A 56805-nucleotide genomic window follows, 5' to 3' on the forward strand; every position below is an offset into this window, starting at 1 on the left:
GGGCAAGGGTCTGATCTGCACGAACTTCGTTGCGGGTCTGGCTCCGTCGCTCGGCGCTGCTGGCTGTAACCCCGACTTCAACCTCGCGGTTATCGGCGGCAACTTGGTCTGGACCCCGGTCAAGGGCCTCGCCTTCACGACGGACGTGAGCTACGTCTGGCTCGACCAGAAGTACTCGGGCACGATCGTTGCTCCGGCGTCTGCCACGATTGCGAAGCCTGCAGCTACCTATGAGCTGAAGGATCAGGGCAACCTCCAAGTGTTGTTCCGCGCTCAGCGCAGCTTCTAAGATCAATCTTCCGGTTGATCGAAGAACCCCGGCAGGAAACTGCCGGGGTTTTTATTTGCGGGCCGTGCACCGAGTACCTAGATGATAGCTCGTTCGAGAGCACGGTAAGGAGCTTCAGGCCATGAACATTTCGACGATCTGGAGACGGGGGCTGAGCGTGCTCGCCACGACATCGATGGTTGCCGTGGTTACTCCGGTAGTCGCGCCGGTAGCTGCCGCACCCGTGGATTCCGCCTATCCGGTGTGCCTCCAGCAATGGGAGTGGGGCGGCAGCAGCAGGATTTCCTGTAGCTACCCGTCGTGGGAGGCATGCAAGGCGTCCGCGATGGGACTGCCGGCGATGTGCCTCACGAATCCATATTGGTCGCAGCCGACCTCAGCTCGTCCGGCTCACCGCCGATCCGCCCCCGACAGAATGTGGTGAGGATCGAATCCTGAACTCGAGCATGATCCGGAAAAGTGCTCAGCGGTTTTCCGAAAAGATCATGCTCAAACGACATCCTAAAGCGCGAAGACGATTCATCCTGATCGCGTCGCGCTTCGGGAAGCGGGGTCTCGCGCCCGCGTAGAACCCCGCGCACGCTCGACGAGAGCGGTCAGATCACCATCTTGGACCCTTCCACTCCTGGAAGGCATAGGTCGGGTTCAGGCCGCAGCCATCAATGGTCCCCGACGCGGTCGCCATGCACTGGCTGTAAGTGGAAAACTGGCAGTTGCCAGGATATCCCCACCGCTGCCCTTGCAGGCAATAGCGATCCTGAATGCCGGTCGGCTGTGCCCCTGGCCGGGGATGGCGGTCCTTGCCGTAGGCGGTCGAGCCGCCCGGAAGACCGGACAGGATCACGGCTGCCATCGCGAATGCACCGACTACGCGCAACATGACACGTCTCCAGATTTGTAGTGTCTGCCAACCGGCGAGCGGCACGGCTTGTTCCAATTCTATCGCCATGCGGTCGCCAGAGTAATGCAATTCTGCCGAAGCCCGCGGCCACGGGCTCGGGGCAGGACCGGCTTCGTCGACCTATCTTATTCCACGCTGGCGGTGCCGCGGCGCAAGTCGGCCTCGATCTGCAGGCGCGAGCCGCCGCCAAAGCGGGCGCGGTAGACCTGAAGATTCTCCATGATCCGCTGCACGTAATTGCGCGTCTCCGAGAACGGAATCAGCTCGACCCAATCGACTGCATCCACCTTCGGGTCCCGCGGGTCGCCGTAGCGATCGATCCACTTCTTCACGCTGCCGCGGCCGGCATTGTAAGCGGCAAAGGTCATGATGTAGGAGCCTCGGTAATCCTCGAGCAGTCCGCCGAGCTCGGCCGAGCCGAGCGTGGCGTTGTAGACCGAATCGTTCTTCAGCCGGCCCAGATCGTAAGTCGCGCCGTGCCGCTTGCAGACATAGCGCGCGGCGTCCGGCGTCACCTGCATCAGCCCATAGGCCTGCGCCGGCGAGACCACCGACGGGTTGAACGCGCTCTCCTGGCGCGCGATCGCGTAGATGATGCTGCGCTCGACCTCGGGCCCGATCGGCGTGAACTGCGGAATGCCGTTGACGGGATAGGCGTAGAAGTCGAAGGGCAGGCCGCGGTTGAGCGCGGCCTTGCCGAGCAGCAGCATGCCGCGCGCGTCGCTGTAGCGCTGGGTCAGTTCGCCAAGACCGGCAAGCGCTTCGGGATCGCCGTTTTCACCCATGTCCGCGAGCAGCGGTATCGCCATCTCGCGCTCGTCGAGCTCGTAGAGCAAATGCGCGGCGCGCACGATCTCCAGCCGCTCGGCACCGCGCCCGCGCGGCTGGCTGTTGAGCTCGATCTGCGGCAGGCCGAGCTTTGCGCGTGCGAGCTGGCCGTAATAGCTGGTCGATTGTTCGGCAGCCCGCGCATAGGCGTTGCGCGCCTCCTGCTGGCGGCCCATCGCCTCCGCGGCGCGGCCCTGCCAATAGCCGGCGCGCGCCAGTGCGGTCGGATTGACACTGCCGACGCCGATGCGGGCGAAATGCTGCGCGGCGGCGGCGGGGTCGTTGAGGAAGCGCAGCGCGATCCACCCGGCGGTGAACTCCTGCTCGGTCTTGTAGATGTCGCGCGAGGGCAGCGCGGCATCGCGCGCGATCAGATAGGCGCTGCGGAATTCCTCGGTGTCGATCATCTTGCGCGCCAGAAGGCGCCGCTCGATCCACCATTCGTCGAGATTGTGGAGCCGGCCCGGATCCTTGGGCGCGGACAGCATCAGCTGCGCCGCTTCCGCGAACTTCTCCTCGCGGCGCAGGAGCTGGATCTTGCTGAAGGTGAAGCCGGGATCGTTGTGCAGCTCGCGCGGCACGGCGTCGAGCAGTGCGCGCGCGTTCGGCGCTTTCTTGACGGCGGCGATGCGAGCTTTGGCGAGTGCGACATAGCCGGCGCCGAGGCGCTTTGCGGCGCGCAGCGCGGCCTCGTTCTCGCTGCCGTAGAGCAGCGTGTCCATCCGCGCCTTCTGATCGCCCGGCGTCAACAGGGCGCCGAACTGGTCGAGCGCGTTGTTCTCCGTGTCCTCCGACATCGGATCGCTGCGCCAGGCCTCGCGCACCAGCCGCTCGGCATTGGCGCGGTCGCCGCGGGCCAGCATCGCCTTGGCGAGCGTGAAGCGGCCCTTGGCGGAAATGGGGGACTCGTTCTCGAACCACGACCACGCGACGGAATCGTCGCGCCTGTCGTCCCACATCGCAGCTTCGAGGCGCCGGCGCAGAAAGGTCTGCGACGGCCAGCTCGGATTGGCGGAGATGAAGGCGCGGTAGCGCTCCACGGTCGCGCCATTGTCCTCGCTGCGCAGGATGATCCATTCCGCGAGTTTTCGCGCGACCGGATCCGAGATGCTTGCGCTCGCGTTGGTGGCTTCACCCGCCTTGCGCTTGCGCACGAGCTCGATGACGCTCTCCAGGGTCTCCTTGTCGCCCTGCGACGTCGACGACGTCGCAGCGACCGCAGCCGGTATCACCGGCTTGCGCGGCGCTGCATGCTGGCGGGTGGCGGGCGCCAGCACCGGAGCTGCGATGGGCCTTGCGGCCGGGGCGGTCGGTCCGACGGTGGCCGTCGAAGCCGGGGCGGGCGCTGGTTTGGGGGCCGAACCGCTGGCGGCGGGGTGCGGCTTCGGCGCCGTCGCCGCAGGCTTGGCTGCCGCCGCCGGATTCGCTGTTGCCGCAGGCTTGGCTGCTGCCGCGGGCTTCGCTGCCGCCGCGGGAGTCACTGCTGCCGCGGGCTTGGGCTTGTCCTTGGCGGGTTCCTTTCCGGTGTCCTTGGCAGCCTTCTTCCCGGCATCCTTGGCCGGGGCGCTGGCCGTGCCCTTGTTGGCGCCCTTGGCGGCATCCTTCGGCGTTTCCTTGGGTGCTTCCTTGCCGGCTCCCTTGGACTGGTTCTTGGCGACCGGCTTTGCGGAATTCTTCGCGTCCTCCGCCGTCGGCTCGTTGGGCTTGGCCAAAGCCGCACAGCCGACCGACAGCCCTGCCATCAGGCACACGACCAGACCGGTGGATCGCCAAGCGGCGCGAGGGAATGAGGTCACGGGTTTCGTCGCCCCGAATCAGTCAAGTGGCTCAAGATCTATCTGTATTTGATTGAATATGCGGACAAAATACCAACAGCCGCTTACCGCGGGCCGATTTGCACCACCACCGCGGCAAAATCGCGGCCTAAACGGTGCGTCACACGGAAGCGGGCCTTTTACCGGCGGGATAGACCCGATATGAATGGCGCTTGCTCGAGAGATAGCCGCGTACGGGAGGAAGTCCATGGCAGCCAAGACGAAATTCCGGGGGTCGTTCACCGCCTTGGTCACGCCGTTCAAAAACGGTTCGCTGGACGAGGCCGCGTTCCGCTCGCTGGTCAACTGGCAGATTTCAGAGGGCACCAACGGCCTGGTCCCGGTCGGCACCACCGGCGAGAGCCCGACGCTCAGCCATGACGAGCACAAGAAGGTGGTCGAATGGTGCATCGCGGAGGCCAAGGGGCGCGTGCCTGTCATCGCGGGGGCCGGCTCCAACTCGACGAAGGAGGCGATCGAACTCTCCCAGCACGCCGAGAAGGCGGGCGCGGACGCCGTGCTGGTGGTGACGCCCTATTACAACAAGCCGACGCAAGAAGGCATGTACCAGCACTTCAAGGCGATCAACGACGCGATCGGGATTCCGATCATCATCTACAACATCCCGCCGCGCTCGGTGATCGACATGTCGGTCGACACCATGAAGCGGCTGTGGGAGCTGAAGAACATCGCCGGCGTCAAGGACGCCACCGCCAGCATGGTGCGCGTATCGCAGCAGCGCGCGGCGATGGGCGAGGAGTTCAACCAGCTCTCCGGCGAGGATGCCACCATCCTCGGCTACATGGCCCATGGCGGCCACGGCTGCATCTCGGTCACCTCGAACGTCGCGCCGCGCCTGTGCTCGGAGTTCCAGGCGGCCTGGGCCAAGGGCGACGCCAAGGCGGCGCTCGCGATCCACGACAAGCTGATGCCGCTGCACAACAACCTCTTCATCGAGAGCAATCCGGCCCCGATCAAGTATGCGATGTCGCTGCTCGGCAAGCTGGACGAGACGCTGCGGCTGCCGATGGTACCGGTTTCCGAGCCGACCCGCGTTGCGGTCCGTAGTGCGATGGTGCACGCTGGCCTGATCAACTGACGCGCTCGCATCGGGAGCCGTTCATGAGCGTCGAGGAAAGGGGCACGCGCATGCTCAAGGAGTTCCGCGAATTCGCCATGAAGGGCAACGTCGTCGATCTCGCGGTCGGCGTCATCATCGGCGCGGCCTTCGGTGCCATCGTCACGTCGCTGGTCGGTGACATCATCATGCCGATCATCGGCGCGGTCACCGGAGGCCTCGACTTCTCGAACTACTTTGCCCCCTTGTCGAAGGCGGTCACCGCCACCAACTTAGCTGATGCGAAAAAACAAGGCGCCGTACTTGCTTACGGCAGCTTCCTGACGCTGACGATCAACTTCATCATCGTCGCCTTCGTGTTGTTCCTGGTGATCCGCGCCATGAACACCTTGAAGCGCAAGGAGGAGGCCGCCCCCGCCGCTCCGGCGAAGCCGTCGGCCGAGGTCGAGCTGCTGACCGAAATCCGCGATCTCCTCAAGAAGTGACGCGCGCGCTTCATCCGAACTGTTAGCTTCGCTGCGCATCTCGATCAGGTTTACCTGTCATGGCCGATAAAAACGAACGTCCAATCAAGGTCATGGCGGAAAATCGCAAGGCCCGCTTCAACTATGCGATCGAGGACACGATCGAGGCGGGCATTGCGCTGACCGGTACCGAGGTCAAGTCGATCCGCAACGGCAAGAGCACGATTGCGGAATCCTACGCCGATTCCAAGGACGGCGAGATCTGGCTGATCAACGCCACCATCCCCGAATATCTGCAAGGCAACCGTTTCAATCACGAGCCCAAGCGGCCGCGGAAATTGTTGCTCCACCGCCGGCAGATCAACAAGCTGATGGGCGCGGTCGATCGCGAGGGCATGACGCTGATCCCGCTGAAGCTCTATTTCAACGAGCGTGGGCGCGCCAAGCTGCAGCTCGCGGTTGCAAAGGGCAAGAAGCTGCACGACAAGCGCGAGACCGAGAAGAAGCGCGACTGGAGCCGGGAGAAGGGGCGCCTGATGCGGGCGAGGGGCTGACGAAAATGGCGCAGCGGAACCTGCTCGAGGTCGATTGGACCCAGATTCCGGCGCCCGAAGACGACGGCGGTGCCGCCCATCTCGTGGGTATGATTTTGCCTCCGATCGGCTTGCTCGCGACCGACGACACGTCGGTCACGCTGTCGGCACTGCGCGGTCGCACCGTGGTGTTCGCCTATCCGCGCACGGGCGAGCCCGGCAAGATCGCACTGGTCGACGATTGGGACATGATCCCGGGTGCGCGCGGTTGCACGCCGCAGACGTGTGCGTTTCGCGATCTGTTTGCCGAGTTGAAGGCCGCGGGTGCCGCCCACGTGTTCGGCCTCTCGACCCAGAGCAATGAGTACCAGACCGAGATGGCCTCACGGCTGCATCTGCCGTTTCCGGTGCTGTCGGACGAGAAGCTGGCGCTGACGCGCGCGCTGAAGCTGCCGACGATGGACGTCGCGGGCCTGACGCTGATCAAGCGCCTCGCGCTCGTGATCGACGACGCACGCATCACGCATGTGTTCTATCCGGTGTTTCCGCCCGACCGGAACGCCGGCGACGTGCTGGACTGGCTGAAGGCCCATCCGGCAAAGCCCGCCTAAAGCGCGATGCGATTAGGATGAATCGCCATCGCGCTTTAGGTTGTTGTTTAAGCATGATCTTTTCGGAAAACCGCTGAGCACTTTTCCGGATCATGCTTTAGTCGAGATCCGCCTTCACCTTCGCGAACACCGATCGGAACATGTCGGCCGTCAATACGCCCGTATTCGTGTTGTAGCGCGAGCAGTGATAGCTGTCGTAGAGCTTGAACGGGCCGGCCTGATGCACGGCGCCATGCCCGAAGGGGGCCTGAGAGGCCTTCAGCTTCAGCGGCTTGAGCACGCTGTCGTGCGCAATTCGTCCGAGCGCGATGATCGCGCGCAGCTTCGGCATCGTCTCCAGATTTGCGACCAGAAACTGCCGGCAGGTATTGATCTCCACCGGCAGCGGCTTGTTCTGCGGCGGCACGCAATGCACGGCGTTGGCGATCCGGCAGTCGATCAGCTTCAGGCCGTCATCGGGACGCGCCTGATACGTGCCCTTGGCAAATCCGTATTCGAGCAGCGTGGCATAGAGCAGGTCGCCGGCATAGTCGCCGGTGAAGGGCCGCCCCGTGCGGTTGGCGCCCTGCATTCCCGGCGCGAGGCCGACGATCAAAAGGCGCGCCTTGATGTCGCCGAAGGGCGCGACCGGTGCATTGTGCCACAACGGCTCGCGCGCCCGGTTCGCCTCGCGAAAGGCGACCAGGCGCGGACAGAGCGGACAATCGCGGTCGGGAACGACGGTGGAAGGCTGGCGGCTTGACGGGGCCGCCTCACTCCTCGAAGTCGTCATCGCCCCTCGGCGCCATCGTGGTTGCGCGCTGGAGGAATTGCGGGGCGTGGTGGCGTTCGCCACGCTCACCGCGGTCACGCGGGGCGGGGCGTTCGGACGGATCGCGGCCGAGCTTGGATTGCAGCTCGACGAGGTCGGTGAAGACGTCGGCCTGGCGGCGCAGCTCGTCGGCGATCATGGGCGGCTGGCTGGCGATGGTGGAGATCACGGTGACCCGCACGCCGCGGCGCTGCACGGCCTCGACCAGGGAGCGGAAGTCGCCGTCACCGGAGAACAGCACCATCTGGTCGATGTGCTCGGCGAGCTCCATGGCATCCACGGCGAGCTCGATATCCATGTTGCCCTTGACCTTGCGGCGGCCGGAGGCGTCGATGAACTCCTTGGTCGCCTTGGTGACGACCGTGTAGCCGTTGTAGTCCAGCCAGTCGATCAACGGGCGGATCGAGGAGTACTCCTGATCCTCGATGATCGCGGTGTAGTAGAAAGCCCGCAACAACGTACCGCGGCTCTGAAATTCCTTCAGCAGGCGCTTGTAATCGATGTCGAAGCCCAGAGTTTTCGCCGTCGCATAGAGATTGGCTCCGTCGATGAAGAGCGCGATCTTGTCGGTAGAGGAAGGTGACATTCAGTTTGCTCGCGTAGAGTTCGTGATTGATCGTTTATTGTTGGCGCGGCGACAGCAGGCCGCGCATTTCTAAAGTGCCGCTAGGACCCGTCGAAACCGTAAATCCGGAGAAGTCGGGGCAATCAAGGTATAGTTATGGCGGACTTTCATATCTCCGGCGCCGCCCTCAATGGCAGCCCGGGAAACCACCCATCCCAGCCCCAATGTGGGGGTACCAGAGCCGTTTGGCGAGGCCAAATCACAAATTGGCCTTGCGAAACCGTCCCGGCCCCTATAACTAGCCCCAATCATCCACATATTTCGTCCCACCCACAACGGAGCGACAGTCCATGGCTCGCGTCACCGTAGAAGATTGTATCGACAAGGTCGACAACCGGTTTGACTTGGTCCTGCTGGCCGCCCACCGTGCCCGCATGATCTCGTCCGGTTCACAACTAACGGTTGACCGCGATAACGACAAGAACCCTGTTGTGTCTTTGCGCGAAATTGCCGAGACGACCATTTCGCCTGAGGACCTCCGCGAGGAGTTGGTGCACTCGCTCCAGAAGTTCGTCGAGGTCGACGAGCCCGAGCCGGATACGGTGCCGCTGATCGGTTCCGCGGGTGCAAGCGTCGATGCGGACGATACCGAAGTCGCCGTCGAGCGCATGACCGAAGAGGAGCTCCTGAAGGGTCTCGAAGGCCTCGCGCCGCCCGAGGAGCAGCCCGAGGAAGACGAGTAAATCGTCGGTCGCGATCGTCGACTTCCTGTGATTTCATCAAAGGCCCGAACGGTTGTTCGGGCCTTTGCTTTTGTTGACGTTTTCGTGGTTACCATGGCGTCGTCGCTGGCGATGCGTCCTGTCACCGAATTGATCGGACACGAGCGCGATCGGAGCTAAGATGGAATGGAGCGGGCTGCTTAGGGCCCGTTTGAAGGCAGGACGGCATGGTATATCGGCGCCGCAGATCCACGCAGATGCAGGCCGCAACCGAATCGGTTGCAGTGGCCCCGACTGCGCCGGTCGCCCGCCCGGCCAAGCCCCGCGCGCGGATGATGCGTCAATATGACCTCGTCGAGCGCGTCCGGTCCTACAATCCCAACACCAACGAAGACCTGCTGAACCGCGCCTATGTCTATGCCATGAAGGCGCATGGCTCGCAGACCCGCGCCTCGGGCGATCCGTATTTCTCGCACCCGCTCGAAGTGGCAGCGATTCTCACCGACCTGAAGCTCGATGACGCCACCATCGTGGCCGCGCTGCTCCACGACACGATCGAGGATACCGAAGCGACACGGGCCGAGATCGACCAGATCTTCGGGCCGGAGATCGGCGCCCTGGTCGAGGGCCTGACCAAGCTGAAGCGGCTCGAACTGGTGTCGCGGGAGGCCAAGCAGGCCGAAAACCTGCGCAAATTGTTGCTGGCCATTGCCGACGATGTCCGCGTGCTTCTGGTCAAGCTCGCCGACCGCCTGCACAACATGCGCACGCTGGACTTCGTGCCGACGGATTCGCGCAGGCGCATCGCCGAGGAGACGCTCGACATCTATGCGCCGCTGGCGGGGCGCATGGGCATGCAGGAAATGCGCGAGGAGCTGGAGGATCTGTCCTTCCGCACCCTCGATCCCGAAGCCTATTCGGTCGTGATGCAGCGTCTCGACGCGCTGGCCGAACGCAACCGCAATCTGATCGGCGAGATCGAGGACCAGCTCTCCAACAATCTGCGCCACCGGGGCTTGGGAGCGCGGGTCTATGGCCGCCGCAAGAAGCCGTTCTCGATCTGGACCAAGATGGAGCGCAAGTCGGTCGGCTTCGAGCAATTGTCCGACATTTTCGGCTTCCGCCTCGTCGTCAACGACATCGAGGCCTGCTATCGCGCGCTCGGCATCGTCCACACCACCTGGCCGGTCGTGCCGGGGCGCTTCAAGGACTACATCTCGACGCCGAAGCAGAACGACTACCGTTCGATCCACACCACGGTGATCGGCCCGGGTAACCAGCGCGTCGAGCTGCAGATCCGCACCGAGGCGATGGACCAGATCGCCGAGCGCGGCATCGCCGCGCACGTCTTCTACAAGGAAGGCGTCGGCTCGCCGACCGAATTTCTCAAGCGCGAGTCCAACGCGTTCGCCTGGCTGCGCCACACCATCGGTATTCTCTCGGAGAGCGCCAACCCGGAGGAATTCCTCGAGCACACCAAGCTCGAGCTGTTCCACGACCAGGTGTTCTGCTTCACCCCCAAGGGCAAGCTGATCGCGCTGCCGCGCCACGCCAACGTGATCGACTTCGCCTATGCCGTGCATACCGACGTGGGCAACAGCGCGGTGGGCTGCAAGATCAACGGCCAGTTCGCGCCGCTGTCCTCGGAGCTCCAGAACGGCGACGAGGTCGAGGTGCTGACCTCGGAGGCACAATCGGCACCGCCTTCGGCATGGGAAACGCTTGCGGTCACCGGCAAGGCGCGCGCCGCGATCCGCCGCGCCACGCGCACCGCCGTGCGAGATCAATATGCCGGTCTCGGCCGGCGCATCGTGGAGCGCCTGTTCGAGCGCGCCAAGATCGAATATGCCGACGACAAGCTCAAGGGCGCGCTGCCGCGGCTCGCGCGCACCTCCATCGAGGACGTGATGGCGGCGGTGGGGCGCGGCGAGATCAAGGCCTCCCACGTCGCGCGTGCGATGTACCCCGACTACAAGGAGGAGCGCATCGCGCGCTACGGCGTCAAGAAGGGGCTCGCCGCCAAGCTCAAGGAGAAGTCGTCGGAGGCGCCGCGCAGCCCGGTCGCGATCCCGATCCGCGGCATCAACTCCGACCTGCCGATCAAGTTTGCCCCGAACGGCGGCGCGGTGCCCGGCGATCGCATCGTCGGCATCGTCACGCCGGGCGAGGGCATCACGATCTATCCGATCCAGGCGCCCGCGCTGAAGGATTTCGAGGAGGAGCCGGAACGCTGGCTCGATGTGCGCTGGGACATCGAGGACTCCGCGCCGCAGCGCTTCCCGGCCCGCATCAAGGTCGAGAACGTCAACGAGCCCGGGGCGCTGGCGCAGATCGCGACCGTGATCGCCGAGCACGACGGCAACATCGACAATATCAGCATGCAGCGCCGCTCACCCGATTTCACGGAGACGACGATCGATCTCGAAGTCTACGATCTGAAGCACCTCAGCGCGATCCTGGCGCAACTGCGCGCGAAGGCGGTCGTCGCCAAAGTCGAACGTGTTAATGGATAGGCGCATCCCGCATGCGCCGGTCTCTCTGATTTCGTGAGTTCTGAAATGCCCGCTTCGAAGCTCCGCCTCGGCGTCAATGTCGACCATGTCGCGACCCTGCGTAACGCGCGCGGAGGCCGCAATCCCGATCCGGTGCGGGCGGCGCTGCTGGCGATCGAGGCCGGTGCCGACGGCATCACCGCCCATTTGCGCGAGGATCGCCGCCACATCCGCGACGAGGACATGGCGCGGCTGAAGGCCGAGATCTCCAAGCCGCTCAATTTCGAGATGGCGGCGACCGACGACATGATGCGCATCTCGCTCGCCACCAGGCCGCACGCGGTGTGCCTGGTGCCCGAGCGGCGCCAGGAGGTGACCACCGAAGGCGGGCTGGATGTGGTCGGCCAGCACGACGCGCTCGCGCCTTACATCGCGCGGCTGAACGACGCCGGTATTCGGGTCTCGCTGTTCATTGCCGCCGATCCCGCCCAGATCGAGATGGCGGCGCGGCTGCGCGCGCCGGTGATCGAGATCCACACCGGCGCCTGGTGCGACGCCGTGGTCGACGGCCACACGGAGAAGGCCGAGGCTGAATGGCAGCGGATCGTGGCGGGCGCCAAGCTGGCCAAGGCTGCCGGGCTCGAGGTTCATGCCGGGCACGGGCTCGACTATACGACCGCGGAGACGATCGCAGCCCTGCCTGACATCATGGAGCTGAACATCGGCTACTACATGATCGGCGAAGCGCTGTTCGTCGGCCTTGCCGAGACGGTGCGCAGCATGCGCGCGGCGATGGATCGCGGCCGGAGCCGGGCATGATCATCGGCATCGGCTCCGACCTGATCGACATCACCCGCGTCGGCAAGGTGATCGAGCGCCATGGCGAGCGCTTCCTCGACCGCATCTTCACCGCGGCCGAGCGGGCCAAGGCGGAGCGGCGCGCCAAGAACGAGAAGATGGTGGTGGCGACCTATGCCAAGCGCTTCGCCGCCAAGGAGGCGTGCTCCAAGGCGCTCGGCACCGGGATCCGGCGCGGGGTGTGGTGGCGCGACATGGGGGTGGTCAACCTTCCGGGCGGGCGGCCGACCATGCAACTGACCGGCGGCGCCCTGGCCCGGCTTCAGGCCCTGACGCCGGAAGGGTTCGAGGCGCGGATCGACCTGTCGATCACCGACGATTGGCCGCTGGCGCAGGCCTTCGTCATCATTTCCGCCGTGCCGCTGCCGAAACCCTGACCGGCCCGTGGATTTCATGAATTGTGTTATAAATCAATAAGTTATGGAGTTTTGATGCGATCCTTGATTGCGTGGCCTCCGACAACCGTCTAAAAGTCCGCGGACGCAAATCAGCCTGGGCGAATTCGGCTTTACGCCGGAATTGGCCCTCACTATCAGAATCAGGACAATCTCCTTGCGCCGCGAACCGGTGGGCCGTTCGCCGGAGGAGGGCGCTCTGTGATCGCCGCCGGAATTGAGAGAGCAATGAGCGTGACTTCGGGAACGAAAACTGAGAGCGGCGTCGGCGAAACGATCCGGGTCGTGATCCACGCTCTCCTGATCGCGCTGGTGATCCGCACCTTCCTGTTCCAGCCGTTCAACATCCCGTCCGGCTCGATGAAGGCGACGCTGCTGGTCGGCGACTATCTGTTCGTCTCAAAATATTCCTACGGCTATAGCCATTATTCGATTCCGTTCTCGCCGCCGCTGTTCTCCGGGCGGATCTGGGGCTCGGATCCGGCCCGCGGCGACATCGTCGTGTTTCGACTGCCGAAGGACGATTCCACCGATTACATCAAGCGCGTGATCGGCCTTCCCGGCGATCGCATCCAGATGCGGGACGGGCTGCTCTACATCAACGACGCGCCGGTCGAGCGGCAGCGGATGAGCGAATATGTCGGAGAGGAGCCCTGCGGCTCGGAAGGCGGCGGCATCTCCCGGGTGAAGCGCTGGAAGGAAACGCTGCCGAACGGCGTGTCCTATGAGACGCTCGACTGTGCCGACAACGGCTATGTGGACAACACCAACGTCTACACAGTGCCATCAGGCCATTTCTTCATGATGGGCGACAATCGCGACAATTCCACCGACAGCCGCTTCCTCGGCCAGGTCGGCTATGTGCCGCAGGAGAATCTGATCGGCCGCGCCCAGATGATCTTCTTCTCCATCGCCGAAGGCGAGCATGCCTGGATGTTCTGGCGCTGGCCGTGGGCGGTGCGCTGGAATCGCTTCTTCAAAATTGTCCGATGAAAGACGAAGCCAAGGATATCGCGATCCAATCGATCGAGGCCCAACCGGGCCCCGACGGCGAAGCTGCGACCAAGAGCCTTGTCGCCAAGACTCCGGAAGCCAAGACTCCTGAACCCAAAACTCCTGAAACCAAGTCTCCTGGAGCAAAGACTCCTGAGGCCAAGGCGCCCGCGAAGAAAAAGCGGACGCGGAGCAGAAAGGCCAAGGGCAGCGATGCCAATGCGGCGCTCGAGGCGCGCATCGGCTACAGCTTCACCGACCCGAACCTCCTGATGCAGGGGATCACGCATGTCTCGGCGCTGAAGTCCGGGCGCAAGCGCGGTGACAGCTATCAGCGTCTGGAATTTCTCGGCGACCACGTGCTCGGGCTCGTCGTCTCCGACATGCTCTATCACGCCTTCCCGAACGCCGATGAGGGCGAGCTGTCCAAGCGTCTTGCCGAGCTCGTGCGCAAGGAAAGTTGCGCCGACGTCGCCAAGTCGCTCGGTCTGCTCGACGACATCAAGCTGGGCTCGGTCGGCTCCAGCGCCGACGCGCGCTTGCGCAAATCGGTGCTCGGCGACATCTGCGAGGCCGTGATCGGCGCTGTCTTCCTCGACGGCGGCTACGCGGCGGCGTCCGATTTCGTCAAACGCAACTGGACCGAGCGCATGCACAAGCCGCGCCGTCCCCTGCGCGATCCCAAGACCGTGTTGCAGGAATGGGCGCAGGGCAAGGGGCTGCCGACGCCGGTTTACCGCGAGGTCGAGCGCACCGGTCCGCACCACGATCCGCAATTCCGCGTCGCGGTGGATCTGCCTGGCCTCGCGCCGGCCGAGGGCATCGGCGGCAGCAAGCGCGCAGCAGAGAAGGTGGCAGCCTCGGTGATGATCGAACGCGAAGGCGTCGGCGGCAGCAATGACGGCTGAAGCAAGCGGCGAGACGCCTACTCCGACGCGCTGCGGCTTCGTTGCGCTGATCGGCGCGCCAAACGTCGGCAAGTCCACGCTGGTCAATGCGCTGGTCGGGGCCAAGGTCACGATCGTCTCGCGCAAGGTGCAAACCACGCGGGCGCTGATCCGCGGGATCGTGATCGAGAACAACGCGCAAATCATCCTGGTCGACACGCCCGGCATCTTCCTGCCCAAGCGCAGGCTGGACCGCGCCATGGTCTCGACCGCCTGGAGCGGGGCGCATGACGCCGATCTCGTCTGCGTGCTGCTCGATGCCAAATCCGGAATCGACGAGGAAGCCGAGGCGATCCTCACCAAGGTCGCCAGCGTCAACCACGAGAAGATCCTCGTCATCAACAAGGTCGATCTGGTCCAACGCGAGAAATTGCTGGCGCTGGCACAGGCCGCCAACGAGCGCATGAAGTTCGCGCGGACCTTCATGATCGCGGCGATCTCGGGCGACGGCGTCGACGACATCCGCACGACGCTTTCAGAGATGGTGCCGCCGGGACCGTTCCTCTATCCCGAGGACCAGATGTCGGACGCGCCGATGCGGCAGCTCGCGGCCGAGATCACGCGCGAAAAAATCTATCAGAAGCTGCACCAGGAATTGCCCTACCAGTCCACGGTCGAGACGGACAAATGGGAGGAGCGCAAGGACAAGTCGGTGCGGATCGAGCAGACGATCTTCGTCGAGCGCGAAAGCCAGCGCAAGATCATGCTCGGCAAGGGCGGCGCCACCATCAAGTCGATCGGCGCAGACTCGCGCAAGGAGCTGATGCAGATCCTGGACGTGCCGGTGCATCTGTTCCTGTTCGTCAAGGTGCGCGAGAACTGGGGCGACGATCCCGATCGTTACCGCGAGATGGGCCTGGAATTTCCCAGGGAATAACCAGGAAAGATCAGTATCCGATGAGCGTGCCCAGCAACGTCAGGCGCTTCGAAGCGCTGCTCTACGCATCGTTGATGCTGGACGCCTCGTCCGTTGCGGTTCAGGACCGCACGCCCAATGCCCAGGTGACCGAGCAGATGATCATGACGGGGACCTTGCTGGCCGGCGGCATGATCCTGCTCCTGGTTTATTTCGTCAGGCTCGCCGCGCATCATCGCAAGAACTGGCCGCGCTTTGTGCTGGCGGCAGCGCTGGTGCTGACGGTGATCTCGCTCGGCCAGATCATTGGGGAGAAGGGCCTGGAGCTCGACAGCGCCATCGAGATCGTGTCCTGCGCGCTGACGACGATGGGCCTGTACTACTCCTCCACCGGCGACGCGCAGGGCTGGTTCAACGCGTGACGTTTTGCGCGGTGCCATAGGGTGGGGCAGAGGCGCGCCCTTGCGCGCCGTGCCCACCATCGCATCATGGTCGCAAAAATGCGTGGGCGCGCATCGCTTTGCCCACCCCATAATAGTTCGAAATGCGATAAGATTCCTCCCATGGAATGGACCGACGAGGGCATCGTGCTGGGCGTGCGGCGGCATGGCGAATCCAGCGCCATCGTCGAGCTCTTGACGCGCGGGCACGGCCGGCATCTCGGTCTCGTGCGCGGCGGCGCCGGCTCGCGGATGCGGCCCTTGCTGCAGCCGGGAAACAGCGTGAGCGTGGTGTGGCGGGCGCGGCTGGACGAGCATCTCGGCACCTACGCGATCGAGGGCCTGAAGCTGCGCGCGGCCAATTTGCTCGGATCATCCCATGGAGTTTACGGCGTCACTCATCTCGCTTCGATTGCGCGGCTCTTGCCGGAGCGCGATCCGCACGAGGAGATTTTTGCGCTGCTCGAGCATTCGCTCGACGATTTCGACGATATCGGCGGCGCCGCCGTCCATGTCATCCATTTCGAGTTGGCGATGCTCGCCGAGCTCGGCTTCGGGCTGGCGCTGGACAATTGCGCGGTGACCGGCGAGACCACCGACCTGATCTACGTCTCACCGAAATCCGGCGGCGCGGTATCGCGCGGCGCAGGCGAGCCTTGGCGCGACCGCCTGTTGCGCCTGCCGCCATTCCTGCGCCAGGGCGAAACCGCCAGCGATCTCACCGAGCAGGATCTCCAGGACGGCTTTCGGCTCACCGGTCTGTTCCTGCTGCGCCACGTGCTGGAGCCGCGCGGGCAGGGCCATTCCGACGCGCGCGCGGGCTTCATCAATGCCCTGACACGGCAGCAGGCGAAGGCGGCGATCCCGGCGCCATGAGCGAGGCGGGACTCTGGATTGTCGCTTGATGTGAAGTTCCATGGAACGAAATCCAGACTGATGGAATTGGCAATGAGGGTTCCACAACGGGGACAGCCTAAATGTTGATCAGGGGATTCGCCTTGTCCGCGGCGCTGCTCGCGTTTGCGCCTGATGCAATGGCTGCGGAGCCGCAACCCGGCGCGTTTCGCCGGGCCTCCTGCACCGTCGTCAGGTACTATGTGGCCAAATATTCTGCTGCGGCCGCAGAGACATGGGCGCGGTCCAAGGGGGCGACGGAGGCCGAAATCGAGGCCGCCCGGCGTTGTCTGGCCAATGTGCCGACGCCGCCTCAGGACAAGTCCCAAACCGTGACAGCCGGATGGGCGGGCCACTAGCCGCCCACAGGGAACCAATCCATCCTTGCCCGATTCGCTTCCACGGTTTAACCGGGCGGCATGGGAAAACGATTGATTCCGCCGGAAGAGCCGGCCGAAATTCACGAGGTGCCGCTGCGCGAAGCGCTCGAGGAGCGCTATCTCGCCTATGCGCTCTCTACCATCATGCACCGCGCGCTGCCCGACGCGCGCGACGGCCTGAAGCCGGTCCACCGGCGCATCCTCTACGGCATGCGCCTGCTCAGGCTCGATCCCGGCACCGCCTTCAAGAAATCCGCCAAAATCGTCGGCGACGTGATGGGCTCGTTCCATCCGCACGGCGACCAGGCGATCTACGACGCCATGGTCCGCCTCGCGCAGGACTTCTCCTCGCGCTATCCGCTGGTCGACGGCCAGGGCAATTTCGGCAATATCGACGGCGATAACCCCGCCGCCTACCGCTACACCGAAGCCCGCATGACCGACGTCGCGCGGCTTCTCCTCGAGGGCATCGACGAGGACGGCGTCGAGTTCCGTCCCAATTACGACGGCCAGTCGAAGGAGCCGGTCGTGCTGCCCGGCGGCTTCCCGAACCTGCTCGCCAACGGCGCGCAGGGAATCGCCGTCGGCATGGCGACCTCGATCCCGCCGCACAACGCCGCCGAGCTCTGCGATGCCGCGCTGCATCTGATCGAGAAGCCCGATGCGAAGTCCAGGGCGCTGATGAAGTGGGTGAAGGGTCCGGACTTCCCGACCGGCGGCATCATCGTCGATTCCAAGCAGGCCATCGCGGAAGCCTACACCACGGGCCGCGGCTCGTTCCGCGTCCGTGCGCGTTGGACGCAGGAGGAGGGCGCGCGCGGCACCTGGGCTGTCGTCGTCACCGAGATCCCGTTCCTGGTGCAGAAGTCGCGCCTGATCGAGAAGGTCGCAGAACTGCTGGACCAGAAGAAGCTGCCGCTGGTCGGCGACATCAGGGACGAGTCGGCCGAAGACGTTCGCATCGTGATCGAGCCGAAGTCGAAGAACGTCGATCCCGCGCTGATGATGGAATCGCTGTTCCGGCTGACCGAGCTCGAGAACAAGATTCCGCTGAACCTGAACGTGCTGATCAAGGGCAAGGTGCCCAAGGTCGTGGGGCTGGCCGAGTGCCTGCGCGAATGGCTCGACCATCTGCGCGACGTCCTGATCCGCCGCAGCAACTACCGCAAGGCGCAGATCGAGCACCGGCTGGAGGTGCTCGGCGGCTTCCTGATCGCCTATCTGAACATCGACGAGGTGATCCGGATCATCCGCAACGAGGACGAGCCGAAGCCGGCCTTGATGAAGGCGTTCAAGCTCACCGAAGTGCAGGCCGAAGCCATCCTCAACATGCGCCTGCGCTCCCTGCGCAAGCTCGAGGAAATGGAGATCCGCACCGAGGACAAGAACCTCCGCGCCGAGCTCAAGGGCATCAACGCGGTGCTCGCCTCGGAAGCCGAGCAGTGGAAGAAGGTCGGCGAGCAGGTCGGCAAGGTCCGCGACATGTTCGGGCCGAAGACGCCGCTCGGCAAGCGCCGCACCACCTTTGCCGACGCGCCCGAGCACGATCTCGCCGCGATCGAGGAAGCCTTCGTCGAGCGCGAGCCGGTGACGGTCGTGGTCTCCGACAAGGGCTGGATCCGCACCATGAAGGGCCATGTCGAGGATCTCTCGGGCCTCGCCTTCAAGCAGGACGACAAGCTCGGTTTTGCGTTTTTTGCGGAAACGACCTCGAAGCTCTTGTTGTTCGCGACCAACGGCAAGTTCTATTCGCTGGATGTCGCAAAACTGCCCGGCGGTCGCGGCCATGGCGAGCCGATCCGCCTGTTCATCGACATGGAGCAGGAGGCCGCGCCCGTCGCGTTGTTCGTCAACAGGGGCGGACGCAAATTCCTGGTCGCGAGCACCGAAGGGCAAGGCTTCGTCGTCAACGAGGACGATTGCGTCGGCACCACCAAGAAGGGCAAGCAGGTCCTCAACGTCGAGATGCCGAACGAGGCGCGCGTGGTTACCGAAGTGCTCGGTGACAGCGTCGCGGTCATCGGCGAGAACCGCAAAATGCTGGTCTTCCCGCTCGACCAGGTGCCGGAGATGGCCCGCGGCCGCGGCGTGCGCCTGCAGAAGTACAAGGACGGCGGTCTCTCCGACGTCGTCGTGTTCGAGGCCAAGGCGGGCCTGACCTGGAAGGACTCGGCGGGGCGCGAATTCAGCGCAACCATGAAGGAGCTCGCGGAGTGGCAAGGCACCCGTGCCGACGCCGGCCGCTTGCCGCCGAAGGGCTTTCCGAAATCGAACAAGTTCGGCAAGGTGATCGGGTAGGGGCTCTCTTGTCCCAGACGCGCTGCAACGCGCTTCGCGTTGCTGCGCAGAGCCGGGACCCAGCAAGCTACACGCTACGCTGATGCATGGGCCGGGGCACGAGAAAGATTAGCGCGCAACTGCATCGCATCGTCATTGCGAGCGCAGCGAAGCAATCCAGAATCTTTGCGCGGCGGCAGCCTGGATTGCCTCGCTGCGCTCGCAATGACGGGATGCGATGGCGCCGCGCTCCAACTCAAAAGTGCGCATCCCGCAAACGCGTGGCAGATAGTCGTGAGCGCATGAGTGCTTTTGGCGTCCGGGCACGAACATTGCTTTTTCCTGGCGACTGCGAACGTTCAGTCAAAAGGCGAAACCACACCAATGTTCAAACCAAAGGCTTTCATTCCGGCGTTGCTTGGGCTCGCGATCGCTGCGGCACCTGCGCATGCGGCGGGCAATCTCATCGCGGTGCTCGAGGCGGAGATCGTCACGCTCGATCCGCATTTCTCCACGGCCTATATTTCGCGCACGTTTGGCTACATGGTGTTCGACACGCTGTTCGCGAAAGACTCCAAGGGCGACATCAGGCCGCAGATGGTGCAGGACTGGAAGGTCTCCGCGGATGGATTGACCTACACGTTCACACTGCGTGACGGGCTGAAATGGCACGATGGCCAGCCGGTCACGGCGGCCGATTGCGTGGCCTCGCTGCGCCGCTGGGGCACCCGCAGCGCGCTTGGCCGCCGCATCTTTGCGATCACGGCCTCGCTCGAGCCGAGCGATGCGAAGACCTTCGTGCTGACGCTGAAGGAGCCGTCCGGCCTCGTCATCGACGCGCTCGGCAATCCCGTCAGCCCCGTCGCTTTCATGATGCCCGAGCGCATTGCGAAAACGCCCGGCGACCAGCGCATCACCGAGATCGTCGGCTCCGGCCCGTTCGTCTACAGCAAGGCCGATCACCGCACCGGCGACCGGATGATCCTGAAGAAGTTCGCCGACTATGTGCCGCGTTCCGAGCCCGCCGACTTCCTCGCCGGCGGCAAGCGCGTCAGCGTCGACACGCTCGAGATCCGCGTCATTCCCGATGGTGCCACCGCCGCATCGGCGCTGCAGGCCGGCGAAGTCGACTTCATGCAATACGCGCCGTTCGATCTGCTGCCGCAAATGGAGAAGAATTCCCGCGTCAAGCTGGTGAACTTCACCGGTGGCAACATGTTCGCGGGCGCCTATCGCCTCAATGCCGCATCGAAGCCGTTCGACGATCCGGCGATCCGCCGCGTGCTGTGGAAGCTGGTCGACCAGCGCGAGGTGCTGGACGCCCTCGGACTCGATGCCAAATACGCCACGCCTTGCGCCACCTTCTTCACCTGCGGCACCACCTATGACAGCAAGGCCGGCACCGAAGCCGCCGCAAAGCCCTCAATCGAGGCGGCGAAGGCTGCGCTGAAGACGACCAAATATGCCGGCGAGCCCGTCATCGTCATGCAGGCGAACGATCTCGAAGCGCCGCGCGTCTCGGCGCAGGTTCTTGCGGAGCGGCTGAAGGCTGCCGGCTTCAACGTCGATCTGCAGGTGATGGACTGGGCCAGCGTGCTGGCGCGCCGCGCCAAGAAGGAGGGCTGGAGCGTCTATGGCGTGCACGCCGGCGGATTCGATCTCGGCTCGCCGCTGACCAATGTGATGGTCGCCTTCAATTGTGCCGATTTCACCGGCTGGCAGTGCGACCAGCGCATCACGCCGTTGATGGAAGCCTTCGCCAAGGCGCCGGCCGAGGAGGACCGCAAGAAGATCGCGGGTGAGATCCAGGCTGTCATGTACGATCAGGCTCCCGGAATTCCGTGGGGCCAGTTCGCGCAGCCTGCCGCCTATCGCGCGACGTTACGCGGTCTGATACCGTCCGCCATCCCGGTGTTCTGGAATGTCGAGAAATAACGCAATGTATGATGTCATTGTTGTCGGCGGCGGCTCCGCTGGCGCGGCGGTTGCCGCACGGCTGTCCGAGGATTCCGCACGCCGCGTGCTGCTGCTGGAAGCGGGCCGCGACTGGCGCGCCGATGAGGCGCCGTGGGAGGTGCGGACGCCCAATCCCATCCCGATCATCCACAAGCGCGAGTACCAGGAGAAATGGCAATGGCCCGATCTGCTGTCGCGCCGCGTGGCCGGGCAGGAGCCACGCTTCTACTGGCGCGGCAAGGGGCTCGGCGGCTCCTCGATGATGAACGGCCAGATCGCGATCCGCGGCGTGGCAGACGCCTTCGACGAATGGGCCGCCAATGGCTGCACCGGCTGGTCGGCGAAGGACGTGATGCCGCTGTTCTCCGTGATCGAGGACGATTTTGAGTTCGGCGACGCCGAGGGCCATGGCCGCGGTGGACCGCTGCCGGTCTATCGCGCGCCGCCGGAGACATGGGGCCCGATCGATCGCGGCTTGCGCGATGCGGCGCTGGCGAGCGGTTATCCCTGGTGCGCCGATCTCAACGGTCCCGATGGCGAGGGCGTTGCCTGTTATCCCATCAACAGCCGCGACTTGCGCCGCATCAGCACCAATGAGGGCTACCTGGAGCCCGCGCGCGGCCGCGCCAATCTGGAGATCCGCGGCCATGCGCTGGTTGATCGCGTGCTGATCAGCGACGGCCGCGCGACCGGCGTCCGCGTCCATTTCGAGGGGCAGGGCACCCACGAGATTAGCGCGCGGCAGATCGTGCTGTGCGCCGGCGCCATCCACAGCCCGGCCCTCCTGCTGCGCTCGGGCATCGGGCCAGCGGACGAGTTGAAGGCGATGGGGATTGCAGTCGAGCGCGACCTGCCCGTCGGCAAGCACTACTTCGACCACCCGCTGTTTCGCGCGACGATCCAGCTCCGCGAAAATCTGCGGCCCACGGATCCGGACACGCGCCACACCAATTGCTGCGTGACGTATTCGTCGGGTCTCGCCGACGGCGGCAAGCGCGACATGATCCTGATCGCCTTCAATCACCGCGGCATCGGCAACTCCGGGGCGATCGGTGCGGGCCTGTTCAATGCGTATTCGCGCGGCACGCTGAAGCTGGCCTCGACCGACCCTGCGATCGATCCGATCGTCGAGGAGAACATGCTGGCCGATCCCCGCGACATGCTGCGCATGATGGATGCGGTGAAGCGGCTTGCCGTGATCACGTCGCAGCCCGCGCTGGCAGGCATTGCCGACTGGATCCGGCTCGCCGATACCGACCTGACTTTGCCGCAAGCCGCCAGCCTGCCGGATCACGAGCTCGACGCGGTGCTGCGCCGTGAGACCGGCGACATCCAGCATGCCGCCGGCAGCTGCCGCATGAGCGGCGCTGGCGATGCCGATGGGGTGGTCAATCCCGACGGCACGGTGAAGGGCATCTCGGGCCTGCGTGTCGCCGACGCCTCGATCATGCCATCCGACTGCCGTGCCAACACGCATTTCACCACGGTGGTGATCGGGGAAGCGATTGCGCGGATGATGATGCGGTAGTCTGCCGCGCCGGTGTCATGCCCCGGCTCGGGGCATCCGGTACGCCGCGGCCCATCGATTCAACCACGACTGTCTCGGAGTACTGGATCGCCCGGTCAAGCCGGGCGAAGACCCGGAGGGTGGGGCCCGCGGCTTCCACATCGTCATTGCGAGCGCAGCGAAGCAATCCAGAATCCCACCGCAAGACTCTGGATTGGTGCGCTGCGCTCGCAATGACGGAGCAAGGGGCGGGGCCATCGCGCTCCAATTCACACCTCAAACAGCAGACGCGTCATCGCCTTCCCGCGGCGCATGTCGCCCGAGTTTTGCTCGACGTGCCGCCACCGAAAAGACGAGGGCGCAGGGAAGGCCGGGCGCCGGCTGGCACCCGCGATCCGTGCGCGATAGAAATGCACACGGGGTGGACCACAGGTGTGCCGGTCGCCCGGCCTTCCCTGCGCGAATGGTTTTAACGGTGTCCTTCGTGCTCTCCTCGGGGAGCGTTGCACTATTGCCCCCGTCGCCTTGCGGATGATCGATGCGCGGACCGGTCGGCCGCCACATCACCGCAAGACTTGACGCCAGAACCCCGGGCGTCGGGACCACACGACTTCTCCGTCCGCGCACGTCTTCGCATGTCGCTGCGAGGGGTGGCGTGTGCTCGCCCCCGAAGCCATGCGAAGACGCTGTCGGCGTCGTGTCGTTGCGCAAAGGCAATCGCTCACGGTGTCCCGCCCTGCAATGCCCGTTGCGCCCGACGCCGTCGCGTCCATCGCTGCCCAGCCCGCGGTTCGTGACGATCGCGATCCGCCCCTTGTCTCGGGCCAGGGTGTTTTGTGTGTACGACAAATCCGAATTTCGGTAAAGTGGAATATTTTGCGACATGGACCTTGACAGCGGCGCAGCCGGGCGCGCGGCTGTTTTGCCCGACGGGTGGCCGGGCCGACGGGGGAGCTTTTGCTTCGAGGACGGGTACAAAAATGGCAGCTCCTGAAAAGGCGGAAGTCGCACCGGTCATAGTCGCCGGCCTGCGGCTCAAAGCGGACTTTGGAGCAAGCAAAGACACAACGGCTTGTGCTAAATTGCCGGTGTGACCGCCCTCGCTTTTCTGGCATGCTGTACTTGTTCCGATCTCCTTAGAAGGTGCTGCTCGTGACGAGTGACTGCGGAGAACGAACCGCGCGATCTTTCGGCTTTGGGCCGTTTCTCCTTATTCCCGAACGCCAATTGCTGCTCAACGGAGAGGTACCAGTCCGCATCGGGGGCCGCGCGCTGGACATCTTGACGGCACTGGTCGAGCGGCCGGGCGAAATTGTGAGCAAGCAGGAGCTGTTCGCGCGTGTCTGGCCGAACACAATTGTCGAAGAGGCAAATCTCAAGGTCAACATGAATGCCCTGCGACGGGCACTCGGCGATGGGCCCGAGCCGGCCAAGTATATCGCGACCGTAACCGGGCGTGGCTACCGATTTATCGCGCAGGTCCAGGCAGCCGAAGAAGGGATCTCAGCCGGAACGGCGACAGGGGGGCAAGGTCTCCCGATGGCGGTGGCGCGCATCTTTGGCAGAGCAGACGTCATTGATGCAATCCTTCACGACCTAAACGTATCGAAGATTGTATCGGTCGTGGGGACCGGCGGGGTCGGCAAGACGACCGTCGCCGTAGCGGCAGCTCACGAAGCGTCTCGCCAGCGCGCCTACGGCGCCACGTTCGTGGACCTTGCGAAAATCAGCGACCCGCAGTTCGTGCCTACGGCGATCGCCTACGCGCTCGGGCTCGGCGTAACGGGCGGGGATCCGCTGTCGAGCGTCTTGCGTGCTTTGAAGCTGCAGGAAAAGATCCTCCTGTTCGACAATTGCGAGCACCTGCTTCCTTCCGTCGCGATTGCAGTTGATCGGCTTGCTCGCCAGCTCGATGGCGTGCGCATTCTCATAACGAGTCGGGAGCCCCTCGGGCTGGGCGGCGCGGAGCGGATACATCGCATCCGCGGACTGGAATGCGATCCCAGCGAACGTCCCGCAGCAGACGAGGCTTGCAAGTTTCCCGCGGTCGAGTTGTTTGCCACGCGCGCAACCGAGCGATCGGGATATCGGCTAACAGACGCGGACGCCGCCGCGGTGGCGGAAATCTGCCGCCGGCTTGATGGCAACGCACTCGCCATCGAGCTCGCCGCAACACAAACGGCCGCCTTCTCGCCGGCACGCATCCTGCAGATGCTGGACGAGAGTTTCCGCCTGCTCAATCTCGGCCCCCTTGGCGCGCCTCAGAGACAGCAGTCGCTGCTTGCGACACTCGACTGGAGCTACAGCCTGCTTTCCGAGCGTGAGGCCGCATTGCTGTGTGAAGTCTCCGTGTTCGCCGGTGTTTTCAGTGTCGATGGGGCAGCCGCGGTGTCGAACGGAGGGCCCGCTGAGGCAATGGATACACTCGCCAAGCTTGCCGCGAAGTCGCTGCTGGTGATGGATACGGATGCAGACTTGGTCAGCTACCGCCTCTTGGAAACGACACGCAGCTATTGCGCGGAGCGCCTGCGGATCAGCGGTGAGGATCAGGCGGTCCGCTGCCGTCATGCGGAACATGTATGTGCGGTGCTGGAGCAGGCCGCAAGCGAGTGGTCGCAGCGTCCAGCCCACGAATGGGGCGCCGCCTACCGCCACGTCGTCGACGATCTGCGTGTTGCGCTGGCTTGGGCCCGTCGGGACGAGGCAAATCGGTCGCTGCGAATTCGACTGACCGTTGCAGGCCTGCTGCTCTGGAATCATTTTTCGCTGATCCAGGAATGCCACGTCCACGTTTCACGCGCGGTCGAGGAACTCGATGCCGCTGGACTCGCCGGCACGGCATTCGAGATGAAGTTCAAGCTGTGGCTCGGAGCCTCGACCATGATCACGCGTGGTCTGAAGCCGGCGGCCATGGCTGCATTGCGGCGCGCATCGGAGATCGCAAATCGGATTGGTGACACCGATTATCGTCATCGTTGCCTGATGTTGATTGCGGCATTTGAACTCTTCACGGGTGAGTACGACTCAGGAATACGCACGATCAAGACATTCGCCTCGGTAGCCGCAGCGGATGATCCCTCGATTCTTCCCGAGGGCGAAGTTCACTTGGGAATAGCCGACCTCTTTCTCGGTCGTCTTCACGACGCCCAGCACCGACTGGAAAGCCTACGGCAGCGCGATCTGCGATATTTCAATCGTTCGTACAGCGTTCGGTACTTGGCCGACATTGTCATTCTGTTGGAATGCGCGCTATCTCAGGTACTGTGGTTGAGGGGCTTGCCAGACTCTGCCAGCCGGACCGCTGCTGCCGCCTTTGAGCGTGCCCGACCGGGCCACCATCACCTTTCGCTGAACAACGCGCTTACATACTCATGCCCAGTTTTCTTTTGGTGCGGGCGTTACGAGGAATGCGATCAATACGTCGAATTGCTCGCCGAACATGTCGATAGGCAGGGACTATTCACGAGACGGCCGATTGCCAGTTTTTATCGCGCTGCCTTGGCACACGAGAAAGGCGACGCTTCGTCGGACACGATCGATTCCCTCAAGGAGGCGATCGAGGAGTTCCGCAATGTCAATTACCTGGTGCGGATGCCCTATTACCTCAGTGTTCTGGCAGATGCTCTTGCCCGTGCCGGACGGTTCGGCGAAGCTGAAGCAACGATCCTGACCGCAGTGAAGACCGCCCGAGCGCGGAGCGAAGGTTGGTGCCTTCCAGAAGTCATTCGCGTCCATGCGTTCATTCTCGCCGCCCAGGACCAGACAAGAGAAGCTGAGGCAAGCCTCATGGAATCGATCCAGCTTGCCCGGGACATCGGTGCGTTGTCGTGGCGTTTGCGCGCAGCGAATGATCTCGCGAAGCTCTGGTGCGCCCGGTCGCGAAGGGATGATGCCCGCAAGATGCTGCTGCCGATCTACGACGAATTTACCGAGGGTTTCCAGACGAGGGATCTACTCGTCGCAAGCGACCTGCTCGCCAAGCTTGCAAGCTCCGGAGATGGCAGAGCGGCCTAAAAGGCTGCATTCGCTATTCCGCGGCCTACGCCGTCTACGTGGGATTCCGGTGCATCTACGACACTGGTCCACCCCGTTGATCGAACAACATCCGATATGCCTGAAGCGTCAGGGAGATTCGGAAGACGTTCATCGACAATGCTTTGCGACCATCGATGCTCGCGAGTGATTTCCGGCCTGCAAAGGCCGCCGCAAGCTATCGCGGCGGCCTTTGCAATGTCAGTGAGGCGGCACTCGACGCTCAGATCGTCTGACCGCCCGATACTTCGATCCGTTGTCCCGTGACCCAGCGATTGTCCTCACTCAACAGGCTCGCGACCATCGGGCCGATATCATCGGGGACGCCAACGCGGCCCAGCGCTGTCATGGCGGCGAATTGCTTGTTCACGTCCGGATTGTCGCGCACCAGGCCACCGCCGAAGTCGGTTTCGATGGCCCCCGGCGCAACGCTGTTGACGCGGATTCCACGTGGGCCAAGCTCCCTGGCCATGCAGACCGCCATCATGTCGGCGGCAGCTTTCGCCATGGTGTAGACGGCGAAGCCCGGATAGGTGACCCGTGTCAGGCCACTGCCGATGGTCACGATCGAGCCACCGTCTGCCATCAACGGCAAAAGCGCCTGCGTGAGGAAGAAGACGCCTTTGACATGCAGGTTCATCTGCTGATCGAACTGAGCCTCGGTGGTCTCGCCGATCGTGGCGTAGAGGCCGTCGCCGGCATTGTGCACGAGGTGGTCGAAGTTCTCGCGACCAAATGTTTCCTTCAGCGTCTGACCCAGTGTTTGCGCGAAGATTGGGAATCTGGCGACGTCGGCGCCGTCCAGCTGAAAGGCCACGGCCCGGCGTCCGAGCGCCTTGATCTCGGAAACGACGCTCTCCGCGAGATCCGCACGGCTCCTGTATGTGATGATGACGTCACTGCCTCTGCGCGCGATGTTGACGGCCATGTTGCGGCCAAGTCCGCGGCTCGCGCCGGTGACGATTGCGATTTTAGCCATGTCATGTCTCCTTCGTTGACGCCGTGAAGGTGGCACACACCGCAACATTCCAATTGCCGGATCCTTGAACGTTTTTGCCTATTCCTCCAAATGGCCGCCCCGCGCCGCCCAGGTCGGCCGGCAGGACATCGGTCGTTCAATTCACAATGCGGAAAGTTGGAGCAGTCGAGTCATGCCCGGTTGCCGGAGCCCGCGGTTGATATAAATTCGCGGAATGACGACGACCTTGCTCGAAGTTGTTCGCCGCTACGCGGATTTGCATTCGGACCAACACGGCGCCGCCAAGACGCCGATCCCCGGGCTTACGGCCGTACGGGCTGCGACGCGGGGCCAGCTCCAGCACGCGATCAACCGGCCGCTCGTTGCGCTTGTCCTGCAGGGCCGTAAGCGCGTGATGATGGGATCGCACACCTTCGATTTCGGCGCGGGACAGTCGCTCCTGATCTCGGCGGACGTGCCGACGGTCAGCCAGATCACCCGGGCCAGCGCGCAAGTTCCCTATGTTTCTCTGGTCGTTGAACTCGACCCGGCGATGATCGCGAGCCTGATCGTTGAGATGAACCTGGCTCCGGAACAGAAAGGCACTCCCGTACGAGTCGATCCGACCGATTCGGAGGTTGCCGATGCCGCGCTTCGATTGATGCGGCTGCTCGAGCGCCCGTCTTCTTTGCCGGTTCTGGGATCTCAGTTCGTTCGCGAAATCCACTACTGGCTGCTGGCGGGGCGACACGGCGCAGCGATAAGGGCGCTGGGGGTGGCCGACAGCCATGCGCAACGGATCGCGCGCGCCGTCGCGATCATTCGATCCGAATACCAAAAGCCGCTGCGCGTCGAACGCCTGGCGGAAGCGGCTGCCATGAGTCCTTCCTCGTTCCACCAGCACTTCCGCGCGATTACGTCACTCAGTCCCTTGCAATTTCAGAAGCAGCTGCGGCTCATCGAGGCGCGCAGGAGGATGCTGTCGGATGGCCTGGACGTGAGCAGCACGGCCTTCGAAGTGGGTTACGAGAGCGTCCCGCAATTCACGAGAGAATATGGGCGCATGTTCGGGCTGCCCCCCGCCAAGGACATCAAGGCTGCGCTCGGGCAATTGGACACCGCAGCCTGAGGCCAAGCCATCGACCGGCCCAGGACATTCAGGACGGACAGCGTAGCGGCGCGTTCCTTCAAATGATGCCCACCAGCCTCAGCGCCACACCCGCGGCGCAGCTTCCCGCCAGCACCGTCAGCATCCCCAGCTTGTACCGGAAGATCGCAGTCGCCGCCGCGATCGAGAGCAGGAGCGCGGGGATGTCGACGCTGGTCAGCACCGGCATGTCGAAGTTCAGCGGAAACGCATGCACCGGCACCGTCTCGCGGAACAGCGTGTGCAGGGCGAACCAGATCGAGAGGTTGAGGATCACGCCGACGACGGCCGCGGTGATGGCGCTCAATGCGCCGGTGAGGCCCGCATTGCCGCGCAGGCGCTCGATGTAGGGCGCGCCGACGAAGATCCAGAGGAAGCAGGGCGTGAAGGTGACCCAGGTCGCGAGCAGGCCGCCGAGCGTCGCCGCGAGCATCGGCGACAGCCCGCTCGGATCGCGATAGGCCGCCATGAAGCCCACGAACTGCAGCACCATGATCAAGGGGCCCGGCGTGGTCTCGGCCATGCCGAGGCCATCAAGCATCTCGTGCGGCTTCAGCCAGTGATAGTGCTCGACCGCCTGCTGGGCGACATAGGCCAGCACGGCATAGGCGCCGCCGAACGTGACCAGCGCCATCTTCGAGAAGAACAGCGCGATCTGGCTGAAGACGTTGCCTTGCCCAAGAGCGAGCAGCAACACGGCCACCGGCACCAGCCAGAGCGCCAGCCACAGCGCCCCGACACGGATTGCGCGCGCGGTGTCGGGTTTGACGTGGTCGGGCATGGCCTCGCCGAGCATGCTGTCGATCGCGGCGCCGCCGCCGCCATCGCCGTGACCGGCCGGGGCGAATTCGGGGCGGCCTTGCCGCGCGCCGATATATCCGATCAAGCCGGCGGCGATGATGATGATCGGGAAGGGGACCGCGAAAAAGAAGATCGCGACGAAGGCGGCGGCCGCGAGTCCGATCATGATGCGGTTCTTCAGCGCGCGCTTGCCGACGCGCACCACGGCCTCGACGACGATGGCGAGCACTGCGGCCTTGAGGCCGAAGAACAGCGCCTCGACGAAGCTGACATTGCCGAACGCGGCGTAGATGTAGCTGAGGCCCATGATGGCGATGATGCCGGGCAGGATGAACAACCCGCCCGCCATCAGCCCGCCGGCGGTGCGATGCATCAGCCAGCCGACATAGGTCGCGAGCTGCTGCGCCTCCGGTCCCGGCAGCAGCATGCAATAGTTCAGGGCATGCAGGAAACGGCCTTCGGAGATCCACTTCTTCTCCTCGACCAGGATGCGGTGCATCACCGCGATCTGGCCGGCGGGCCCGCCGAAACTCAAGCACGCGACGCGAAGCCAGACGCGGAAGGCTTCGCCGAAGCTGACGCCGTGACCGGCGTCAGCTCCTGCTTGAACGTTACGGCTATCCATTACCCCTTCACCTTGTTGGTCGGCCAATTGTGGGTCTCGGCCGTGGCGTCGCGGCACCAGCGGTAGAAGGCATCGTAGAGCAACATGCCGGCCTCGAGCTGTTCGAGGTCGTCGTCATACATCCGCGACAGTCCGAGCGAGGCCGCGAGCAGGCCGGGCGCCTCCGGCGCCAGATCCGGCCGCGCGGTGTCGGCGCCGCGCACCAGCGTCGCCAGCCGGAGCAGGGCGGGGGTGGCGATGCCGAACTCCTCGATCATGACGTCGAAGGTGCAGAGCTCGCCGCGGTGGCTCCAGAACACGTTCTCGATGTCGAACGGGGCAGCATTGAATCGCTCGCCGACGGCGACCACCTCGGACGGCGCCACATAGAGGAACACCGCGCCCGGATCGACGAAACGGCGGATCAGCCAGGGGCAGGCGATGCGGTCGACCTTGGGCCGCGCCCGCGTCACCCAGATTGTGCGTCCCCTGGCATCGCGCGGCGGTAGCTTGCGGGCGTCGACCAGCGGCAGCTTGGCCGCCTTCCAGCCCTCGAAACCGTCTTCTAGGGTTTCGGCTTCGGCGCCGAGCTGCCTCAGCCAGGCGGCCGTGCCCTGCGCCAGCTTGGCGCCGCGCAGGCAGGAGACGATGGCCGAGCGGCCGGCAAATTCGCCGCCCCATTCGGCGACGGTCTCGTGGCTGAGCTTGATCGAGCCGGGAATCAGCCGCCGGTCGGCGGCAAAATCCTCCTCGGTGCGGACATCGATCAGGACAGGCGCGTTGGCCGTGCCGATCAGGCGCGCCAATTTATCGGATGATATGGTCGTGAACGTAGGCATGATGCGTCCTCGCATAAATCAGACGGGACGCGATACTTGGGCATGTCGCCTCGTGGGGAGATCGCTCAAATCCCCATGGGCAGATTACAGCGAAACTAAGAAGCACTGTCAATCGGCGGGGACGATCGGACCTTAGAAAAGTAGCGCCCGCGCTCTATGCTACGGGACGACAGACCTGAACTCTCGGAGAATTCGATGCATTCCCATTCCATCGAACAATGGACCCACGACCACGCTTTTCTCGGCGAGAAGCACGACGCGAACGAGCGGCGCACCTGGCTCGTGGTGGTCCTGACGCTGGTCATGATGGTCGGCGAGATCGTGGCCGGCTCGCTGTTCGGCTCGATGGCGCTGCTCGCCGACGGCTGGCACATGGGCACGCATGCGGCCGCGCTCGGGATCGCCGCCTTCGCCTACCGCTTCGCGCGCCGGCATCTGGGGAATGCGCATTTCACCTTCGGCACCGGCAAGTTCGGCGATCTCGCCGCCTTCGCCAGCGCGATCATCCTGGGCCTGATCGCGGTCGAGATCGCCTATGAGAGCGTGCTGCGGCTGATCAATCCGGTGCCGATCGTCTATGGCGAGGCGATGGCGGTGGCCGCCCTCGGATTGTGCGTCAATCTCGCCAGCGCGTGGCTGCTGCGCGACAACCACGATCATCACCATCACGGCCATGAGCATGGCCACAGCCATGCGCATGACGACCACGGCGATCACGATCACCATGGTCATCACCACCATCACCACGACAACAATCTTCGCGCGGCCTACGTCCATGTCATGACGGATGCGGCGACCTCGGTGCTGGCGATCGCAGCGCTGGCCGTCGCCATGGTTTCGGGCTGGGTGTGGGCGGATCCCGCCGTCGGCCTGATCGGCAGCGCGGTGATCGCGGCTTGGGCGTTCGGCCTCGTCAAGTCGTCGGGCGCGGTGCTGCTCGACGCGCGCGCCGACGAGAAGCTGGAGCGGGTGATCCGCGCGCGCATGGAGGTCGGCGACGACCGCGTCACCGACCTGCATCTATGGCAGGTCGGCCCCGGCCATTGTGCCGTGCTGCTCTCGGTGGTGTCGGACCAGCCGAAGCAGCCGGCCGTCTACAAGCAGCGGCTTGCCGGGCTCAAGGGCCTCAGCCACGTCACGATCGAGGTCGAGACCTGCCCGCATTGACGCGCGGCTATCGCGGACGCTTCGCGGCGCGGCCGAGTTCTATATGCGAGCGCGGATCAACTTTTCGGCGCCGTCGCCGCGGGCGGGCTCGTCTCCGGCGTCTTCTTCGGCTTCAGCGTGCCGGCATAGAACGACACCAGCCATACCAGCAGGAGGGCGAGCAGATAGACGCCCCAGGCCTGCGGCGGCGTGGTCGCCCAGCGCAACAGGCTTTTGAAGGTGCGGGGCGGGCCGGGTTCTTCGCTCATGGCCCGCTTGTGCGCGAAAGCGGTTGGGCGGTCAATCCGGCCGCGGCTTGGTGCGGATCAGGAACAGCGCCGCCAGCGCCGAGAGGCTGAGGGCGGAGGAGACGATCAGCACCTTGGCGCCCATGAGGTCGATCAGCAGGCCGAAGGCCAGCGGCGCCACCGCCTGTGCCATCCGTGCCGGGGCGCCGATGATGCCGAGACGGTAGCCGAAATCCTTCGGGCCGAAGATCGACAGCGGCAGCGTGCCGCGCGCGATCGTCAGGATGCCGTTGCCCGAGCCGTGGAACAGCGCGAAGGCGCTCGCCGCGGCGCCGCCGAAGATCGCCACGATCACCGCGCCGATCGGGTGGGTGAGGCAGGCAAGGCGCGTCGACCACAGCGGATGGAAGCGGCTGAGGAAGCCGGCCTCCAGCATGCGCGCGCCGACTTGCGCCGGGCCGATCAATGCGCCGGCCGCGATCGCCTCGGCCGGCGTCGCGCCCGTCGTTTCCAGGATGCGCGGGAAATGCGCGGCCATGGCGCCGGTGACGGTCCAGACCGCCGCGAAGATGAAGGCGAGCAGGACCATGGTGCGGTCGAGCGGCAGATGCGGCTTCTCGGCCGTGGCCGCCGCCTGCCTGGCGCCTTTGATCGCCGGCAGCATGAAGAGATTGAGCGGCAGGCCGATCAGGAGGTTGGCGGCCGCCCAGGCAAAGCAGGTCTCGCGCCAGCCGATATGGGCGAGGCCCCAGGCGGTGAGCGGCCAGCCGACCGTGGAGGCAAAGCCCGCCATCAGCGTGATGCCGGTGATGGACCTGCGTGCCTCGGTGCCGTAGATGCGCCCCAGCGCGGCGAACGCGGCGTCGTAGAGCCCCATGGCCATGCCGATGCCGAGCACGAGCCAGGCGAACACCATCACCGGGACGGAGTGTGCGAAGCCAAGCAGCGCGAGGCCGGCGGCAATTGTCAGGTTCGACGCCGACAGCACCTGCCTGCCGCCGACGAGATCGATCTGCCGCCCGATGCGAGGGCCGAGCATCGCCGAGATCACCAGCGAAGCCGAGAACGCGCCAAAGATCCAGTTGGAGGAGACGCCGAGGTCGCGCGCCATGGGATCGGCGATCAGCGCCGGCAGATAATAGCTCGAAGCCCAGGCCAGCGTCTGCGTGGTGCCGAGCGCCAGGATGATCGGAAGCTGCCGCTGGTTCATAGTCCTGGCTTCGTGGTCGGCACTGTCATCGGTTCCATTTGCAGCCGGCATGACAGCGCGTCAACAGCGGCTGCGGCATGATCGACCTGCTTCGGGCGGGAGCCTCGGATGCACCAGGTCGCGCGTGGCCTTCCGCTCGTCACGAATGCACGCCATAATGGCGCATGCAATTGACCTCCCGCCTTGCGCTGATGAACTGGCTCACCGGCCAGGGGCTCACGGGCCTGCCCGAAAACGAACTGCTTCGCGGCTTCTGCGAGCGCTGCCGCGCCGAAGGGCTCGACCTGTCGCGCGGGCTGGTCGTGATCGACACGCTGCATCCGATCTATGAGGGCCGCGGCTTCCGCTGGAGCGACCGTCCCAGCAACGAGAGCGACGCGTTCGAATACGGCTCGACTGCCGACGGCGACGCCGCCAAGAGCTGGCGCCGCTCGGTATTCTTCCACATGCTCGAGAATGGCGACGACGAGATGGTGATCGATCTCGCGGATGCGCCGTCGATGGATTTCTCGCAGATCGGCGAGCTCGCCGAGAAGGGCCACAAGCATTATCTCGCTTTCGTGCACCGCTTCGGCGAGAACGGCGCGCTCGGCCTGATGGACTGTCTCTATTCCTGCTGGACTACGCGCCGCGACAGCGGCTTCACCGACGGTGAGTTGGAAGCGCTGCGCGATCTGGTGCCGGTGCTGGGGCTCGCGATCAAATCGGCGCAGCAGGTCGACATCGCCCGCACGCTCGGCCGCGTCTATCTCGGCCGCGACGCGTCGGAGCAGGTCCTGCGCGGGCGGATTTCGCGCGGTGTCACCGAGCGCATCAACGCCGTGCTCTGGTATTCGGACCTGCGCGGCTCGACCGGGATCAGCGAGAGCATCGGCCCTGACGAGATCATTCCATTCCTCAACGATTACGCGCAGGCCGTGATCGATCCGATCCACGAAGCCGGCGGCGACGTGCTGAAGCTGATCGGCGACGGCGTGCTCGCGATGTTCTGGGGCGAGGACATGGCGGCGGCGCGGCGCGCGGCGCTTCGGGCCGAGCATCTGTTCCGCAAGAACGTCGCGGCGCTCAACAAGCGGCGGGAGGCCGATGGCCGTCCCACCACGTCAGCCTATATTGGCCTGCATGTCGGCGAGGTCTTCTACGGCAATATTGGCAGCGAGGACCGGCTCGATTTCACCGTGGTCGGCCCCACCGTCAACGAGGTCAGCCGCATCGCCTCGATGAGCCGTTCGGTCGACCGCGAACTGCTGGCCTCGTCGGAATTCTACAAGGGCCTGGATGCTGCCGGGCGCCGCTATCTGGTCTCCACCGGCCGCTACGCGCTACGCGGCATCGGCCGCGCGCAGGATCTCTACACGCTCGATCCGGACGTCGATGCCAGCGAGCCGGTGACGGGAAGCTACGAGCGGTACCTGGCGAGTTAGTGGGCGGCCCGGCATGCGCGACGCGGCTAGCACCTTACCGCTGCTTCATCACCCACCATGTCCGGCTGCCGGTCCAGTGCCACGGCCGGCGACAGCCAGATCACCAGCGCCTGCACGCCGAACACGGCGGCGGCGAGATAGAGGCATGCTTCCGCGCTCCACAGCCCGCCGACGACCGCGCCCAGCGCTGAACCGAGCGGACGGGCGCCGTAGCTCATGATGTTGATGGCGGAGACGCGGCCCAGAAGGCGCGGCGGCGTCACCGACTGGCGCAGCGTCGTGGTCGAGATCACCCACAGGATCGGTCCGACGCCCAGCAGGAAGAAGCTCAGGGCCGCGAGCCAGGGCGAGGGGACCAGCACCGTCAGCGCCATCACCAAGGCGGCGACGAAGCCGGTGACGGGACCGAGGCCGACCACGGTGCCGAAGGCGACGCGCTGCATCACGCGCGTCGCGAGCAGCGCGCCGATCACCATGCCGACGCCGTACATCGTCAGCACGGTGCCGACGCCGGCGGCGGTCAGGCCGAGGTGGCGCACGGCGTAGGGCACGAACACGGCGATCTGCAGGAACCAGCCGGTGTTGAAGATGAACTGGGTGACGAACACCGGCCGCAGCAGCGGATGATGGAATACGAACGCCGCGCCTTCGCGGATGTCCTGGAACGGATGACGGCGCGGCAAGGGCGCGCGGGCAGGCTCGTAGATGCCTGATAGCAGCACCACCGCGATCGCCGAGAGCGCCGCGGCAAAGCCGAAGGCCGGGCTCGCGCCCCACCAGCCGACCAGCGCGCCACCGAGCGCAGGCCCGCTGGCGAAGGCGACGGTGCGCGCAAGCTCGATCCGCGCATTCGCTGCCGGCAACTGCTCCGAACTCACCAGGGAGGGCACCAGCGCCGGCGCGGCCACGCTGTAGACGACGGTGCCGCACACCGCCGCGAAGCCGAGCAGCGCCAGCAGCGGCAGATTGAGCGCGCCGAGCGCGAGCAGCAGCACGATGGCAGCGAGCGCCGCAGCGCGCATCGCTTCCGCCCCCGCCATCAGCGAGCGGCGCGAGACGCGGTCGGCGAGCAGGCCGGCCGGGATCGCGAACAGCACGAAGGGCAGGGTCAGCGCCGTCTGCAACAGGCCGGTCTGGCCTTCCGCGACCCCGAGCGTCAGCACGGCGACGATGGGGGCTGCGGCCAATGCGATCTGCTCGGCCGACTGCGCCGCGAGGTTCGACCAGGCGAGGCGGCCAAAAGTGTCGGGGAGACGGGGCGGGTTTGACATGGCTCACGTCCTGCAAGGTCGGGTTGGCGCCAGTATCCGGCTCCGAGGTCCGCCAAGCCCACCCGCTTTCCGACAGCGTGGCGAACAGCGGCGAGGAAGGGAGCCCCGATGCCGCCAGATGCAGTTGCAAATGAGTTGCAATAAGAACGAAGTTGGGTATTCTGGCCCCATGGATGCCCGATCACCCCACCTGAGTCCCGAAGCCGCCGGCTGGCGCGCTGACGCACCCACCACCAAGAGCCTCGCCGAGGTGAATTCCACAGTCGCGATCCCGGTCGCCGGCCACTGGTCGCGGCGGCTGCTGGCCTTCGTCGGCCCGGGCTATCTCGTCTCGGTCGGCTACATGGACCCCGGCAATTGGGCGACCGACCTCGCGGGCGGATCGAAGTTCGGCTACACGCTGCTTGCGGTCATCCTGCTCTCGAATTTGATGGCGATCCTGCTGCAGTCGCTGGCGGCACGGCTCGGCATCGTCACCGACCGCGACCTCGCGCAGGCCTGCCGCGCCACCTATTCGCCGACGGTGAACTTCCTGCTCTGGCTCGCCTGCGAGGCGGCGATCATCGCCTGCGATCTCGCCGAGGTCATCGGCACCGCGATCGCACTGAAGCTGCTGTTCGGCATTCCCCTGATCGGCGGCGCGCTGCTCGCCGCGCTCGACGCGTTCCTGCTGCTCATCCTGATGAATCGCGGCTTCCGCTTCCTCGAAGCCTTCGTCATCGCATTGCTCGTGGTGATCGCGGTGTGCTTCGCGGTTCAGATCGTGGCCGCGGCGCCGCCGGTGGCCGAGGTTCTGCGCGGCTTCGTGCCGAAGAGCGAGATCTTCACCAACCCCGAAATGCTCTACATCGCGATCGGGATCATCGGCGCGACCGTGATGCCGCATAATCTCTATTTGCACTCCTCGATCGTGCAGACGCGTGCCTATGAGCGCAACGACACCGGCCGCCGCGAGGCGATCAAATGGGCGACGACGGACTCGACCATCGCCCTGATGCTGGCGCTGTTCATCAACGCCGCGATCCTCGTCGTCGCTGCCGCGACCTTCCACAAGAGCGGCCATTCCGACGTCGCCGGGATTGAGCAGGCGTTCGAGTTGCTGTCGCCGCTGCTCGGCCTCGGCATTGCCTCGACATTGTTCGCGGTGGCGCTGCTCGCCTCGGGCCTCAATTCCACGGTGACGGCGACGCTCGCCGGCCAGATCGTGATGGAAGGCTTTCTCGATTTGCGCCTGCCGAGCTGGGCGCGTCGCCTCCTGACGCGCGGCATCGCCATCGTCCCCGTGATCATCGTCACCGCGATCTATGGCGAGCGCGGCACGGCCGATCTGCTGGTGTTCAGCCAGGTCGTGCTGTCGATGCAGCTTCCTTTCGCGGTCATCCCCCTGGTGCGCTTCGTCTCCGACCGCCGCAAGATGGGGAAGTTCGCGATTCCCACCTACGTCGCCGCAATCGCATGGATCGTCGCCGGCGTGATCGTGATTTTGAATCTGAAGCTGCTGGTGGATACGTTCTTCGGGTGAGGAGGCGAATAGCGGGTAGGGAGTGTTTCTCCTATTCGCTATTGGCCATTCACCATTGGCATCCTAGTCCTGCGGCTCGGATGCCGAATCCCCTTGCGCGTCAATGCGCAGCCAGCCTGAGGGCGCGAGGCGTTGCTGCGGCAGGAAGCGGGCCTTGTAGTCCATCTTCTTCGAGCCCTCGATCCAGTAGCCGAGATAGACGTAAGGCAGGCCCTGACGTCGCGCGCGGGCGATGTGGTCGAGGATCATGAAGGTGCCCATCGAGCGGCTGACCTGGCCGGGCTCGAAGAACGAATAGACCATCGACAGGCCGTCGCTGAGCACGTCGGTCAGCGCCACCGCGATCAGTTCCTCGCCGCGGCCGGTGATGCCGCTGTCCGGGCCGCGCTTGCGGTACTCGATGATGCGGGTCTCGACATGGCTGTCCTCCACCATCATGGCGTAGTCGAGCACGGTCATGTCGGCCATGCCGCCATGGCGGTGGCGGGCGTCGAGATAGGCGCGGAACACCGAATATTGCTCGGAGGTGGGCACCGCGCTGCGCTGCTCGCCGATGATGTCGGCGTTGCGCGCCATCACCTTGCGGAAGTTGCGCGAGGGGCGGAACTCGTTGGCGACGACCCTGACCGAGACGCAGGCGCGGCACTGGTCGCAGGCCGGCCGGTAGGCGATCGACTGGCTGCGGCGGAAGCCGCCGTGGGTCAGGAGATCGTTGAGATCGCCCGCGCGCTCACCCACGAGGTGCGTGAACACCTTGCGCTCATGCCGGCCCGGCAGATACGGGCACGGGGAGGGCGCCGTAAGGTAGAATTGTGGGGTGTCGCGCGAGTGCTGGGTCAAGGGACGTCGTGGGCCTCCGAAGTGTGGTTCAGCATCGCGCTCCAGAAGCCCACGGTCAATTGTCCTGCTCGGCAGATCAGATCAGTCAGCTTAGTAGGTCCGGGTTGACAGGCCCTTGCTCACCAGGTCCTTGCGGCCTGCGGCGCCGGGGCGCGGACCGAATTGTTGATCACGACCGTTCCCAGCACGAAATCGTGCAGCAGGCGCCGGCGGCCGTTGAATAGTCCGACCAGCACGACGAAGGGCGTCAGGAACGAGACCGTCACCCAGAACAGCACGGCATGGGTGGCGCCAAGCACGAAATAGCCGGGCGCGCCGTACCAGGTACGCAACTCCAGATCCATCAGGCGCATGCCGACCGTCGCCGACGAGGGGCCGCCGATTGAGGCGCCATAGTAGACGATGGCCCAGATCACGGAGGCCGGCCAGGCCAGCCAGAACAGCGCCCAGCCGATGCCGAGCGTGACCACGCCGAACAATGCGATGAAGATGTAGCCGAGGATCACCGGCACCGAGATCACGACCATGTCGATCAGGAACGCGAACACCCGCCGCGTCGCAACGCCGCGGAACAGCTCCGGATTCAGATCGGGGTCGAAGGCGTGTGGTTGTGCGCCGCCGTCATTGCGCCAGGCTCCTGAATTGCCCGAGTCATACGACATGGTCCGTCCTCCCAAGGGGAAACCCTCGAGGACAGGACATGGGAACAGGCCATCCCCGTGCCAAGGGCGCAGGACATTAACAAGCCGAAATAATCCGGCGATTCGGGGGCGGGGATACAGCGAGCAGGGTGGGCAAAGCGAAGCGTGCCCACCATCCGGCAGGGGCCGATCGTGGGCACGGCGCAAATGCGCCTTTGCCCAACCTACGGCACCTTATCCTTGGCTGCGCAGCTTCTCCGCGGCCTTCGGTGCAAAGTAGCTCAGCACGCCGTCGGCGCCGGCACGCTTGAACGCCAGGAGGCTCTCCATCATCGCGCGCTCGCCGTCGAGCCAGCCGTTGTTCGCGGCGGCCGCGATCATCGCGTATTCGCCGGAGACCTGGTAGGCGAAGGTCGGCATCGCAAAGGTGTCCTTCACGCGGCGGACGACGTCGAGATAGGGCATGCCGGGCTTCACCATCACCATGTCGGCGCCCTCGGCGATGTCGAGCTCGACCTCGCGCAGCGCTTCGTCGGTGTTGGCGCTGTCCATCTGATAGGTCCGCTTGTCACCGGTGAGCGTCTTGGCCGAGCCGATCGCATCGCGGAACGGGCCATAGAAGGCGGAGGCATATTTGGCGGCATAGGCCATGATCTGCACGTCGGGCTGGCCGGCGCGGTCCAGCCCTTCGCGGATCGCGGCGACGCGGCCGTCCATCATGTCGGACGGCGCGATGATGTCGCAGCCGGCCTCGGCCTGCACCAGCGCCTGACGGACCAGAACGGCCACCGTCTCGTCGTTCAAGATCTTGCCGTCGCAGATCAGACCGTCGTGGCCATGACTGGTGAAGGGATCGAGCGCGACGTCGCAGAGAATGCCAATTTCAGGAAACTCCTTCTTGATCGCGCGCACCGCCTGGCAGACCAGATTGTTCGGGTTGGTGGCTTCCGAACCTTCCTCGTCGCGCAAGGACGGATCGGTATAGGGAAACAGCGCGAGGCAGGGGATGGTGAGCTTCATGGCGCGCTCGGCCTCGCGCACCGCCTGATCGACACTGAGACGGTCGACGCCGGGCATCGAGGCGACCTGCTCGCGCTTGTTGGTGCCGTCGATCAGGAATAGCGGCCAGATCAGGTCATCGGTGGTGAGCACGTTCTCCCGCACCATGCGCCGGGCCCATTCGGCCTTGCGGTTGCGGCGCGGACGGACGGTCAGATCGAGGGCATGGGGCACCGCCGCTCCCTCCCGGCGCGAAACCTCGCGCAATTCGATCGGCCGTCCGTATTTGATCGCCATCTCTCTTCCTCCGACTGGAATTATTCTTATACCAGCTCGCATGGTTCCCGTCACCGCGGCTTGACCTGCCGCAAGGGATAGCAGCCGATTGATTTTGCGGGCCGAAGCAGCCAGAAGGGGTCTATGTCCGAGATCTCCACCCGCGATGCGGCCCGCGACGGCGCCAGGGACACTGCCAGAGAGAATGCCAGAGATACGGCGATGTCGGTCGCTGCGATCTCGTCGGAGCGGGTCGAGTCCGACGACAATGTCTGGACGCGCCGCCTGGTGCTGTTCCTGCGGGTGATGGCGCTGCTGTCGATCCTGAAAGGTCTGTATCACTGGGCCCAGGTGACGGGTTTTGTCGGCGGCGAGGACGAGGCGTTCGAGAACCAGTCGATGGCCTGGCAGGCCGCGACGGTCTACTTCGCCGTGATCGAGCTCGTCGCCGCGGTCGGCCTGTGGCTGGCAACCCCGTGGGGAGCGGTGGTGTGGCTCACGACCGTGGTGTCGATGGCGGTGATCGAGCTGATGTTCCCGGGCATCTACGGCGGCAGCCTGATCGTCGTCGGCGTCGAGGCCTTCATGCTCGCCGCCTATCTCGCGCTCGCCTGGATGGCCGCGCGCGAACGGCCGCCATAGGCGTATGCTCTCGCGCCCCGGACGCAATGCAGCGCGCCCCTCGCGAAGCGAAGCGTCGTCGTCCAGTGCGGCGTGATGCGTTGCAGAGCCCGGGCCCCATCTTTCCGCAATCTCGCTTTGAAACATCTGGGTCCCGGCACTCCGCGCCGCTTTGCGGCGCTTGTCCGGGACACGAGAGTGTTGCGCTTGGTTGACCGTTGGTTGCCTAAAATTTGCGGTAAGTTTTCGTTGACCAGCCGGTTCCGCCACAGCTCTTACGCGCCCGTTTCGAAACGAAGCGGGGCTGTTCTGGAATGCGACAAGGGGGGCGGACGGAGGGTGAACAGGACCTTGCGAAGGTCAACAGAGCGTTGCGAAAAGTGCTTGTGGCACAGGCTTAATCCGCAATTCACTGTCTTAAATTCATGATCTCTTTATTCTCTTATTTAAGCCGATCTTCAAACGAGCCCCTTAAGTTGCACCTATCAGACGGGACACAAGTTTCGTCGAATAAGTGTCGATAAAAACGACAACAGGGGAAGTGTCATGATGAAAGCCGTCGCAACTGCGGCAGATACCGCAGAGCGCGTCTCCGGCCAGCAGGGTTCGGTGCAGTCGCTCTATCTGGAAGCTTTGACTCTGGTGGAGCGGCTGCATCGCCGGCTCCTCGACGTGATCAAGGATGAATTCGATCGCCGCGGTCGCGCGGACATCAACTCGGTGCAGGCGCTCCTGCTCTACAACATCGGCGACAAGGAGCTGACCGCGGGCGAATTGCGCACGCGCGGTTACTATCTCGGCTCCAACGTCTCCTACAATCTGAAGAAGCTCGTCGAGCTCGGCTTCCTCGATCATCAGCGCTCGCGCGTCGATCGCCGCTCGGTGCGCATCCGCCTGACCCCGCAGGGCCAGGAAGTCCGCCGCATCGTCGATGCGCTCTACCAGAAGCACGTCAAGACGGTGGAGCAGGTCGGCGGCATCTCGGGCGAGGAGTTCTCGACCCTCAACAAGTCGCTGCATCGCCTCGAGCGGTTCTGGACCGACCAGATCCTGTATCGCCTCTGAGTTTTTACGGGATAGGGCCAAGCCGGCCCAAAACAAGACCGGCAAGCCCCCCGAACGTGCCTCAACTTCCCCAGCGCGCCGGCCCGGATTCGTCCGGACCGGTGCGTGTTGCTTTGTGCAACTGCGAAATAATTGCTTGCGGCGTGGAACCAGTTTCGAGCCCAGCGCTTGTCTCCTTCGGATCGGAGACAAGTCGATGCTGGTCGAGCGCGGGCTTCAGGCGATGAACGTGGAACTCGTGAGTGAGGCCTACGCAATCGCTGCGAACTACCTTCGCCGCTCCGGCGCGATCCCCGATACTCTCGTCACCGACGAGCGCCTGCTGGGGATTGTCGTGAAGCTGCTCCAGCAAGGCGAATTCAACAAGATCAGGCTCGCCAACAAGGCGATCAATCGGTTCGAGACGCAGACCGAGGCCCGCGCGGTTGCCTGATCGAAGCTCCGAACATGCAAGAAAACCAGAGGGTGCCATGGAAGCCGCCATCGACCGCATCATGCAGACCTATGACCTGCTCGCCAACCGCACCGCCGCGGCCAGCGAGGAGGCACGGGCCAAGGTCACGAACTATCTCAATACACTGATGGAGGCCGGCGAGAAGGACCCGCACAGGTTGACGGTTTGCGGCCTGACCTATCTGCGCCAGCTCGACGGCAGCGTGGATCCGGTGAAGGCGGGGTATACCGGGTTGTGACGCGATTTCCGCGGCACGTCGAGCTTCGGGCATGAGGCGTTAAAGGCCCGAAGCGGACCCATTTCGGAGGTGACAGACGGGCCGTCTCCCAGGCCGGTCCGGCTACCGAGAACCTCCGATCCCACCATATCTTGCACAAATCTCGGCCCCGACCCGCAAACCCTTGGCCAGTTGCGGGCGATGTGGTAGATCGCGCTCGCCGCTTCCGATCGCCACACCAGACCGCCCGTAGCCCGCCAAAAGGCTGCGGCGGTGGAGATATTCGCAAGATGACCGCAGCCAAGACCGCCTCCGCGCCCGATTCGTTTTTCAGCGCCTCGCTCGAGCAGGCCGACCCGGAAATCGCAGCCGCCATCAAGGGCGAGCTCGGCCGGCAGCGCCACGAGGTCGAGCTGATCGCCTCCGAGAACATCGTCAGCCGGGCCGTGCTGGAAGCGCAGGGTTCGGTGATGACGAACAAGTACGCGGAAGGCTATCCGGGCGCGCGCTACTACGGCGGTTGTGAGTGGGTCGACGTCGCCGAGAACCTCGCGATCGATCGCGCCAAGAAGCTGTTCGGCGCCAATTTCGCCAACGTGCAGCCGAACTCCGGCAGCCAGATGAACCAGGCGGTATTTCTGGCGCTGCTGCAGCCCGGCGATACCTTCATGGGTCTGGACCTTGCGGCCGGCGGCCATCTCACCCATGGCTCGCCCGTCAACATGAGCGGCAAGTGGTTCAAGGCCTCGCACTACACGGTGCGCCGCGAGGACCAGATCATCGATATGGACGCGGTCGCCAAGCAGGCCGAAGAGGTCAAGCCGAAGCTGATCGTTGCCGGCGGCTCGGCCTATTCGCGTGCCTGGGACTTCAAGCGCTTCCGTGAGATCGCGGACTCGGTCGGCGCTTATCTCCTGGTCGACATGGCGCACTTCGCCGGCCTCGTTGCCGGTGGCGTGCATGCCTCGCCCGTGCCGCATGCCCACATCACCACGACGACGACGCACAAATCGCTGCGCGGTCCGCGCGGCGGCCTGATCCTCACCAACGACGAGGTGCTCGCCAAGAAGCTCAACTCGGCGATCTTCCCGGGTCTGCAGGGCGGCCCGTTGATGCATGTGATCGCGGCGAAGGCGGTTGCGTTCGGCGAAGCGCTGCGTCCGGACTTCAAGGTCTACGCCAAGAACGTCGTCGAGAACGCCAAGGCACTGGCCGAGGCGATGAAGAGCCACGGCTTCGACATCGTCTCCGGCGGCACCGACAACCATCTGATGCTGGTCGACCTCCGGCCGAAGGGCCTCAAGGGCAACGTCTCGGAGAAGGCGTTGGTTCGCGCCGCCATCACCTGCAACAAGAATGGCATTCCGTTCGACCCCGAAAAGCCCTTCGTCACCTCGGGCCTGCGTCTCGGCACCCCGGCGGCGACCACCCGCGGCTTCGGCGTCGCCGAATTCCAGCAGGTCGCCGGCATGATTGCCGAGGTCCTCAACGCGATCGCGCAGTCCGACGACGGCAAGGCGCCGCTGGTCGAAGCCGCGATCAAGGAACGCGTCAAGGCGCTCACCGACCGGTTCCCGATCTATCAGTAAGGCCAAGGTAAACTGGTGAAAGCAAGCGGATGCGCTGCCCGAACTGCAACAGTCTCGATACGCAGGTAAAGGACTCGCGTCCGACCGAGGACTCGTCCGTGATCCGCAGGCGTCGCGTGTGCGTCGCCTGCAATTTCCGCTTTACCACCTTCGAGCGTGTGCAGCTGCGCGAGCTCACGGTGATCAAGCGCAATGGCCGCCGCGTGCCGTTCGACCGCGACAAGCTGATGCGCTCGGTCTCGATCTCCCTGCGCAAGCGGCAGGTCGAGCCTGAAAGGGTGGAGAAGATGGTCTCCACCATCGTGCGCGAGCTCGAGACCGGGGGCGAGGCCGAGATCTCCTCGGAGGTGATCGGCGAGACCGTGATGGAGCATCTGCGCACGCTCGACGACGTCGCCTATGTGCGCTTTGCCTCGGTCTACCGCAATTTCCGCGAGGCCAAGGATTTCGCCGACGTGCTCGGCGAGCTCTCCGGTGAGGAGGAAGCGCGGCTCGCCGCGATCCGCAAATGATCTTCCGCATCCTGGAAGATCAGTTCGCGCAGAAGGCCCGTGAGGCCAAGGACGCCGATCATCGTTTCATGCAGCTTGCGCTGGCGCTGGGTAAGCGCGGGCAGGGGCGCACCTGGCCCAATCCGGCCGTTGGCGCCGTCATCGTCAAGGACGGGGTCATCGTCGGGCGAGGCTGGACGCAGCCCGGAGGACGGCCGCATGGCGAGCCCGAGGCCTTGCTGCGGGCAGGCGAGGCGGCCCGGGGCGCCACGCTCTATGTCACGCTGGAGCCGTGCTCGCATTTCGGCAAGTCGCCGCCTTGCGCCGATGCGGTGATCGCGGCCGGCATCAAGCGGGTGGTGGCGGCGATCGAGGATCCCAATCCTGAGGTCGCGGGACAGGGCCATGCGCGCCTGCGCGCCGCCGGCATTGCGGTGGATGTCGGATTGTGCGCGGCAGAGGCCGCGTTCGATCATGCCGGGCATTTCCGCCGGATCCGGGACAAGCGTCCGCATGTGATCCTGAAGCTCGCGGTGTCGCCCGACGGCAAGATCGGCGCCGCCGGCGGCAAGCCCGTCGCGATCACCGGCGAAGCTGTGCGCAATCGTGTGCATCTGCTCCGCGCCCAGAGCGATGCCATTCTGATCGGCATCGGTACGGTGCTGGCGGACGATCCGCTTCTCACCTGCCGCCTGCCGGGCATGGCCGCGCGCTCGCCAGTGCGCGTGGTGCTCGATCAGAGCCTGCGCATTCCTGCATCGAGCAAGCTTGTGGGCTCCGCGCGCGAGACGCCGCTCTGGGTGATGGGATCCGAGCTTGCGGAAGCCGCAGCCGCGACGCGCCTCGGTGCGACCGGCGCGCAAGTGATCCGCATCCCTCCGGCAAATGCCTCAGGACTCGATCTGCCCGCCGCGCTGCATGCGCTGGCCGGGAAGGGCATCACCCGCCTGATGGTCGAGGGCGGCAGCCGGGTTGCGGCATCCTTCATCGCGGCCGATCTCGTCGACGAGATCTGGCTGTTCCGCGGGGCGGAAGCGGTGGGCGCCGAGGGCGTCGATGCGCTCGATGCATTGCCCCTGTCGAAAATCACGCAGTCGCAGGCTTACAAGGTTCATGCTAGCGAGACATTCGACAGGGATACTCTCACCATCTACGAGCGCGCGTAATGTTCACCGGCATTGTCACCGATATCGGCGAGATCGTCGGCTTCACGCCGAAGGCGCAGGGGCAGTTGCACCGCCTGCGCATCGCCTGCCGCTATGACCAGACCACCATTGCCGACGGCGCCTCGATCGCCTGCAACGGCGTCTGCCTGACGGTGGTCGCCTCAGGCACCGATGGCGGCAAGACCTGGTTCGACGTCGATGCTGGCGCGGAGACGCTGGCGCTGACGACGGCAAAGCACTGGAAGGTCGGAACGAAGCTCAACCTCGAGCGTGCGCTGAAGATCGGCGACGAGCTCGGCGGGCACATCGTCGCCGGCCATGCCGATGGTATCGCGACGCTTCTCAGCCGCGAGGATCTGCCCGACATGGCGCGGTTCGAGCTTGCGACCACGCGGGAGCTGGCCCGGTTCATCGCCACCAAGGGCTCGATCACGCTCGACGGCGTGTCGTTGACGGTCAATACGGTGCAGGAGGTGAGCTTTTCAGTGCTGATCATTCCGCACACGCTGACGGTGACGACGATCGGCGGCTGGAAGGCGGGCAATGAGGTCAATATCGAGGTCGATTTGATGGCCCGCTACGCGGCGCGGCTGACGGAAATGACGGCTTAGCCATCATTCCGGGGGCGTTTCGCGCCCCGGAATGACAGTCTTTGAACTTGGCTTACCCGCCTGCGGCGACTACATAACGCGCCAACCCCTGTAGAACGGATTTGACGATGGCAGACGCGCGGCGCGCACCCCTGAAGGACCAGACCGACATTTCCGGCGCGCGCGCGCTGATCGTCGAGGCGCGGTTCTATGACGATCTCCAGGACGCACTGCTGGACGGCGCCATTGCCGAGCTGAAGGCGGCCGGCCTGACGCATGATGTCATCACGGTTCCCGGCGCGCTGGAGATCCCGGCAGCGGTCGCTATCGCGGTGGACGCCGCAGCGGCGAACGGCAAGCCCTATGACGCCGTGATCGCGCTCGGGTGCGTCATCCGCGGCGACACCATCCATTTCGAGATCGTGTCGCAGGAATCCTCGCGCGCGCTGATGGACCTTGCGGTGACGCGAAAACTGCCGCTCGGCAACGGCATCCTCACCGTCAACAATGATGCGCAGGCCTGGGCACGGGCGCGCGCCAGCGAGCTCGACAAGGGCGGCGATGCCGCGCGCGCGGCGATTGCGATGTTGCGCATCAAACGCCGCCTGGCGCAGGCCTAAAGCCATGGCCGACAACACCAAAAAGCCGGCGGGGCTCGAGAAGAAGGCGAACCGGCGCGGCGCGGCGCGGCTCGCGGCCGTGCAGGCGCTGTACCAGATGGATATCGCCGGCGCCGGCATCAACGACATCTTCGCCGAGTTCGAGAGCCACTGGCTGGGCAACGAGGTCGAGGGCGACACATATCTGCCGGCGGAAGCTGCGTTCTTCCGCGACGTCGTCTCCGGCGTCGTGCGCGACCAGAAGAAGCTCGATCCCCTGATCGACGAGGCGCTGTCGAAGGGCTGGCCCTTGAAGCGGATCGAGGCGATCCTGCGCGCGGTGCTGCGTGCGGGAGCTTACGAATTGGAGCATCGCAAGGACGTGCCGGGACGCGTCGTCGTCTCCGAATATGTCGACGTCGCCAACGCCTTCGTCGACCGCGAGGAGACCGGCATGGTGAATGCGGTTCTCGACCAGATCGGCCGCCAGTTTCGCGGTGACGAGTTCGGGCGATAGTCGTGCTGAAGGGCGTCGCATTGAAGCAATACGCGAGCCCCATTCTCCGCTGTCATCACCCGCGAAGGCGGGTGATCCAGTACGCCGCGGCCTATCGATTTGAAACGAGCGCCTATGGAATACTGGATCGCCCGGTCGAGCCGGGCGACGACACCTGTTTGCGGGGATAAGCCAGTGGCAAATCCACAAAATCCCTCCGCCGAAGACTCGCTCATCGCCCGCTATTTCCAGCCGCTGGCGACTGATCCCGGTGCGTTCGGCCTCGTCGACGACGCCGCGGTGCTGGCCTCGTCCGGCGACGACATCGTCGTCACCACCGACGCCGTCGTCGAGGGCGTGCATTATCTTGCCAATGATCCCCCCGGCACCATCGCGCGCAAGGCGCTGCGGGTGAACCTGTCCGATCTCGCTGCCAAGGGCGCGGTGCCGGCCGGCTTCGTGCTGACGCTGGCGCTGCGCAGCAGGGAGGACGCCTGGCTGCGGCCCTTCGCGGACGCGCTGGGCGAGGACGCGAAGGAATTCGCTTGTCCGCTGCTCGGCGGCGACACGGTCTCGACGCCGGGCCCGCAGATGGTCTCGATCACCGCCTTCGGCCGCGTGCCGCAGGGGCGGATGGTCGGCCGTAGTGGCGCCAGGCCAGGCGATCGCATCCTGGTGACGGGCACCATCGGCGATGCTGCGCTTGGCCTCGACGTGCTCACAGGCGGCGCCGCTGCGGCCGCGCTCGCGAGCGATCCCGCAGCACGGGACGCCTTGGTCTCGCGCTATCGCGTGCCGCAGCCGCGCAATGTGCTGGCGCGCGCCGTGCGCGATCATGCGACCGCGGCCATGGACGTCTCCGACGGGCTCGCCGGCGATCTGGTGAAACTCTGCGCAGCGTCCGGGGTCTCGGCCACGGTCGAGGTGACACGCGTGCCGCTTTCAGCCGCGGCGGCGGGCCTGGTCGCCCGCAAAATCGTTTGCGTCGAGACGCTGCTTGCGGGGGGCGACGATTACGAGGTGCTGTGCACTGTGCCGCCGGCGCAAGCCGATGCACTGATTGGCGCGGGGCGGGTGGCCGGCCTTGCCGTCACGGCGATCGGCACCATCGTCGCGGGGAACGAAAGGCCGCGCTTCCTGGACGGGCAGGGCCAGGAATTGACCTTGAAGCGGCTGTCCTACAGCCACTTCTAGGAATTGCTCCAAACGGCACGTTAGTTCTCGGCACTTGGTGCTAAATACCTGCCGAGATCGGCGTTTTCGGCCTTATCCGGCGTTGCACCCTCAATTTGATTTTGGCAAGCTTGCGGCTGACTGAAGCCGCCCCTTTTGGGCAAGGGGCGGCTTTGTTCGAAATCAAGGCGCCGCACCGCACGACGGACAACAAAAGGCGCCGGGGGTACATCAAGGATCTGAGGCAAACATCACATGACAGCATTATGGTTGATTGTGCTCTGCGGAGTACTTTCCGTCGTCTACGCGATTTGGGCGACGTCTTCGGTGTTAAGCGCGGATGCGGGGTCGCCGCGCATGCAGGAGATCGCAGGAGCGGTGCGTGAAGGCGCACAGGCCTACCTGCGGCGCCAGTACACCACGATCGGTATCGTCGGCATCGTCATCTTCGTGCTGCTTGCCTATTTCCTCGGGCTCTATGTCGCGATCGGTTTTGCCATCGGCGCTATCCTGTCCGGCGCCGCGGGCTTCATCGGCATGAACGTCTCGGTCCGCGCCAATGTGCGTACCGCCCAGGCCGCGACGACGTCGCTCGCCGGCGGTCTCGAACTCGCCTTCAAAGCGGGCGCCATCACCGGCCTGCTGGTCGCCGGTCTCGCGCTGCTGGGTGTGACGATCTATTTCGCCTTCCTGGTCCATTCGCTGAAACTGGCGCCTGACAGCCGGGTCGTTGTCGACGCCCTGGTGGCGCTCGGCTTCGGCGCTTCGCTGATCTCGATCTTTGCCCGTCTCGGCGGCGGCATCTTCACCAAGGGGGCGGACGTCGGCGGCGACCTCGTCGGCAAGGTCGAAGCCGGCATTCCCGAGGATGATCCACGCAACCCCGCCACGATCGCAGACAACGTCGGCGACAATGTCGGCGACTGCGCCGGCATGGCCGCCGACCTGTTCGAGACCTATGCGGTGACCGCGGTCGCCACCATGGTGCTGGCGGCGATCTTCTTCGCCAAGACGCCGATCCTCGCCACCATGATGACGCTGCCGCTCGCCATTGGCGGCGTCTGCATCATCACCTCGATCATCGGCACCTTCTTCGTCAAGCTCGGGCCGAGCCAATCGATCATGGGCGCACTCTATAAGGGCCTGATCGCGACCGGCGTGCTGTCGCTGGTCGGCATCGCGCTGGTGATCTACTACCTGATCGGCTTCGGCAAGCTCGACGGCGTCAGCTATACCGGCATGGCGCTGTTCGAGTGCGGCGTGGTTGGTCTCGTCGTCACCGCGCTGATCATCTGGATCACCGAATACTACACCGGCACGGACTACCGTCCGGTGAAGTCGATCGCCCAGGCCTCGGTGACCGGCCACGGCACGAACGTGATCCAGGGGCTCGCCATCTCGATGGAGGCGACCGCCTTGCCTGCGATCGTCATCATCGCCGGCATCCTGGTCACCTACAGCCTCGCCGGGCTGTTCGGGATCGCGATCGCGACCGCCACCATGCTGGCGCTGGCCGGCATGATCGTCGCCCTCGATGCCTTCGGCCCCGTCACCGACAATGCCGGCGGCATTGCCGAGATGGCGGGACTGCCGAAGGAGGTGCGCAAGTCGACCGACGCCCTCGACGCGGTCGGCAACACCACCAAGGCGGTCACCAAGGGCTACGCGATCGGCTCTGCCGGTCTCGGTGCTCTGGTGCTGTTCGCGGCCTACAACGAGGATCTCAAGTTCTTCATTGCGGACTCCGCGCGCCATCCCTACTTCGCTGGCGTCAATCCGGACTTCTCGCTCAACAACCCCTACGTGGTGGTGGGCCTGCTGTTCGGCGGCCTGTTGCCGTATCTGTTCGGCGCGATGGGCATGACCGCCGTCGGCCGCGCTGCCAGTGCGATCGTCGAGGAGGTGCGGCGTCAGTTCCGCGAGAAGCCCGGCATCATGCAGGGCACCGACAAGCCTGATTACGGCAAGGCGGTGGACCTGCTCACCCGCGCTGCGATCAAGGAGATGATCATTCCCTCGCTGCTGCCGGTGCTGTCGCCGATCGTGGTGTACTTCCTGATCTACGTGATCGCGGGTGGTGGCGTGGCCGGCAAGTCGGCGGCCTTCTCCGCGGTGGGCGCGATGCTGCTCGGCGTGATCGTGACGGGCCTGTTCGTCGCGATCTCCATGACCTCGGGCGGCGGCGCCTGGGACAATGCCAAGAAGTACATCGAGGACGGCCATTTCGGCGGCAAGGGCAGTGATGCCCACAAGTCGGCGGTGACCGGCGACACTGTCGGCGATCCCTACAAGGACACGGCCGGCCCTGCGGTGAACCCGATGATCAAGATCACCAACATCGTGGCCTTGCTGCTGCTGGCGATCCTGGCGCACTGAGCGGCGGAGACGAACCAAGACAAAACCCCGCGGCGCGAGCCGCGGGGTTTTTGCTGTGAGCATTGCCTTGCCGGCGTTCCCGGGACGCAGCCCAGCGCGACGTGATGCGCTGCGTCCGGGGTCCAAGTTCGAGCGTCCGGGTCCCGGCGCAGCGTTGCACGCGTCCGGGACACGAGCTCCTATTGCACGTCCATCTGCAGGCCTTCCTTCTGGATGATGCCGGCGAACTTCTTCGTCTCGGCATCCAGGAAGGCGGCGAACTGCTCCGGCGTACCGTAGTCGGCGCGGGCGCCCATGGCGGCGATCTGCTTCTTGACGTCGTCGCGCTCCAGCATCGCCTTGACCTGGAGATTGAGCGCGCCCAGCACCTCGGGCGAGACGCCCTTCGGCAGGAACACCGAGAACCACGAGGAGACGTCGAAACTCGCCAGCTCCGGCGCGCTCTCGCGCATGGTCGGCAGGTCTTTCGCGAGTTCGCTACGCTCTGTGGTGGTGACGCAGAGACCGGTGAGGGTGCCGCTCTGCACCTGCGGCAAGCTCGGATAGAGATTGTCGAACAGAATCTGGATGTCGCCGGCGAGCGCGGCCTGAAGCGCCGGGCCCGCGCCGCGGAACGGAATGTGGGTCATCTTCAGCCCGGTGAGCTGGAGAAACCAGGCGCCGGTGAGGTGAGGACTCTGGCCGACGCCGGAGGAGGCGTAGCTGAGCTTGTCCGGATTGGCCTTGAGATACGCGATCAACTCGGGAATCGACTTGATGCCGGTCTTCGGATGCGCCGAGACGATGTTCGGGATCCGGATCATGTTGGAGACGGGCTGAAGCTGGTCCGGCTTGTAGGAGAGGTTCTTGAAGATGCTGTAGGCGATCGCGTTTGGACCAGGATTGCCGACCAGAATGGTGTGGCCATCAGGCTTGGCGCGGACCGCCTCGGCGGTGCCGATGGTGCCGCCGCCGCCCGAGCGGTTTTCCACGACGGCCGACCCGCCCCAAGCACTTTGCAGGTGAGCGGCGAGCAGCCGGCCCATGACGTCGGTCGAACCGCCGGCGGCGGCCGGTACGATGAGACGAACGGTCTCGGTCGGCTTCCAATCGGCGAGGCTCGAACGCGGCAGGATCGCCGCAGCCGAAAGGCCGGCAGCACCGGCGAGCACGCGACGACGGGACAACAAAGTTTTCTGAAGTTTCTTGGACACGAATCCACTCCCAGCTTCTTGCTTTGGCGGGAGCGTAGGGAACCTGACTTGTCACGGCAAGTCGCACGCCACGGCAAAGGCCGCGCGAAGGGCGGCACGACGCCGCAGGCGAGCGCCATTTACCTTGCGGTGGAATTGGAACGGGCTCTAGTGTCTCGTTTGACGCGCTTCTCGACGCGAACACGTATCCACGTCGTTCGAGAACGCTTTACTCAGTTGAAGCTGAGCAGCTTGAACAGCGGCGTGAGGTAGTTGATCTCCTGGCCCGACGTCGGCGTGGTGCGGCTGATGAAGTCGAAGATCTTTCCGTCCTGCAAGCCGTAATTCGCCAGCCGCCGCACGCGCCGGCTCTTGTCGAAATAGATCGCGATGACGCGCTGGTCGACCACCTTCTGGTTCATGAAGGCGACCGTGCGCTCCGAGCGCTGCGAGATGTAATAGAAGACCTCACCGTCGAGTGTGGCGACCGTCGAGGGGGTACCCATCACGATCAGCACCTGATCCTGGCTCGCGCCGATCGGAATCTGCTCCAGCGCGCCGGGCGGCAGGATGTAACCCTTCTGGAACTGCTCGCCGGTGCAGCCTGTGAGCGCGGCGCCGATCAGGGTGACGGCGGCAAGCATGCGCAGGCCGCGCCAGCGTGCACGAAGGCCGCGCCGCTTGTCTGCGCGCAGGCTGATCTGGTTCGATGTGGTCATAGCGGAACTGATTCCGTCCCCTTGCGTCGCGCGAGGCGCTGAAGTACCGGGCAGGGCGTCTGAATGCAACACGCGCGCGCCCGCTTGCGGAAACCACAATGCTTTGGCCGTTCAATCACTTCAGGAAACCCCGGCTAACCCCGTCCGGCACCATTGAAGCCATCTATGGCATGATCGTGACGCAGGCGCGAGAACCCATATTTTACCGTGACTTGGGCGTGCCCGATACGGTTAACGGGCGTTTCGACTTGTTGCTGCTGCATCTGTGGCTGCTGCTGCGCCGCCTCCGCACGGTCCAAGACACCACCGGAGGCGCGACCGAGCTGTCCCAGGCGTTGTTCGACCGCTTCTGCGAGGATATGGACGACAATCTGCGCGAGATGGGGATCGGCGACCAGACCGTGCCGAAGCGGATGCGCGCCTTCGGCGAGGCGTTTTATGGCCGGGTGCAGGCCTATGACCAGGCCATGGAGGCCGGCGGCGAGGCCCTGGCGGAGGCGATCTGCAAGAATATCTTGAATGGGACTGGCCTCGACCAGGCGCAGCGGCTCGCGGCCTATGCCCGGGCCAGCGAGGCCGATCTCGGCCGGGCCGATGAGGCTGCGCTGCTGCGCGCCTCCTTCAGGTTTCCTCCTGCTACTCCCGAGGATGTCACGCCATGAGCCGACCGAATGCCGATCCCAGGCCTGATCCCTGGCGGTCTCCCGTCATCGTCGCTCAGATCCCCGACAGCGGCCTGCATCGCAAGCTGGAGGCCTCGGCCGCCGAGCGGCAGGCCATCGCTGAAGTCGGCGGTTTGCGCGAGGTGCTGTCCGCCCAGGCCGACCTCGATGTGGTGCCCAAGAGCGGCGGCCGGGTCCAGGTGACCGGCACCATCCGCGCCCGGATCGGCCAGACCTGCGTGGTCACCCTCGATCCCATGGAGAGCGAGATCGCGGAGGCGGTGGACCTGGTATTCGCTCCCGAGGCCGAGGTTCGGAAGATGGCCGACCTGATCGAGGAGGGGCGGGACGACGAGGAGCCGCCGGAGGTGATCGATCCACCGGAGCCGATCATCAACGGCATCATCGACCTCGGCCGGATCGCCACCGACGCCCTGTTCCTTGCCGTTGACCCCTATCCGCGCAAGGAGGGAGCCGTGTTCGAGGCCGAGATCACGGCGCCGGACCCGGAGGATCATCCCTTTGCGGCGCTGAAGGCGCTCCAGGACAACGACAAGAAGGGCAGGAAGAAAGACAAATAGCTGGGCATTCCCGCTCAGGCCACTTGCCAGCGGGCGTGAGGGGATTGCGGGAGTGGTTTGACAGGCTGACTTATTCCTTTGATTTCATGCGTTTTTCCTGAAAATCCCTTGTTGGCCTCCGGATCGCCCTGAAAGCAAAAGGCTGGGGGCAAGAGGTTGTTTCGGGATCGCAAAACGCTATTGTCGCGCCCCGGTCCGGGCGCGGCGTGGCGCCTGACCGGTCGCCATGTCCATGGCGGACCCATTCTGCGGCCCCGCTCGTTCAAGACCGCACCAGACCAGGTTTTCCAGGACTTTTATGCCAAGCAAGGTTCGCATTGCGCTTGACGCCATGGGGGGCGACGCCGGCGCCGCCGTGGTCATTCCGGGCGCGGCCATCTCGCTCGGCAGGCATCGCGACACCGAATTCCTGCTGGTCGGCGATCGCGCCAAGATCGAGCCCGAGCTCGACCGGTACCCTCAGCTCAAGGCCGCCGCGAAGATCATCCATACCGACATTGCCGTCAGTGGTTCGGACAAGCCGAGCCAGGCGCTGCGGCGCGGCCGCAGGACGTCCTCGATGTGGCTGGCCATCGATGCGGTGAAGCAGGGCGAGGCCGATGTCGCGGTCTCCGCCGGCAATACCGGCGCGCTGATGGCGATGTCGCGTTTCCACCTGCGCACGCTGAAGGGGATCGACCGGCCGGCCATTACGGGAATATGGCCGACCAGGCGCGGCGAATCCGTCGTGCTCGACCTCGGCGCCACCATCGGCGGTGATGCGCACCATCTGGTGTCGCTCGCGCTCATGGGGGCGGCCACGGCGAGCGTGCTGTTCGACAAGAAGCGGCCCACCGTCGGGCTGCTCAATATCGGGACCGAGGAGATCAAGGGGCACGAGGAGATTCGCGAGGCCGGAGAAATCCTGCGGGCGCGGAACCTGCCGGAGCTCGATTATGTCGGCTTCGTCGAGGGCGACGGCATCGGCAAGGGCGTCGCCGACGTGATCGTGACCGAAGGCTATGCCGGCAACATCGCGCTCAAGGCCGCCGAGGGAACCGCGCGGCAGATGGCCGAATTACTCCGCCATGAGATGAAGCGGAGCTGGCTGTCCAAGCTCGGCTATCTCTTCGCCCGCAGCGCCTTCCAGGCCCTGCGCGACAAGATGGACCCGAACAAGTCCAATGGTGGCGTGTTCCTGGGTCTGAACGGACTGGTGGTCAAGAGCCACGGCGGAACCAGCGCCGAAGGCTTTGCCTATGCGATCGATGTTGGCTATGAGATGGCTCACTACGATCTCCTGAACAAGATCAATCAGATGCTCAACCGCGAGGGCGGTGCACTCAATTCCGTGCAGGCCGCGCAGGAGGCTGTTTCGTGACTCAAATTCGTTCGGTCGTGCTTGGCTGCGGCTCCTATCTGCCGGAGCAGGTGGTGACCAACGCCCAATTGGCGGCGCGCATCGATACCTCGGACGAGTGGATCGTTCAGCGCACCGGCATTCGCGAGCGGCATATCGCGGCCGAGGGCGAGTTCACCTCGCATCTGGCGATCAAGGCGGCGCAGGCCGCGCTCACCGATGCCGGCATGGACGCCCAGTCGATCGACCTCATCGTGCTGGCCACCTCGACGCCGGACAACACCTTTCCCGCCACCGCCGTCGCCGTGCAGAACGCGCTCGGCATCAATCACGGCGCGGCCTTCGACCTGCAGGCGGTGTGCTCGGGCTTCGTGTTCGCGCTCGCCACCGCCGACAATTTCCTGCGCACCGGCGCCTTCAAGCGCGCGCTGGTGATCGGCGCCGAGACCTTCTCGCGCATCCTCGACTGGAACGACCGCGGCACCTGCGTGCTGTTCGGCGACGGCGCCGGCGCGGTGGTGCTCGAGGCGCAGGAGCAGCCGGGCAATGCCGCGACCGATCGCGGCGTCGTCACTACGCACTTACGCTCCGACGGCCGCCACAAGGCAAAGCTGTTCGTGGACGGCGGGCCGTCCTCGACCCAGACCGTCGGCCATCTGCGCATGGAGGGCCGCGAGGTCTTCAAGCATGCGGTCGGCATGATCACCGACGTCATCGTCGACGCCTTCCAGGCGACCGGGCTCAATGCCGAGACCATCGACTGGTTCGTGCCGCATCAGGCCAACAAGCGAATCATCGACGCCTCCGCCCACAAGCTCCACATCGCGCCGGAGAAGGTGGTGCTGACGGTCGACCGTCACGGCAACACCTCGGCCGCCTCGATCCCGCTGGCGCTGTCGGTGGCGCGCAAGGACGGCCGCATCAAG

Annotated in this window: 55 protein-coding genes (2 of these 55 cut by a window edge); 40 read left to right on the top strand and 15 right to left on the bottom strand. The window is 64.9% G+C overall.

Translation table 11 applies throughout. The annotated features are described in order from the left end of the window. Both RX330_RS17415 and RX330_RS17420 read left to right on the top strand, forming a co-directional pair. Positions 1-289 carry the 3' end of a porin gene (locus RX330_RS17415; RefSeq protein WP_212089613.1) on the top strand. Its footprint begins 1262 nt before the window's first position, so the window shows 289 of its 1551 coding nt (coding positions 1263-1551); the start codon falls outside the window, past its left edge; its stop codon occupies positions 287-289. A 175-nt stretch (positions 290-464) separates the two neighbouring features. Next, positions 465-713 carry a DUF3551 domain-containing protein gene (locus RX330_RS17420; RefSeq protein ID WP_317243917.1) on the top strand — a complete coding sequence of 83 codons (249 nt, stop codon included), beginning with the start codon at positions 465-467 and terminating at the stop codon, positions 711-713. 177 nt (positions 714-890) lie between these two features. Here the strand turns inward: RX330_RS17420 and RX330_RS17425 are convergent, their stop codons facing one another. Both RX330_RS17425 and RX330_RS17430 read right to left on the bottom strand, forming a co-directional pair. Next, positions 891-1169 carry a DUF3551 domain-containing protein gene (locus RX330_RS17425; protein ID WP_317243771.1) on the bottom strand — a complete coding sequence of 93 codons (279 nt, stop codon included), beginning with the start codon at positions 1167-1169 and terminating at the stop codon, positions 891-893. 146 nt (positions 1170-1315) lie between these two features. Continuing rightward, positions 1316-3760 (bottom strand): lytic transglycosylase domain-containing protein, encoded by a 2445-nt coding sequence (locus RX330_RS17430; protein WP_317243918.1) that lies wholly within the window; start codon positions 3758-3760, stop codon positions 1316-1318. Between the two features lie 280 nt (positions 3761-4040). Between RX330_RS17430 and dapA the strand changes: the two genes are divergently transcribed. From dapA to RX330_RS17450, 4 genes are read left to right on the top strand one after another with little or no spacing between them, the layout of a single operon-like run. Continuing rightward, positions 4041-4931: a 4-hydroxy-tetrahydrodipicolinate synthase gene (dapA, locus tag RX330_RS17435; protein ID WP_317243772.1), complete on the top strand. Its 891-nt coding sequence runs from the start codon at positions 4041-4043 to the stop codon at positions 4929-4931. A gap of 23 nt (positions 4932-4954) precedes the next feature. Beyond that, a complete protein-coding gene (gene mscL / locus RX330_RS17440) occupies positions 4955-5395 on the top strand; it encodes a large conductance mechanosensitive channel protein MscL (RefSeq protein ID WP_317243773.1) in 441 nt (146 codons plus the stop codon). A gap of 59 nt (positions 5396-5454) precedes the next feature. Further along, positions 5455-5928, top strand: a complete 474-nt coding sequence (gene smpB, locus RX330_RS17445) for an SsrA-binding protein SmpB (RefSeq protein ID WP_027530006.1) — start codon at positions 5455-5457, stop codon at positions 5926-5928. 5 nt (positions 5929-5933) lie between these two features. Then, positions 5934-6518: a peroxiredoxin gene (locus RX330_RS17450; RefSeq protein ID WP_317243774.1), complete on the top strand. Its 585-nt coding sequence runs from the start codon at positions 5934-5936 to the stop codon at positions 6516-6518. Between the two features lie 97 nt (positions 6519-6615). On the opposite strand, the gene RX330_RS17455 is transcribed toward RX330_RS17450, so the two are convergent. Further along, a complete protein-coding gene (locus RX330_RS17455; protein WP_317243775.1) occupies positions 6616-7290 on the bottom strand; it encodes a uracil-DNA glycosylase in 675 nt (224 codons plus the stop codon). Beyond that, the gene (locus RX330_RS17460) at positions 7271-7915 is read right to left on the bottom strand and encodes an NYN domain-containing protein (protein WP_063194883.1); all 645 of its coding nucleotides are present in this window, start codon (positions 7913-7915) and stop codon (positions 7271-7273) included. The genes RX330_RS17455 and RX330_RS17460 overlap by 20 nt, the downstream gene beginning before the upstream one ends. A 329-nt stretch (positions 7916-8244) precedes the next feature. Here RX330_RS17460 and rpoZ point away from each other — a divergent pair, with 329 nt between their 5' ends. The 14 genes from rpoZ (at position 8245) to RX330_RS17530 (ending at position 26625) form a co-directional block, all read left to right on the top strand. Next, the gene (gene rpoZ / locus RX330_RS17465) at positions 8245-8637 is read left to right on the top strand and encodes a DNA-directed RNA polymerase subunit omega (RefSeq protein WP_007603391.1); all 393 of its coding nucleotides are present in this window, start codon (positions 8245-8247) and stop codon (positions 8635-8637) included. Positions 8638-8843: 206 nt separating this feature from the next. After that, positions 8844-11129, top strand: coding sequence for a RelA/SpoT family protein (locus RX330_RS17470; protein WP_212089635.1), 2286 nt, complete (start codon positions 8844-8846; stop codon positions 11127-11129). A gap of 45 nt (positions 11130-11174) precedes the next feature. Continuing rightward, positions 11175-11927 (top strand): pyridoxine 5'-phosphate synthase, encoded by a 753-nt coding sequence (locus RX330_RS17475; RefSeq protein ID WP_317243776.1) that lies wholly within the window; start codon positions 11175-11177, stop codon positions 11925-11927. Next, on the top strand, positions 11924-12343 hold the full coding sequence (acpS, locus tag RX330_RS17480) for a holo-ACP synthase (RefSeq protein ID WP_028144381.1): 420 nt from the start codon (positions 11924-11926) through the stop codon (positions 12341-12343). Before RX330_RS17475 ends, acpS begins: the two co-directional genes overlap by 4 nt. Before the next feature lie 246 nt (positions 12344-12589). Beyond that, the gene (gene lepB, locus RX330_RS17485) at positions 12590-13354 is read left to right on the top strand and encodes a signal peptidase I (protein WP_212089638.1); all 765 of its coding nucleotides are present in this window, start codon (positions 12590-12592) and stop codon (positions 13352-13354) included. Next, on the top strand, positions 13351-14262 hold the full coding sequence (rnc, locus tag RX330_RS17490) for a ribonuclease III (protein ID WP_317243777.1): 912 nt from the start codon (positions 13351-13353) through the stop codon (positions 14260-14262). The genes lepB and rnc overlap by 4 nt, the downstream gene beginning before the upstream one ends. Beyond that, complete coding sequence (gene era / locus RX330_RS17495) at positions 14252-15178, top strand: GTPase Era (RefSeq protein ID WP_317243778.1); 927 nt, start codon at positions 14252-14254, stop codon at positions 15176-15178. Before rnc ends, era begins: the two co-directional genes overlap by 11 nt. A 20-nt stretch (positions 15179-15198) precedes the next feature. Further along, on the top strand, positions 15199-15579 hold the full coding sequence (locus RX330_RS17500) for a hypothetical protein (protein ID WP_317243779.1): 381 nt from the start codon (positions 15199-15201) through the stop codon (positions 15577-15579). A gap of 141 nt (positions 15580-15720) precedes the next feature. Next, positions 15721-16473, top strand: a complete 753-nt coding sequence (recO, locus tag RX330_RS17505) for a DNA repair protein RecO (protein ID WP_317243780.1) — start codon at positions 15721-15723, stop codon at positions 16471-16473. Positions 16474-16574: 101 nt separating this feature from the next. Then, a complete protein-coding gene (locus tag RX330_RS17510) occupies positions 16575-16850 on the top strand; it encodes a hypothetical protein (protein ID WP_249153411.1) in 276 nt (91 codons plus the stop codon). A gap of 60 nt (positions 16851-16910) precedes the next feature. Beyond that, positions 16911-19169, top strand: a complete 2259-nt coding sequence (gene parC / locus RX330_RS17515; RefSeq protein WP_317243781.1) for a DNA topoisomerase IV subunit A — start codon at positions 16911-16913, stop codon at positions 19167-19169. A 363-nt stretch (positions 19170-19532) separates the two neighbouring features. Further along, positions 19533-21083 (top strand): ABC transporter substrate-binding protein, encoded by a 1551-nt coding sequence (locus tag RX330_RS17520; protein ID WP_317243782.1) that lies wholly within the window; start codon positions 19533-19535, stop codon positions 21081-21083. Positions 21084-21087: 4 nt separating this feature from the next. Next, positions 21088-22632 (top strand): GMC family oxidoreductase, encoded by a 1545-nt coding sequence (locus RX330_RS17525; protein ID WP_317243783.1) that lies wholly within the window; start codon positions 21088-21090, stop codon positions 22630-22632. A 1122-nt stretch (positions 22633-23754) separates the two neighbouring features. Next, a complete protein-coding gene (locus RX330_RS17530; protein WP_317243784.1) occupies positions 23755-26625 on the top strand; it encodes a winged helix-turn-helix domain-containing protein in 2871 nt (956 codons plus the stop codon). A 241-nt stretch (positions 26626-26866) separates the two neighbouring features. On the opposite strand, the gene RX330_RS17535 is transcribed toward RX330_RS17530, so the two are convergent. Further along, positions 26867-27622 carry an SDR family NAD(P)-dependent oxidoreductase gene (locus tag RX330_RS17535; protein WP_212089661.1) on the bottom strand — a complete coding sequence of 252 codons (756 nt, stop codon included), beginning with the start codon at positions 27620-27622 and terminating at the stop codon, positions 26867-26869. A gap of 214 nt (positions 27623-27836) precedes the next feature. Between RX330_RS17535 and RX330_RS17540 the strand changes: the two genes are divergently transcribed. After that, entirely contained in the window at positions 27837-28730 is an 894-nt protein-coding gene (locus RX330_RS17540) for an AraC family transcriptional regulator (protein ID WP_317243785.1), read from the top strand. 58 nt (positions 28731-28788) lie between these two features. Here the strand turns inward: RX330_RS17540 and chrA are convergent, their stop codons facing one another. Continuing rightward, on the bottom strand, positions 28789-30174 hold the full coding sequence (gene chrA / locus RX330_RS17545) for a chromate efflux transporter (protein WP_317243786.1): 1386 nt from the start codon (positions 30172-30174) through the stop codon (positions 28789-28791). Next, positions 30174-30992, bottom strand: coding sequence for a chromate resistance protein ChrB domain-containing protein (locus tag RX330_RS17550; RefSeq protein WP_317243787.1), 819 nt, complete (start codon positions 30990-30992; stop codon positions 30174-30176). The genes chrA and RX330_RS17550 overlap by 1 nt, the downstream gene beginning before the upstream one ends. 195 nt (positions 30993-31187) lie before the next feature. On the opposite strand from RX330_RS17550, the gene dmeF reads away from it, so the two are divergent. After that, positions 31188-32159 (top strand): CDF family Co(II)/Ni(II) efflux transporter DmeF, encoded by a 972-nt coding sequence (gene dmeF / locus RX330_RS17555; protein ID WP_317243788.1) that lies wholly within the window; start codon positions 31188-31190, stop codon positions 32157-32159. 56 nt (positions 32160-32215) lie between these two features. Here dmeF and RX330_RS17560 read toward each other — a convergent pair whose 3' ends face one another. Both RX330_RS17560 and RX330_RS17565 read right to left on the bottom strand, forming a co-directional pair. Beyond that, positions 32216-32407 (bottom strand): hypothetical protein, encoded by a 192-nt coding sequence (locus RX330_RS17560; RefSeq protein ID WP_317243789.1) that lies wholly within the window; start codon positions 32405-32407, stop codon positions 32216-32218. Between the two features lie 31 nt (positions 32408-32438). Beyond that, entirely contained in the window at positions 32439-33596 is a 1158-nt protein-coding gene (locus RX330_RS17565; RefSeq protein WP_317243790.1) for an MFS transporter, read from the bottom strand. 164 nt (positions 33597-33760) lie between these two features. Between RX330_RS17565 and RX330_RS17570 the strand changes: the two genes are divergently transcribed. Continuing rightward, positions 33761-35020, top strand: coding sequence for an adenylate/guanylate cyclase domain-containing protein (locus tag RX330_RS17570; RefSeq protein WP_212089695.1), 1260 nt, complete (start codon positions 33761-33763; stop codon positions 35018-35020). 26 nt (positions 35021-35046) lie between these two features. On the opposite strand, the gene RX330_RS17575 is transcribed toward RX330_RS17570, so the two are convergent. Continuing rightward, entirely contained in the window at positions 35047-36291 is a 1245-nt protein-coding gene (locus RX330_RS17575) for an MFS transporter (protein ID WP_317243791.1), read from the bottom strand. A gap of 169 nt (positions 36292-36460) precedes the next feature. Here RX330_RS17575 and RX330_RS17580 point away from each other — a divergent pair, with 169 nt between their 5' ends. Continuing rightward, positions 36461-37813, top strand: a complete 1353-nt coding sequence (locus RX330_RS17580) for an Nramp family divalent metal transporter (RefSeq protein ID WP_317243792.1) — start codon at positions 36461-36463, stop codon at positions 37811-37813. Positions 37814-37876: 63 nt separating this feature from the next. Here RX330_RS17580 and RX330_RS17585 read toward each other — a convergent pair whose 3' ends face one another. The 3 genes from RX330_RS17585 to hemB form a co-directional block, all read right to left on the bottom strand. Next, complete coding sequence (locus RX330_RS17585) at positions 37877-38653, bottom strand: arginyltransferase (RefSeq protein WP_212089701.1); 777 nt, start codon at positions 38651-38653, stop codon at positions 37877-37879. A gap of 119 nt (positions 38654-38772) precedes the next feature. Beyond that, positions 38773-39315: an RDD family protein gene (locus RX330_RS17590; RefSeq protein WP_317243793.1), complete on the bottom strand. Its 543-nt coding sequence runs from the start codon at positions 39313-39315 to the stop codon at positions 38773-38775. A 213-nt stretch (positions 39316-39528) separates the two neighbouring features. Next, positions 39529-40590: a porphobilinogen synthase gene (hemB, locus tag RX330_RS17595; protein ID WP_212089705.1), complete on the bottom strand. Its 1062-nt coding sequence runs from the start codon at positions 40588-40590 to the stop codon at positions 39529-39531. Between the two features lie 123 nt (positions 40591-40713). Between hemB and RX330_RS17600 the strand changes: the two genes are divergently transcribed. The 12 genes from RX330_RS17600 to RX330_RS17655 all read left to right on the top strand — a co-directional run bounded on the left by RX330_RS17600 (position 40714) and on the right by RX330_RS17655 (position 51406). Next, positions 40714-41211, top strand: coding sequence for a DUF6163 family protein (locus RX330_RS17600; protein ID WP_212089707.1), 498 nt, complete (start codon positions 40714-40716; stop codon positions 41209-41211). A gap of 525 nt (positions 41212-41736) precedes the next feature. Next, positions 41737-42255 carry a transcriptional regulator LdtR gene (gene ldtR, locus RX330_RS17605; RefSeq protein WP_018320040.1) on the top strand — a complete coding sequence of 173 codons (519 nt, stop codon included), beginning with the start codon at positions 41737-41739 and terminating at the stop codon, positions 42253-42255. A 196-nt stretch (positions 42256-42451) separates the two neighbouring features. Further along, positions 42452-42688 carry a hypothetical protein gene (locus RX330_RS17610; RefSeq protein WP_212089709.1) on the top strand — a complete coding sequence of 79 codons (237 nt, stop codon included), beginning with the start codon at positions 42452-42454 and terminating at the stop codon, positions 42686-42688. Between the two features lie 37 nt (positions 42689-42725). Beyond that, on the top strand, positions 42726-42947 hold the full coding sequence (locus tag RX330_RS17615; protein WP_014494771.1) for a hypothetical protein: 222 nt from the start codon (positions 42726-42728) through the stop codon (positions 42945-42947). 269 nt (positions 42948-43216) lie between these two features. Then, positions 43217-44515 (top strand): serine hydroxymethyltransferase, encoded by a 1299-nt coding sequence (gene glyA, locus RX330_RS17620; RefSeq protein ID WP_317243794.1) that lies wholly within the window; start codon positions 43217-43219, stop codon positions 44513-44515. Positions 44516-44544: 29 nt separating this feature from the next. Then, positions 44545-45027 carry a transcriptional regulator NrdR gene (nrdR, locus tag RX330_RS17625; RefSeq protein ID WP_007603426.1) on the top strand — a complete coding sequence of 161 codons (483 nt, stop codon included), beginning with the start codon at positions 44545-44547 and terminating at the stop codon, positions 45025-45027. Then, positions 45024-46172: a bifunctional diaminohydroxyphosphoribosylaminopyrimidine deaminase/5-amino-6-(5-phosphoribosylamino)uracil reductase RibD gene (gene ribD / locus RX330_RS17630; protein ID WP_317243795.1), complete on the top strand. Its 1149-nt coding sequence runs from the start codon at positions 45024-45026 to the stop codon at positions 46170-46172. The genes nrdR and ribD overlap by 4 nt, the downstream gene beginning before the upstream one ends. Then, entirely contained in the window at positions 46172-46783 is a 612-nt protein-coding gene (locus RX330_RS17635) for a riboflavin synthase (protein ID WP_317243796.1), read from the top strand. The genes ribD and RX330_RS17635 overlap by 1 nt, the downstream gene beginning before the upstream one ends. Before the next feature lie 107 nt (positions 46784-46890). Beyond that, on the top strand, positions 46891-47382 hold the full coding sequence (gene ribH, locus RX330_RS17640; protein ID WP_317243797.1) for a 6,7-dimethyl-8-ribityllumazine synthase: 492 nt from the start codon (positions 46891-46893) through the stop codon (positions 47380-47382). Positions 47383-47386: 4 nt separating this feature from the next. After that, positions 47387-47878 carry a transcription antitermination factor NusB gene (gene nusB, locus RX330_RS17645; protein WP_212089719.1) on the top strand — a complete coding sequence of 164 codons (492 nt, stop codon included), beginning with the start codon at positions 47387-47389 and terminating at the stop codon, positions 47876-47878. Positions 47879-48052: 174 nt separating this feature from the next. Continuing rightward, on the top strand, positions 48053-49051 hold the full coding sequence (gene thiL / locus RX330_RS17650; RefSeq protein WP_317243798.1) for a thiamine-phosphate kinase: 999 nt from the start codon (positions 48053-48055) through the stop codon (positions 49049-49051). Between the two features lie 234 nt (positions 49052-49285). After that, the gene (locus RX330_RS17655) at positions 49286-51406 is read left to right on the top strand and encodes a sodium-translocating pyrophosphatase (protein ID WP_212089723.1); all 2121 of its coding nucleotides are present in this window, start codon (positions 49286-49288) and stop codon (positions 51404-51406) included. Positions 51407-51585: 179 nt separating this feature from the next. Here the strand turns inward: RX330_RS17655 and RX330_RS17660 are convergent, their stop codons facing one another. Continuing rightward, positions 51586-52599 carry a Bug family tripartite tricarboxylate transporter substrate binding protein gene (locus RX330_RS17660; protein ID WP_317243799.1) on the bottom strand — a complete coding sequence of 338 codons (1014 nt, stop codon included), beginning with the start codon at positions 52597-52599 and terminating at the stop codon, positions 51586-51588. Between the two features lie 212 nt (positions 52600-52811). Then, positions 52812-53297 (bottom strand): outer membrane protein assembly factor BamE, encoded by a 486-nt coding sequence (locus RX330_RS17665; protein WP_212089725.1) that lies wholly within the window; start codon positions 53295-53297, stop codon positions 52812-52814. A gap of 98 nt (positions 53298-53395) precedes the next feature. Here RX330_RS17665 and RX330_RS17670 point away from each other — a divergent pair, with 98 nt between their 5' ends. The 4 genes from RX330_RS17670 to RX330_RS17685 form a co-directional block, all read left to right on the top strand. Continuing rightward, complete coding sequence (locus tag RX330_RS17670; protein ID WP_317243800.1) at positions 53396-53959, top strand: ubiquinol-cytochrome C chaperone family protein; 564 nt, start codon at positions 53396-53398, stop codon at positions 53957-53959. Beyond that, positions 53956-54540, top strand: coding sequence for a YceD family protein (locus RX330_RS17675; RefSeq protein ID WP_317243801.1), 585 nt, complete (start codon positions 53956-53958; stop codon positions 54538-54540). The genes RX330_RS17670 and RX330_RS17675 overlap by 4 nt, the downstream gene beginning before the upstream one ends. Positions 54541-54838: 298 nt before the next feature. After that, the gene (gene plsX, locus RX330_RS17680; protein WP_317243802.1) at positions 54839-55900 is read left to right on the top strand and encodes a phosphate acyltransferase PlsX; all 1062 of its coding nucleotides are present in this window, start codon (positions 54839-54841) and stop codon (positions 55898-55900) included. After that, positions 55897-56805: the 5' portion of a beta-ketoacyl-ACP synthase III gene (locus RX330_RS17685; RefSeq protein ID WP_212089738.1), read on the top strand. It continues 72 nt past the right edge of the window; the window shows 909 of its 981 coding nt (coding positions 1-909); it begins with the start codon at positions 55897-55899; the stop codon falls past the right edge of the window. The genes plsX and RX330_RS17685 overlap by 4 nt, the downstream gene beginning before the upstream one ends.

It is taken from the genome of Bradyrhizobium sp. NDS-1 (assembly GCF_032918005.1).
Classification (GTDB): Bacteria; Pseudomonadota; Alphaproteobacteria; order Rhizobiales; family Xanthobacteraceae; genus Bradyrhizobium; species Bradyrhizobium tunisiense.

Coding starts and splice junctions, on each gene's coding strand:
- RX330_RS17420 (WP_317243917.1), top strand. CDS start 465: ATGGTTGCCGTGGTTACTCCGGTAGTCGCGCCGGTAGCTGCCGCACCC.
- RX330_RS17425 (WP_317243771.1), bottom strand. CDS start 1,169: ATGTTGCGCGTAGTCGGTGCATTCGCGATGGCAGCCGTGATCCTGTCC.
- RX330_RS17430 (WP_317243918.1), bottom strand. CDS start 3,760: ATGGCAGGGCTGTCGGTCGGCTGTGCGGCTTTGGCCAAGCCCAACGAG.
- dapA (WP_317243772.1), top strand. CDS start 4,041: ATGGCAGCCAAGACGAAATTCCGGGGGTCGTTCACCGCCTTGGTCACG.
- mscL (WP_317243773.1), top strand. CDS start 4,955: ATGAGCGTCGAGGAAAGGGGCACGCGCATGCTCAAGGAGTTCCGCGAA.
- smpB (WP_027530006.1), top strand. CDS start 5,455: ATGGCCGATAAAAACGAACGTCCAATCAAGGTCATGGCGGAAAATCGC.
- RX330_RS17450 (WP_317243774.1), top strand. CDS start 5,934: ATGGCGCAGCGGAACCTGCTCGAGGTCGATTGGACCCAGATTCCGGCG.
- RX330_RS17455 (WP_317243775.1), bottom strand. CDS start 7,290: ATGACGACTTCGAGGAGTGAGGCGGCCCCGTCAAGCCGCCAGCCTTCC.
- RX330_RS17460 (WP_063194883.1), bottom strand. CDS start 7,915: ATGTCACCTTCCTCTACCGACAAGATCGCGCTCTTCATCGACGGAGCC.
- rpoZ (WP_007603391.1), top strand. CDS start 8,245: ATGGCTCGCGTCACCGTAGAAGATTGTATCGACAAGGTCGACAACCGG.
- RX330_RS17470 (WP_212089635.1), top strand. CDS start 8,844: ATGGTATATCGGCGCCGCAGATCCACGCAGATGCAGGCCGCAACCGAA.
- RX330_RS17475 (WP_317243776.1), top strand. CDS start 11,175: ATGCCCGCTTCGAAGCTCCGCCTCGGCGTCAATGTCGACCATGTCGCG.
- acpS (WP_028144381.1), top strand. CDS start 11,924: ATGATCATCGGCATCGGCTCCGACCTGATCGACATCACCCGCGTCGGC.
- lepB (WP_212089638.1), top strand. CDS start 12,590: ATGAGCGTGACTTCGGGAACGAAAACTGAGAGCGGCGTCGGCGAAACG.
- rnc (WP_317243777.1), top strand. CDS start 13,351: ATGAAAGACGAAGCCAAGGATATCGCGATCCAATCGATCGAGGCCCAA.
- era (WP_317243778.1), top strand. CDS start 14,252: ATGACGGCTGAAGCAAGCGGCGAGACGCCTACTCCGACGCGCTGCGGC.
- RX330_RS17500 (WP_317243779.1), top strand. CDS start 15,199: ATGAGCGTGCCCAGCAACGTCAGGCGCTTCGAAGCGCTGCTCTACGCA.
- recO (WP_317243780.1), top strand. CDS start 15,721: ATGGAATGGACCGACGAGGGCATCGTGCTGGGCGTGCGGCGGCATGGC.
- RX330_RS17510 (WP_249153411.1), top strand. CDS start 16,575: ATGTTGATCAGGGGATTCGCCTTGTCCGCGGCGCTGCTCGCGTTTGCG.
- parC (WP_317243781.1), top strand. CDS start 16,911: ATGGGAAAACGATTGATTCCGCCGGAAGAGCCGGCCGAAATTCACGAG.
- RX330_RS17520 (WP_317243782.1), top strand. CDS start 19,533: ATGTTCAAACCAAAGGCTTTCATTCCGGCGTTGCTTGGGCTCGCGATC.
- RX330_RS17525 (WP_317243783.1), top strand. CDS start 21,088: ATGTATGATGTCATTGTTGTCGGCGGCGGCTCCGCTGGCGCGGCGGTT.
- RX330_RS17535 (WP_212089661.1), bottom strand. CDS start 27,622: ATGGCTAAAATCGCAATCGTCACCGGCGCGAGCCGCGGACTTGGCCGC.
- RX330_RS17540 (WP_317243785.1), top strand. CDS start 27,837: ATGACGACGACCTTGCTCGAAGTTGTTCGCCGCTACGCGGATTTGCAT.
- chrA (WP_317243786.1), bottom strand. CDS start 30,174: ATGGATAGCCGTAACGTTCAAGCAGGAGCTGACGCCGGTCACGGCGTC.
- RX330_RS17550 (WP_317243787.1), bottom strand. CDS start 30,992: ATGCCTACGTTCACGACCATATCATCCGATAAATTGGCGCGCCTGATC.
- dmeF (WP_317243788.1), top strand. CDS start 31,188: ATGCATTCCCATTCCATCGAACAATGGACCCACGACCACGCTTTTCTC.
- RX330_RS17560 (WP_317243789.1), bottom strand. CDS start 32,407: ATGAGCGAAGAACCCGGCCCGCCCCGCACCTTCAAAAGCCTGTTGCGC.
- RX330_RS17565 (WP_317243790.1), bottom strand. CDS start 33,596: ATGAACCAGCGGCAGCTTCCGATCATCCTGGCGCTCGGCACCACGCAG.
- RX330_RS17570 (WP_212089695.1), top strand. CDS start 33,761: ATGCAATTGACCTCCCGCCTTGCGCTGATGAACTGGCTCACCGGCCAG.
- RX330_RS17575 (WP_317243791.1), bottom strand. CDS start 36,291: ATGTCAAACCCGCCCCGTCTCCCCGACACTTTTGGCCGCCTCGCCTGG.
- RX330_RS17580 (WP_317243792.1), top strand. CDS start 36,461: ATGGATGCCCGATCACCCCACCTGAGTCCCGAAGCCGCCGGCTGGCGC.
- RX330_RS17590 (WP_317243793.1), bottom strand. CDS start 39,315: ATGTCGTATGACTCGGGCAATTCAGGAGCCTGGCGCAATGACGGCGGC.
- hemB (WP_212089705.1), bottom strand. CDS start 40,590: ATGGCGATCAAATACGGACGGCCGATCGAATTGCGCGAGGTTTCGCGC.
- RX330_RS17600 (WP_212089707.1), top strand. CDS start 40,714: ATGTCCGAGATCTCCACCCGCGATGCGGCCCGCGACGGCGCCAGGGAC.
- ldtR (WP_018320040.1), top strand. CDS start 41,737: ATGATGAAAGCCGTCGCAACTGCGGCAGATACCGCAGAGCGCGTCTCC.
- RX330_RS17610 (WP_212089709.1), top strand. CDS start 42,452: ATGCTGGTCGAGCGCGGGCTTCAGGCGATGAACGTGGAACTCGTGAGT.
- RX330_RS17615 (WP_014494771.1), top strand. CDS start 42,726: ATGGAAGCCGCCATCGACCGCATCATGCAGACCTATGACCTGCTCGCC.
- glyA (WP_317243794.1), top strand. CDS start 43,217: ATGACCGCAGCCAAGACCGCCTCCGCGCCCGATTCGTTTTTCAGCGCC.
- nrdR (WP_007603426.1), top strand. CDS start 44,545: ATGCGCTGCCCGAACTGCAACAGTCTCGATACGCAGGTAAAGGACTCG.
- ribD (WP_317243795.1), top strand. CDS start 45,024: ATGATCTTCCGCATCCTGGAAGATCAGTTCGCGCAGAAGGCCCGTGAG.
- RX330_RS17635 (WP_317243796.1), top strand. CDS start 46,172: ATGTTCACCGGCATTGTCACCGATATCGGCGAGATCGTCGGCTTCACG.
- ribH (WP_317243797.1), top strand. CDS start 46,891: ATGGCAGACGCGCGGCGCGCACCCCTGAAGGACCAGACCGACATTTCC.
- nusB (WP_212089719.1), top strand. CDS start 47,387: ATGGCCGACAACACCAAAAAGCCGGCGGGGCTCGAGAAGAAGGCGAAC.
- RX330_RS17655 (WP_212089723.1), top strand. CDS start 49,286: ATGACAGCATTATGGTTGATTGTGCTCTGCGGAGTACTTTCCGTCGTC.
- RX330_RS17665 (WP_212089725.1), bottom strand. CDS start 53,297: ATGACCACATCGAACCAGATCAGCCTGCGCGCAGACAAGCGGCGCGGC.
- RX330_RS17670 (WP_317243800.1), top strand. CDS start 53,396: ATGCTTTGGCCGTTCAATCACTTCAGGAAACCCCGGCTAACCCCGTCC.
- RX330_RS17675 (WP_317243801.1), top strand. CDS start 53,956: ATGAGCCGACCGAATGCCGATCCCAGGCCTGATCCCTGGCGGTCTCCC.
- plsX (WP_317243802.1), top strand. CDS start 54,839: ATGCCAAGCAAGGTTCGCATTGCGCTTGACGCCATGGGGGGCGACGCC.